Genomic DNA, 56865 nt, shown 5'->3' on the forward strand with positions numbered 1-56865 from the left:
GGGCTGATCGTGCCGCTGGGGTACTGGGTTATTGCTCGCGCCCTGCGTGATGCCGGCTGGTTGCATGCCTGCGGTTTGCCCAGCCTGCACATGGCAATGAACCTGTCTTTCAAGCAGTTCCTCGACAGCCAGCTGCTGCCGACCATGCAGCACCTGATTGCCGGCTCTACCGTCGATGCCAGTTGTCTGGAATTCGAGCTGACGGAAACCGCGATGATGAGTCGCAGCGATTACGTGCTGAAAACCATGCAGACCCTTGGCGAGCTGGGTGCCAGATTTTCCCTGGATGATTTCGGTACCGGCTTCTCCTCGTTCTCGCATCTGGCCAATCTGCCGATTGCCGTGCTCAAGGTGGACAAGACCTTTGTCACCGGCATGGTCGACAGTCCCGAGCAGCGGCAGATGGTCAAGGTAATCATCAATCTGGCCCATTCGCTGGGCCTGGAAGTGGTTGCCGAAGGTGTCGAGACAACCCAGGAACTGGACATGTTGCGCCAGTTCGGTTGCGATCAGGTACAGGGTTATCTGATCAGTCATGCCCTGCCGCTGTCGGACCTGGCGGACTTTCTGATCGCCCGGGATGAGCACGGCGTGCGTCAATTGCGGACGGTGTATTAGGTCGCCGTAGCACCGCCCGGACAGCGTTTGCGGCTATTATCCCGCGTGTGGCGCAATGCATAAGCGTCAACTGTCGTCACTCCGGGGTTTTCTGCATGCGTCGTCGTCTCCTGCCCATCATCATTCTTGGCTGTGCCATCGCCGGGTTCATGTTGCTTAAAGCCACCCGGCCGCTCGCGCCAGAGCTGGAAATTCGTGAGCGTGTCTGGCGTATCGAAGCGCTACCGGCGAGCGCCGTCAGCACGCAACCGACGCTGGTGCTGTACGGGCGCATCGAGGCTCCGGATCAGCTACGTGCTGCTGCACCGGTGAGTGGCCGGGTGCTGCAGGTGAATGTGCGTGACGGCGACCGGGTGGCTGCCGGCGCGGTCCTGGCACAGCTGGACCCGCGGGATTTGCAGCCGCGGGTTGCGCAAGCACGCGCCGATGTCGAGCGCGAACAGATCCGCCACAGCGGCGACCGCAAAGCCATTGCCCAGGAAAAAATCCTCCTGGATCTGGCCGTAACCAAGCAGAGCCGCTTTGAAAAGCTGAAGAATGCCCGACTGGGCGCGGTGAGTGCCTATGACCAGGCCAGCGAGGACGTGGCGCGTATTCGCCTGTCGCTGACCCAGCGCGAACAGTCGATTGCCGAGCACCCTGCGCGTCTGGCGCAACTCCAGGCCAGACTGGAGGAAGCCGAGCGCGATGCGGCGCGCGGCGAGATAGTGGCGCCTTTCGCTGCACGTATCGGCAAGGTCGAAGTCGCTGCCGGCGACCAGGTTCAGGCCGGGCAAACCTTGCTCCGCCTGTATGCCTCGGATGAGCTGTTCCTGCGTGCACGGGTTCCGGCGATCTATGCCGAGGAACTGCGCACCGCTCTGCAGCGGGGCGAAGAGCTCAAGGCCAGTGCCGATTTCGGTGCCGTGACCATTCATGCTGTGCTCGAACGCATCAGCGGCGAGGCGGATGCGCGTGGGGTCGATGTGCTGCTGCGCATCGAAAATGACACCCATTTGCCAGTCGGCGCTTTCGTCAACGCGGTACTCGAGCGTCCGGCAGCAAACGAGGTGTTTGTCGTGCCATTTTCGGCACTGCATGGTGGCGAGCGAATCTATGCGGTGCGCGACGGGCGGCTGGTCGGCACGCGGGTAACCCGTATCGGCGAACGCCGGGAAGGTGATGAAGTGCGCTTGCTGGTGCGTTCGCCCGAGATAGCATCAGGCGAGCTGCTGATGACCACCCACTTGCCGAATGCCATCGATGGGCTGGCGGTCGAGGTGCTGGCGCAATGAAGGCGCAGGGTATCCTGGCGCAACTGACCCGGCACAAAGTGGCCGCCAATGTGCTGATGCTGCTGGCTTTCCTGCTCGGCGGCATCGGCCTGCTGCGGATGAACGTGCAGTTTTTCCCGAGTTTCAATCTGGATGTCATCTCGGTACGGGTGCTCTGGAGTGGCGCGCCAGCCGAAGATGTGGAAGCCGGCATCACCCTGCCGCTGGAAGAAAAGCTCAAGACCGTCGATGGTCTGAAGAAAATGACCTCGACCTCGGCCCAGGGTGTGGCCAGTATCATGCTGGAGCTGCAGGACGGCACCGAGCCCCTGCAGGCGCTGGATCAGGTGCGCCAGCGGGTCGATGAGTTCCGCAACCTGCCACGCGACGCCGAACCTCCCGAGGTGGCCCGCGTCACCCGTTACGAGCCGATTGCCCGTCTGCTGGTGCGCGGCAGCAGTGTCGCGGAATTACGCCCGTGGGTGCGGCGTTTCGAAAGTGAACTGCTGGCCGGCGGTATCGACCAGATAACCATCAGCGGCATGCCGGAAGAGCGAATTGCCATCGAGGTACCTTCTGCCGCCCTGGAGACGCTGGGCATGTCGCTGATCGAGGTGGGTGAGCGGGTCAGCCAGATCGCCCGCGATGTGCCGGCAGGGGTTGCCGGCGCACAGGATGCCGCCCGGGAAATCCGCGGCCTGGAGCAGCGGCGTAATGCTCTGGCGTTTGACAATCTGGCGGTGGTCAGCGATGCCCGCGGACGCATCACTCTGGGAGAAATCGCCAGCATCAGCCGCGAGCCGCGACCGGGCGATCTGGTACTCAGCGAATCCGGCGATGCGGTGGTCGAGATGGCTTTGCAGCGCACCGAAAGCGGGCACTCGCTGAAGTCGGCCCGCATGCTCGAGGAATGGCTGGCGCGTACGCAGCCGACGCTGCCCTCGTCGATCAAGCTGGAAGTGTTCGATGAAAGCTGGCAGCTGATCCGTGATCGTATCCAGCTGCTGATCTACAACGGCTTGTCCGGTCTGCTGGTGGTAGTGCTGGTGCTGTACCTGTTCCTGCCCTCACGCATCGCCTTCTGGGTGACCATGGGTATCCCCACCGCTTTTCTGGCGACCCTCGGGCTGATGTCGATATTCGGTGGCACCATCAATATGGTCAGCCTGCTGGCGCTGATCATGGCGCTGGGCATCATTGTCGATGATGCCATTGTGGTCAGTGAGGAAACCGCCACCTTGCGCAGTAACGGTGCTTCGTCTGACGAGGCCGCGCTGGGCGGTGCGCAGCGCATGCTGATGCCGGTGCTGGCGTCCTCGCTGACCACGGTGGCGGCGTTTATCCCGTTGATGCTGATTGGCGGCACGGTCGGCAACATCATGCGCGATATTCCGTTCGTGATGATCATGGTGATCCTCGCCTCGGTACTCGAATGCTTCATGATTCTGCCGGCCCACCTCAAGCATGCCATGCGCCCGCGTATGGCTGGCGAGCCTTCGCGCCTGCGGCAAAGGATTGATCAGGCGTTCGACCAGTTTCGCGATGGCTGGTTTCGGCGCACGGTCACGCTGGCCATCGAATGGCGTGCGGTAACCGTTGCCATCACGTTGACGACCATGATTCTGGCGATCGGTCTGCTGGCGGGTGGACGGGTCAATTTCTCCTTCTTCCCCACCCCGGAGGGTCAGGTGGTGTATGCCAATGCCACCTTTGTCGCCGGAACCCCGCGGGCCGAGACCGAGCGCCTGCTGGCGAAGCTGGAAGCGGCATTGTTCGAAACCGAGCGGGAGCTGGGCGGTGGCCTGGTGCAAACCGCGGTTTCCCGGCTGGGCGCGATTGTGATTAGCGGCACCGGTACGGCCAGTGGCGGTGATCAGCTGGCGTCGGTCATGGTCGAGCTGGTGCCGCCGGATATCCGCAGTGTGCGCAACGAGCAGTTCCTGGCCACCTGGCGCAGCAAGGTGGCAGCTACTGCCGGGCTGGAGCGGCTGACTTTCAACTCGCGTATCGGTGGCCCGCCGGGTCGTGACCTGAATGTGCGGCTGACCGGAGTGGACGCGCAAGTGCTGAAGGCCGCCGCGCTGGAGCTGTCGGAAACCATGCAGGCGATCAATGGCGTGAGCGACACCGAGGACGATATGCCTTTCGGTCGCGAACAGCTGGTTTATCGCCTGACTCCTGCGGCCGAGGCACTGGGCCTGACCACCGAGAGCCTCGGCCGGCAGCTGCGTGCGGCCTTCGATGGCTATCTGGCGCAGCTGGTGCAGGTCGAACGTGACGAACTGGAAGTGCGCGTACTGTTGCCACGCGATGAGCGTGAGCGCCTGGATGTGTTCGAACGTCTGAGCATCAGCCTGCCCGATCGTCAGTTCGTGCCGCTGACCAGCGTTGCCAGCTGGGAGTCGCGCCAGGGCTGGGAGGCATTGCGTCACGCCGATGGCGAGCTGGCCGTCGAAGTCACCGGCGAGGTCGACGGGGCAAGAACCACGGCCGACCAGATCAAGGCGCAATTGCAGCTTGAAGTGCTGCCGCTACTGGCTGAGAAGTACGGCGTGCAGTACAGCTTTCAGGGCCGTGCGGCGGACCAGCGCGACTCCATGCAGGATATGCAAAGCGGCATGTTGCTGGGCCTGGGCCTGATCTACCTGATTCTGGTCTGGTCGTTTGCCTCCTGGAGCTGGCCGCTGGTAGTGATGTCTGCGATCCCCCTGGGTCTGGCCGGCGCGGTTTTCGGGCACTGGCTGCTGGGGATGAACCTGACCATGTTCTCGCTGTTTGGTCTGTTCGGCCTGTCGGGCATCGTGGTGAACAACTCGCTGATTCTGGTCAGCCTGTCCAATGAGCTGCGGATGCAGGGCGCCAATCTGCACGATGCGCTGATTGGCGCTGCCTGTGGTCGCTTGCGCGCAGTGTTGTTGACCTCGCTGACCACCATCGGCGGGCTGGCGCCGCTGTTGTTCGAGACCTCCCTGCAGGCGCAGTTCCTGATCCCCATGGCCACCTCGATTGCCTTTGGCCTGGGGGTGTCGGCATTGCTGGTGCTGTTCTTTGTGCCGGCGCTGCTGTCCTTGCTGGAAAGCTTCAAGCAATGGTCAGCCGCCCTGCTGGGATTGTCGGCGAAGCCCGCAGAGCAGGAGTGATGAGCACACCGCGCCGGCAACAACAGCCTCAGTCGGGCTGTGTGCTGCCTGGCCGGTACTGCAGGGCTTCGGCCAGATGGCCGCGTTGAATGCTCGCGACACCTTCCAGATCGGCCAGCGTGCGTGACACCTTGAGGATCCGGTGCGCGGCGCGCAGCGACAGCCCCATGCGCTCGCAGGCGTTTTCCAGCCAGAGCTGATCGCTGCTGCCCAGCAAACAATGCTGGCGCAGGCCATCGAGATCGAGAAAGGCATTGGCACAGCCTTGCCGGCTGTATTGCCGCTGGCGCGCTGCGGCCACCCTGGCGGCACCCCGTGTGCTGCTGTCGAGTGCGTCAGGCTGGTGGTTCAGGGTGGTGGTTTCACGGGCAACCGTCAGGTGCAGGTCGATGCGGTCGAGCAAAGGTCCGGACAGCTTGCTGCGGTAACGCTGGATCTGCTCGGTGGTGCAGCGGCAGCGGCCACCGGGGTCGCCCAGATACCCGCAGGGACAGGGATTCATCGCGGCGACCAGCTGGAAGCGCGCCGGGAAACGCACCTTGTCATGGGCGCGGGCGATGACGATCTGGCCGCTTTCCAGCGGTTCGCGCAGCACTTCCAGCACCTTGCGGTCGAATTCGGGCAATTCGTCGAGAAACAGCACCCCCATATGGGCCAGCGTTATTTCGCCAGGCCGTGGTTTGCTGCCGCCGCCAACCAGTGCCGGGCCGGAAGCGCTGTGGTGCGGTTGCCTGAAGGGCCGCTGCGGCCAGCGATCGAGCGGGATGTTGCTGGCCAGTGAGTGAATGGCCGCCACTTCGAGCGCTTCCTGCTCTTCCAGCGGTGGCAACAGTCCCGGCAGGCGACTGGCCAGCAGGGTCTTGCCGGTGCCGGGCGGGCCGCTGAGCAGCAGGTTGTGGGCGCCGGCGGCGGCAATCAGCAACGCGCGCTTGGCCGCCTGCTGGCCCTGCACATCTGCCAGATCGGGATAGGGCTCGCTTAGCCGGGTCAGACCCTGCGGCTGATAGGGCTGGATCGGCGCAGTACCTGCGCAGTGCGCCGCCAGCTGCAGCAGGTGTTCGACGGCCAGAACCTGCAAGCCGGAAGCCAGACAGGCCTCTTCGGCATTTTCCTTCGGCACTACCAGGGTGCGTCCGCAGGTGCGCGCGGCCAATGCGGCAGCCAGTACGCCCTGCACCGGGCGGACTGTGCCGGACAGGGCCAGTTCACCGAGGCATTCGAGCGACTCAAGACTGCTTGCCGGAAGCTGTCCGCTGGCGGCGAGAATGCCCAGGGCTATGGCCAGATCGAAGCGGCCACCATCCTTGGGCAGGTCGGCCGGGGCCAGATTGAGGGTGATACGGCGAGCGGGGAATTCGAAGCCGCAATTGAGGATCGCACTGCGCACGCGGTCCTTGCTTTCCTTGACTGCGGTTTCCGGCAAGCCGACCAGCGTCAGCGCGGGCAGGCCGTTGGCCAGATGCGCCTCGACGGTCACGGACGGTGCTTCCACGCCCACCAGGGCGCGGCTGTTGACGATGGCCAGGGACATGATCACTCCTTGATCGGTCCCGCCCGCAGGAAACTAACTGGCGGGCGGATTAAGCCGGGCTTCCAGCTCGGCAACTTTGGCTTCGAGACTCTCCAGGCGGCTGCGGGTGCGCGCCAGCACGATCATCTGGCTGTCGAACTCATCCCGGCTGACCAGATCCAGCTTGCTGAACGCGCTTTGCAGCAGGGCTTTGAGTTGTGCCTCGATTTCGGCGTGCGGTAATGGCGTCTCGCCGTTGAACAGGCGTGAGGCGTGACCAGCCAGGGAGTCGAGCAGGGCTTTGGGCGGCAGCATGATGGGGGTTCCTTCGCGGTGAACGCCGGCAGTTTAGCATGCAGCCGCAGACGCTGTGGCTGCGAAGAGCTCCGGCACTTTTGCGCAATAAAGGTGCGCAATGAAGCACCAGAATGGTGCGCAGGATATTGCCCAAAGGTGTGCGGAGCCATCTTGGTCTGAAACTATGATATTGAAAAATAACGATTTATTAAAGTTGGCAAGCTATCTGCAATGTTTCCGTCGACGCATGCACAGAGGCAGTTCAAGTGCATCAGAGCTGAAAGTTGATGCCTCCCTTGGAGAGGTTCAAGCCAGCAGTAGCCGGATCAGCTTGGTCCGGACAGTTACAAAAGACGGATACAGCGCATAGACTTGTTGCGGGTTTGTTACCTGGGGCAAGTCCACCAAAAACGGGAGAGAGCTACATGAAGTTAGTCACTGCGATTATCAAGCCGTTCAAACTGGATGACGTACGCGAGTCGTTGTCCGAGATCGGTGTGCAGGGCATTACCGTTACCGAGGTCAAGGGATTTGGTCGGCAGAAAGGCCACACCGAGCTGTATCGCGGTGCGGAATATGTTGTCGACTTCCTGCCAAAAGTGAAGATCGATGTGGCGATAGCCGATGATCAGCTGGATGCGGTCATCGAGGCGATCACCAAGGCAGCCAACACCGGCAAGATCGGTGACGGCAAGATCTTTGTGGTCAATCTGGAACAGGCCATCCGTATTCGTACCGGCGAAACCGGTACCGACGCGGTTTAACCCCCAAACCCCCTAAAGCCCCAGGAGAAACACCATGACTCTGCGCAAAATCGCAGGGCTAGGAGCCCTTTTGTCTTTCGTAATCCCAGGCATGGCCCTGGCTGACGAGGCTGCTCCGGTCCTCAACACGGGCGACACCGCCTGGATGCTGGTCGCTTCACTACTTGTTCTATTCATGACCATTCCCGGTCTGGCACTGTTCTACGGCGGCATGGTGCGTTCGAAGAACCTGCTGTCGGTGCTGATGCAGTGCTTCGCGATTACCTGTCTGATCAGCATTTTGTGGGTGATCTACGGCTACAGCATTGCTTTCGATACCACCGGTATGGAAGCCGGAGTAACCAACTTCAGCTCCTTCATCGGCGGCCTCGACAAGGTTTTCCTCAGCGGTCTGACCGTTGACAGCCTGACCGCACTGGTCCCGGAAAGCGTGTTCGTGGTGTTCCAGATGACCTTCGCCATCATCACTCCGGCGCTGATCGTCGGTGCCTTCGCCGAGCGCATGAAGTTCTCCGCGATGCTGATCTTCATGGCCGTGTGGTTCACCCTGGTCTATGCACCGATTGCCCACATGGTCTGGGCCGGTGACGGTGGCTTGCTGTGGGACTGGGGCGTACTGGACTTTGCCGGTGGCACCGTGGTGCACATCAACGCCGGTATCGCGGGTCTGGTTGCCTGTCTGGTACTGGGCAAGCGCAAGGGCTTCCCGACCACCCCGATGGCACCGCATAACCTCGGTTATACCCTGGTGGGTGCGGCCATGCTCTGGGTCGGCTGGTTCGGTTTCAACGCCGGTTCTGCCCTGGCGGCTAACGGTACTGCGGGTATGGCCATGCTGGTAACCCAGATCGCCACTGCTGCTGCTGCGCTGGGCTGGATGGGCGCCGAGTGGCTGACCCATGGCAAGCCAAGTGCACTGGGTATTGCTTCGGGTGTTGTCGCAGGTCTGGTGGCGATTACCCCGGCAGCCGGTACGGCCGGCCCGATGGGTGCGATCGTGATCGGTCTGGCCTCCGGCGTCATCTGCTTCTTCTGTGCCACCAGCATGAAGCGCAAGCTCGGCTATGACGACTCGCTGGATGCCTTCGGGGTGCATGGTGTTGGCGGTATCGTTGGTGCCTTGCTCACCGGTGTGTTTGCAGCACCGGCCCTGGGCGGCTTTGGTGAAGTGACCGATATCGGCAGCCAGCTGTTCATCCAGTTCAAGGGTGTGGCCTTTACCGTGATCTACACCGGTGTGATTACCTTCGTGATCCTCAAGGTGCTGGACATGCTGATGGGTCTGCGGGTTACCGAGGAAGACGAATCAGTCGGCCTGGACCTGTCCCTGCACAACGAGCGTGGCTACAACATGTAAGGCTTTATCCGGGTCCGGTTTACCCCGGACTCGCTTGAAAAGGGCACCTTCGGGTGCCCTTTGTTTTTTTTGGCGGCGCGCTAGAATGTGCGCCTGTCGCGATGAAGCAAAAATAACCTTGGTGTCGCCCTTGGCCGGCTTGCTTGCCGGTTATCGAGCAGAACCCCGGAATTTCTCCCGGTTGCATTCACTAGGCTGTGCGACTGAGCTATAAATAAACCGCTGTGGCAAGTTTTGAGGTAGAAACATGAGTGACGAAGAGCTCGAGCAGGACGACATCGAAAGTGTGGATGAGGATGATGGCGATGATCTGCCCGCCGATGACAGCGATGTAGATGCCGAAGATGACGATGACGAGGATGACAGCGACATCGCCGAGGCCGCTCCCAGAAGCAAAGGCAAGGCCAAGACCAAGGCGGTCACCGAAGAGGACATGCCTTCATTTGAAGCCAAACAGTCCGAACGTGATGCATTAGCCAAGGCGATGGAAGAGTTCCTTGCGCGTGGTGGCAAGGTGCAGGAAATCGATGCCAATGTGGTCGCTGATCCGCCCAAGAAGCCCGACAGCAAATATGGCAGCCGGCCTATCTGAGCCCTGACCAATAAAAAACCCGCCGATCAAGGCGGGTTTTTTATTGCCTGAGCGGGCGATCAATACGTGGCCGAAAACTAGCAGGCCAGAGCAGGTGCTGATTCAGGCCCGGTCTCGTGAGTCAGCGAAACTCAGGCACTGGCGCCTGCCAGGCGCTCCAGCACTGCGGGCAGCTCGGCCAGGCTGCGGATTTCCGCATGCGCCGGTTGCGCGCCGGTCCATGCCTTGCCCTGGGGGTTGAACCAGACTGCCCGTAATCCGGCGGATAGAGCGCCGGAAATATCATCGCCGGGGTGATCGCCGATATGCACTGCCTGGTGCGCCAGCACGCCGGCAAGCTGCAGTGCTTCGTTGAAGGGTCGCGGGTCGGGCTTGCCGATGCCCAGCTGTTCTGCGCTCAAGGCAAACCGGAAATAATCGGCCAGGCCCAGGCGCCGCACATCGGCATTGCCGTTGGTGATAACGCCAAGGCAGTAGCGGTTGGTCAGGGTTTCCAGCGTTGCATGCACATCGGGGAACAGCTCGACCTGATGGCGGGCCTGCAGGAACACCTGAAAGCCCTGCTCGGCAAGTTGCGCTGCCTGCTGTTCGGCATAACCGGCTTCGCGCAGGGCGATATCCAGAATACGCCGGCGCAGTTCGCTCAGGCGATGGCGCAAATCAGGCTCAAGCTGCATCAGGCGCCGGCGAATTTCCCACAGATGCTCGATGGGTATCGGTCCGAGCAGGGGCGCCTCTGCAGCCAGCCAGTCACGCAGCGCCGCCTCTGCGCCGTGCATGACCGGCGCCACGCTCCACAGCGTGTCATCGAGGTCGAAAGTTACCAGTGCAATGCTCATGGGGTCTCGTCGATCGGTTGCGCGTCATGCGCTGGTGGGTTGCTGGCAGCCTGGCGTCGCGCGCGCGGGTGGGCGCTGTCATAGACCTTGGACAAATGCTGGAAATCCAGATGGGTATAGATCTGCGTCGTCGCGATATCCGCATGGCCGAGCAGTTCCTGCACCGCGCGCAGATCCTGGGAGGACTCGAGCATGTGGCTGGCAAAGCTGTGGCGCAGCATGTGCGGGTGCAGGTGCTGGCCCAGTTCACGGGCGCCGGCCTGGGCTACGCGCAGTTGCACGGCACGCGGACTCAGGCGGCGGCCCTGGCGGCTGATGAATACTGCGCTGTCCGCCGGGTTGGCCGTCTGCCGCAGTGGCAGCCAGTCGCGCAAGGCGCTGACGGCTTTGCGCCCGACCGGCAGCTCGCGGGTTTTCGCGCCTTTGCCGAGCACGCGCACCATGGCGCCAGCCAGGTCGAGTTCCTGCAGGTTAAGGCCGACCAGTTCCGACAGGCGCAGCCCGGAAGAGTAAAACAGTTCGAGTAAGGCCTGATCGCGGCGGGCGAGAAATTCATCCTCAACGCCACCATCGAGCAATTGCTGGGCGCGGTCCGCATCCAGCGCGCGTGGCAATTTGCGCGCACCCTTGGGTGGGCTCAGACCGTCGGCCGGGTCATGCTGACAGAGGCCTTCGCGCAGCAGGTATTTGTACAGGCCGCGCACTGCCGAGAGCAATCGGGCCAGACTGCGTGCGGACTGGCCCTGCTGGTGCAGGCGGGCAATCATGCGCCGCAGGCGGGCAGTGTCCAGCGCTGCCCAGCCGCTCAGGTCGTCTTGCCTGCAGAGCGCCAGTACGCGCTGCAAGTCACGCCGGTAGGCGTCCAGGCTGTGCGCCGATAACTGGCGTTCATTGCGCAGGTGAGCCAGGTAGGAGTCAAGCTGGGTTTGCATGCTGACGAACCTGCAGGTGCGGGACGGCCGGGACGAGCTGCGTAACCTTAGCGCGCCGAGCGTAGTGGCGTGGCAAAGCGCGGCAGCACCCGTGCCAGCACTTCCGCAACATAACCGAGGAACAGGGTGCCGAGGGAGTTTTTGTAGTGCAGCGGATCAGGACTGCCGATCGCCAGCACGCCGTGCAGGCCCTGATGGGCCAGACTCACTACCGCAGCGGAACCAACCTTGGCGCCTTCCTGCTTGCCGAACAGGAAGGTCAGTTCCTGTGGCCGCAGAATACCGCAGACGCTCTTGTTGCCGGATAGCAGGCCGCCAATCGCCTGATGGGCTTCTGCCAGGCTGGCCGAGCGGCCGACCCCGGTGGGGTTGTCGCTGAGCAGGATCAGGCTGACGAAGGGCACCTTGAACTCGTGGCGCAGACTGTCTTCAACGGCGCTGATCACCTCTTCCAGACTGGTCGCATCGAGCATGTCGAGTACCAGGCGGCGGGTCTTGTCGAACAGGCGGTCGTTATCGCGGGCAACGTCCATCAGTTGCGACAGGCGATGACGCATTTCAATGTTGCGTTCACGCAGCAGCTTGACCTGCCGCTCGACCAGCGAGACCGCCGCGCCGGGCAGGTGTGGAATGCGCAAATCGGGAATCAGTTCGTCATGATCGGCGAAGAACTCCGGATGCAGGCGCAGGTAGGCTGCAACCGTTTCCGAGTCGAGAGGCACTGGTTCCTTGCGTTCTTCGGTCATGGCAATACTCGGCTAGAGGCGAATCTGTCCTTCGTAAACACGAACTGCAGGCCCGGTCATCATAACCGGCTCACCCGTTCCTGCCCACTCTATGCACAGCTTGCCGCCTGGAAGCTCCAGCTGCAACGGTGAATCCATCCAGTTCTGCCGAATCGCCGCCACTGCCGCCGCGCAGGCGCCGGTACCGCAGGCCTGGGTTTCGCCGGCGCCCCGCTCCCATACCCTGAGTCTGGCGTGCTGGCGGTCAAGCACCTGCAGAAAGCCGACGTTAACCTTCTGCGCAAAGCGCGCATGGGTTTCGATTTTCGGCCCGAGGGTCTTTACCGGAGCACTGTCCACGTCATCGACACGGATCACCGCGTGCGGATTGCCCATCGACACGGCGGCCAGCTCGATGCTTTGCCCTTCGACGTCGAGCGGGTAGCTCAGCGCCTCGCTGTCGGCGCTGAATGGAATCTCTGCCGGGTTCAGCCGTGGCGGGCCCATGTCCACAGTAACCTGCCCGTCGACGCGCATCTGCAGCTCGATGATGCCGCCGCGGGTTTCCACGCGGATACGCTTCTTCACGGTCAGCCGCTTGTCCAGCACGAAGCGGGCGAAGCAGCGCGCGCCATTGCCGCACTGTTCCACTTCGGAGCCATCGGCGTTGAAGATGCGGTAGCGGAAATCGACATCAGGACTGTTGGGTGCTTCGACCAGCAGCAACTGGTCGAAGCCGATGCCGGTATGCCGGTCACCCCACTGTTTGGCGTGCTTGGACTGGATATGCGCCTGCTGACTGATCAGGTCGATGACCATGAAGTCGTTGCCCAGGCCGTGCATCTTGGTAAAACGCAATAACATGGCGTTATCCCTGCCGGTCTGCTGGCAGCTGGCTTTCGGCGGCAAACAGCTCCTGCACCGTCTCGCGCCGGCGCACTTCGAACGCCTCGCCAGCATCCACCAGCACCTCGGCCGCCCGGCCGCGGGTGTTGTAGTTCGAGCTCATGACAAAACCATAGGCGCCCGCCGAGCAGACCGTCAGCAGGTCGCCCTCTGCCAGTACCAGTTCACGGTTCTTGGCGAGAAAGTCACCGGTTTCGCAGATCGGCCCGACGATATCGTAATTGCGGGCAGTGCCTTGACGCGGTTGTACCGCGAGTACGTCCATCCATGCCTGGTACAGCGCCGGCCGAATCAGGTCGTTCATTGCCGCATCGACGATGGCGAAATCCTTGTGTTCGGTGTGCTTGAGGTACTCGACGCGGGTAAGCAGTACTCCGGCATTGGCCACGATCGAGCGCCCCGGCTCGAACACCAGTGCCAGCTGGCGACTGCCAAGGCGTTCGCGTACGGCCTGGATATAGTCGCTGGCCAGGGGTGGCTGCTCGTCGCGGTACTGCACGCCGAGACCGCCGCCCAGATCCAGATGCTGAATGCGGATACAGTGCGCTGCCAGACGGTCAATCAGTGCCAGCAGGCGGTCGAGGGCATCCAGAAACGGCGGCAGAGTGGTCAGTTGCGAGCCGATATGGCAGTCCACGCCAATGACCTGCAGGTTCGGCAGGCTGGCAGCGCGCACATACACCGCTTCGGCATCGGCGATGGCGATACCGAACTTGTTTTCTTTCAGGCCGGTGGAAATATACGGGTGGGTGCCGGCATCCACATCGGGATTCACCCGCAAGGATACCGGCGCCTGCACGCCCAGTTCGGCGGCCACCAGTTGCAGGCGCTCCAGCTCGTCGCTGGATTCGACGTTGAAACAGTGCACGCCAATCTGCAGGGCACGGCGCATGTCGTCGCGGGTCTTGCCGACGCCGGAGAAGACGATCTTGCCAGGCTCGCCACCGGCAGCCAGCACGCGCTCCAGCTCGCCGCGGGAGACGATGTCGAAACCGGCACCCAGACGTGCCAGCAGATTCAGCACGCCGAGATTGGAGTTGGCCTTTACCGCAAAGCACACCAGATGCTCGATACCCTGCAGGGCGTCGGCATAGGCGCGGTATTGCTGTTCGATATGGGCGCGTGAATAGACGTAAGTAGGCGTGCCGAAACGCTCGGCAATAGCGGACAACGCCACGCCTTCCGCGAACAGCTCACCGCCGCGGTAGGTGAAAGCTTCCATGTAACCCCCTTAGAGAAAGATGTCTTTGTCGTGCTCTTTGACGGCTTTCTCATCGTCCGGCATGTACAGCGGGCCTTTTTGGCCACAACCGGCGAGGGACACACTCAATACGGCAAGCGCAATGAAGGACAGGAGCAGGCGCTTCATGTTGAACATCCTGAAATCGATTATTGCCGGCAGTATACCGAGCGACCGGCGCCTTGCCTATGCGCCGGGGCGCAGGCGGAGCAAGCCTTGCAGCCAGGCGACCAGTGGCTGCCGGCTGACACCGTGGCGGTTGGCAAGACAGCGGGAGCGATCTCCGGCATCCTGTACGCAGATTGCCGCAGCCCCCGCATAAGCGGATTGTGGCGCCCTTCCCGGGATTTTCGAGGTTTCTGTAATGAGTTTGAGCGAAGCACGCTTTCATGATCTGGTGGATACGCTGCAGCAGACCATCGAGGATGCGTTTGACGACACGGATCTGGATGTTGATCTGGAAAACAGCGGCGGCGTGCTCACCGTGCGCTTCGAAAATGGCAGCCAGCTGATCTTCAGCCGCCAGGCACCCTTGCGCCAGTTGTGGCTGGCGGCGCGTTCCGGCGGTTTCCATTTCGACTATGACGAAGACCAGGGCGGCTGGATGTGCGACAGCAGTGACGAAATGCTCGGTGAAATGCTGGTACGCATCTGCCGCGAGCAGGCTGGAGTGGACATTGAGTTCGAGCTGGACTGAAACGCAGGCTTCGCCCTGCGTGCGCAATTGTTGTCTGGACGACGAGGATATCTGCCTGGGCTGCGGGCGCAGCCTCGGCGAAATTCTCGAATGGTCGGCTGCCGGCGATGCACGGCGCCGGGCGATCCGCGCCATTGCCGCCGCCCGCCGTCAGCCGGTTGCTGCCCGCGGCAGGTCGGCGGAATAAGCCTGCCGGATGCCACGGCATCCGGCAGAGCGCTTTGTCAGGCTTTGGCCGGGGTGAGAATGGTCAGCAGCGACTGCGCGTGCTCGGCCGCATCCAGGCCCAGGCTGGTCAGGTAGCCACCGTCCGGCTGATCGGTAAGGCCTTTGTCGTACAGGCGCTGTGCCGCGGCTACCGCACTGGCGGCTGCGTTGTGATGCACCTTGATGCCTTCGGTGGTATTGGACAGGTTGAACAGGGTGAGAATTTCCAGTTCGGCGATCAGTTCAGGGGTGTATGCCATAAGCACTCCGGTCTTTTGCAAGGGTCGCGCAGGGTTTGTGCACGCTGTACCAGCAGTGTAGCGATGTCGGCTGGACTGTGCAGGATTATGCGGTGCGGATGGCGCGGGCCGCGAGAGTCTTTGCCATCAGTCTTCAGTCTGCTCTGCGGGTAACTCAGGTAGCCGGCGCAGCGCCAGTTCATAGCCATCGCGGTCGAATGGCCGGTCTGCTGCAAGCATCGCGCTGATTTCTCCGGCCAGGACCAGTGCCATCAGCTGCAGGATTTCTTCGCGCGGATAACCGACCAGCGTCAGTTTGTTGCAGGTCGCCCGGGCTGCCGGCGGGTCGTCGGCCTCGATCTGGTTCTCGATGGCGCTGATCAGCGTCGCTTCGGTGAACGCTTCCTCGTCGTTGTCTTGGCTGTCTTGCATGGCGGGGTCCATTGGCTGGTTGATTCTTGCAAGTTAGCAGATGCGCCCTGCCCGGCCTAAATTGCTTGCCGGCAAAGGGCTATAGCCGCCACCGGAACTTCCCTGCAACGCGGCGGCGCTACGCTTGCAGGCGAGTGTGGATGATTCCGCGATGTTACTGCACCTGCTGGTTCTCGGCGGTGGCGCTGATCAGCGGTTGCTGGTTGTAACTCTGCCCCAGCGCCAGATTCAGGTTGACCCAGTTGCTCAGCCGCAAAAAGCGCTGCTCGATGGCACTGGCCTCGCTGCCGAGCTGCTGGGACTGCAGCTGCAGAACCGTGAGCATGTCACTGGCACCTGCCTGGTAGCGCTGCTTGGCGATGGTCACCGATCTTTTCCGTTGTTGCACGGCCTGATCGGTAGCGAGGATGGCGCGATCGTAGAAGTATTCATCAATAAGTCCCGACTCCACTTCATTCAGGGCCCGCAGGACCACGCGACCATAGTTGGCCACGGCCTGCTTCTGGTACTCGTCGGAGATGCGGATATTGGCGCGCAGGGCGCCACCCTCATAGATTGGCAACTGCATGCCCAGCCCCGCCGTACCCAGCCAGGGCTCCAGATTCAGCGCGTCAAGCAGGCCGTCGGTGTAGCGTCCGGCATTGAGGGACAGGGAGAAACCCGGCAGCAGGGCCAGCCGGTCCGCTTCATTCAGGCGGAAGGCGCTGATCACCTGTTGTTCGGCGGCCAGTACATCCGGGCGCCGGGCAATAATGGAAACCGGCGTGTCGGAAGCGATCACCGGCGGCAGATTGGCCAGCATCCGCGTGGTCTGGATATCGCCGGCGGGGTAACGACCGAGCAGCAATTCCAGAGTGCGGCGGGCCTCGGCGTAGTTTTTCTCAGCGGTTTGCACCTGGGTCTCGATGTTATCCAGGTAGGCTTGTGTCTGGCTTACATCAAAGTCGGAGACCTTGCCGGCCCGCATGCGGATCTTTACCAGCTTGAGTATGTCGGCATACAGCACCTGGCTTTCTTCTGCCAGCTGCAACAGCTTATAAGCCTCGACCACGCGGTACCAGCTCTTGACCGTGGTGGCGACCAGTGACTGCCGCGCATAGGCGTAATCCAGTGCGCTGGCCTGATAAGCCGCTTCTGCGGAGGCCTCTTCGGCGCGCAGCCGGCCCCAGATATCCAGCTCCCAGGACACGCCCGCAGAGACCTGGTTGGTGCGGTATTCATTCGACTGGCCGAAGTCCTTGGTCCAGTTCTTGTTGGCACCGACGCCTATTTGCGGCATCAGTTGCGAGCCGACCAGATTGACATTGGCCGCGGCAATGGCGACCTGCGAGGCAGCTACACGCAGATCGGGATTATTCTCCAGGGCGGCCTGTACCACGCTGTTCAATTGCGGATCAGCAAAGGCGTCAAGCCAGCCATTGCCGGCCATTTGCAGGGCCTGCGGGCTGATCCGGGTGGCCTGGGCATTACCCAGCCACTGCGCCGGCATCTGTGGTGTGGCGGGCAGCGCCTGATCGAGGATCACATCGCGTTGCGGTGGTTCGCTGAGGCAGCCGCCCAGCAGCAGTAGCAGAACGCAGACCGCAGGTCGCAGGACGTGCCCGGGCAGGGAGTGCTTGTCGGTCGTCTTCATATATCCAACGGGTACAGCCAGTTCAGCCAGGAATGCGCACGGATGGAGATTTTGCGCAGGTAGGCGAAGTCCTGATGTTCGGTGTAAATGGCGGCGATGCCGCCGGCGCCGATGGTGAATTTCGACTGGTCGGGATCATCGAAGGTGATCTGTACCGCATACTGGCCCTGGGGGGTTTCCGGGGGCTGCGCGGTGTATTCCGGCAAGGTGCCACTGGGCAGGAACTGGCCGCTGCCGTTGACTTTCCAGATGCTCTGGACCCGGGCCGGGAATATCTGGCCGGGATACAGATTCATGGCTACTTCAACGGGCTGGCCGACTTTGACGTACTTGAGGTTTTCCTGGAAATAATTGGCCAGCAGGTAGCGGTTGTCATCGCAGATGAACGAGGCGATGGCACCCATGCGGATAATGCCCGCGACCATGCCGGGACGAACCTGCAGGTTGGCGATGCGGCCGTCTTCGGGTGCATAGATTGTGGTGTTATCGAGATAGAACTGTGCCTGTTCCAGTTCGGCCTGCAACGCGGCTACCTGGGTGTTGACCCCATCGATCTGCGAGTTGTACTCCAGCTCGGCGCGCTCGACCTCGGCCCTGGCCTCCAGCACCGCAGCCTGCTCGACCTTGACCTGTGCCAGTGCCTTCTGTTGCTCCTCGACCGGGCCGGCACCCTGGCTGCTCAGGTCGGTGGTGAGTTTCAGCTGGTAATTGGCCAGTTCAAGCTGGCTTAGTGCCTTGTTGACCTTCTGCTTGCTGATCATCACATCGGCCTGCAGGACTTTTACATTCTGCTTGGCCTGGGCCAGTTGGGCCTGCAACTGCTTGACCTGAAAGACGTAAGGGCGATCATCGAACCTGAACAGCGGCTGGCCCTTTTTCACCGGTGTGTTTTGCTCCACCAGTACTTCGGTGACCATGGTCGGCTGCGACAGTCGCGGCACCAGCTGGATGGTGTGCTGCACCACTACCGCCGAAGTACTGGCGGGAGTCATGAAGCGCATGCCGACCAGAAAGATCAGCAGCAGGTGAGCGCCGAAGAACAGCGAGACCACACCCCAGAGAATGGAAAACTTCAGCCAGCGGAATTTGAAGAACACCAGCCAGACGAGGAAGGCGAAAATGGAGCAGATGAGCAGACCGGCAACCATCAGGCTTTGCCCCCGTGCTCGGGGTCATGCTGGCCGGGTTGCGTCGGTTGTTCAGCAGCTGCTGGTGTTGCCGATGCCGATGCCGATGCCTCTGCCGGAGGCTGGGGGCTATCCGGCTCTTCACCCTTGAGCCTGGCGATTTCTATATCGATGGCCTTGCGCTCTTCGGCCGGGAAGCGGCGGATATCAATGATATCGGTCGGTTTGAAGGCCCAGATGAAGGCCTGGATCCATGGCACCACAGCGAGGAAGCCGGCCCAGCCCATGATATTCACGGCCTCGGCGTCGGGGTGCTTGCGCGCGATGGCGATTTTGCCCGGCAGCCCCGCAAGTAGCACCAGGGCGGCAACCAGCCCCAGACCGATGATGAACAGGGAAAGAAAGGTGATGTAGTCCCATAGATCGATTTCAAAGCCTAACATCGGTTTGTCCTTGTTTTCAGGTTGTGCTTGCAAGTTGCCGGCATGCCCGTATTGCGCAAACGGCCGATTGTTCGGCCTGACGTGTTGATTTCACCACGAATCCACCGGATGTGGCGATTCTGCTTTGCCGTGGACCTTGTTGGCAGTCCGCAGGTCAGCCGCTAAATACCCTGTATGGACGAAAGACTAGCCGGATAGAATGGTGGCTTCCATGCTTCCCCGGCGGGCGCTCCGCCAAAAAATTGACCTGAAGCATGAAAATTGTAACAAATACAAAATAATTTGATGGAAGTTGCTATTTTCAGCTTCGATGTCTCCTGTTTTACCCGGCAAATGCCGGTCAGGCAGGTGATCGACAGGCAGGAATAACCGACTGCCCGGGCCTTGTCCCCCTGCAATGCAGGGCTTCGCCAGCCGGTGCCATTTGTTCTACGGAGCTGCCTTGTAGCGGGCAGGTCAGGGTAAAAACTCACGCGGAGATCCAACGCAATGATCAGACAAAAGTGGCGGCGCAGCGGGACAGGTTTGAGCCTGGCTCTGGCCGCCTTGCTGGCACACCTGAGCCCGATGGCGAGTGCCGACCAGATCGAGGGTACCCTTGGCGCGACAGATGCCAAGCGGGTGCTTTCCGGTAAACAACTGCCGCCCCCGGCAATCCCCTTCGGTGGTGTGATCAAGGACGACGCGCTGAACTCCACGCCGTGGTGGCCGCCGACCGTAGTGCCGCCCAAGGGTGCGCCGAACGTCCTGCTGATCATGACCGATGATGCCGGTTTTGCCGTGCCGAGCACTTTCGGTGGCGTGATCCCGACACCGACCATGGACCGCATCGCGGCCAATGGCCTGCGCTACAACCGCATGTTCTCCACCTCGCTGTGCTCGCCGACGCGTGCGGCGATGATCACCGGGCGCAACCATCACTCGGTCGGCTTCGGCGTGATTGCCGAGCAGGCCACCGGCTACCCTGGCTACGACAGCGTGATTGGCACAGATAACGCCACCATCGGCCGTATTCTGCGCGACAACGGTTATGCCACCAGCTGGTTCGGCAAGGACCACAACACGCCAACCTATCAGGCCAGCCAGGCCGGGCCGTTCACCCAGTGGCCTACCGGTATGGGTTTTGACTACTTCTACGGTTTCGTTGGCGGCGATGCCAATCAGTGGGGGCCGAACCTGTTCCGCAATACGACGCAGATCTACCCGTGGATCGGCCACGAAGGCACGCTGAAGATGGATCGCTCGGATCCCAAGGCGAAAGTCTGGCCGGTCACCGGCAAGGAACCGTCCTGGAACCTGATCACCGCCATGGCCGATGACGCGCTGGACTGGATGTACCGCATTCACCAGAGCGATCCGGACCAGCCGATCTTCATCAACTACGTACCGGGCAGTTCCCACGCACCGCACCACCCGACCAAGGAGTGGGTGGACAAGATTCACGCCATGCACCTGTTTGACGACGGTTACCAGAAACTGCGCGAGCGCATTTTTGCCAACCAGAAAAAGCTCGGCGTGATTCCCCAGGACGAGGAGCTGACCCCCTGGCCGGACGACGTGCTGACACCATGGGACAAGCTCTCGCCCGAAGCGCAGAAGCTGTTTATCCGTCAGGTTGAAGTGTTCGCCGCCTACGTGGCCTACAACGACCACGAGATCGGCCGGGTGATCCAGGGCTTCGAGGATCTGGGCAAGCTCGACAATACGCTGATCATCTACCAGAACGGTGACAACGGCACCAGCGCCGAGGGCGGACCGGATGGCACCTTCAGCGAAGTGGCCTTCTTCAACGGCGTGCAAGTGCCGATTGACGTGCAGATGAAGTATTACGATGCCTGGGGCACCGAGTTTACCTATAACCACATGTCCGCCGGCTGGTCGTGGGCGTTTGATACACCGTTCGACTGGTTCAAGCAGAACGCTTCGCGCCTCGGCGGCATCAACCAGAACATGGTCATCCAGTGGCCGGCACGCATCAAGGACAAGGGCGCGCTGCGCGAGCAGTTCATGCACGTGATTGACGTGGTGCCGACCATCCTTGAAGCCACCGGCATCAAGGCGCCCGAGGTGGTCGACGGCATCAAGCAGAAGCCGATCGAGGGCACCAGCTTCCTCTACACCTTCGATGCCAAGAACGCCAAGGAGCCTTCGCGGCACAAGACCCAGTACTTCGAGATGATGGGCCAGTGGGCGCTGTATCACGAAGGCTGGCTGCTCAGCACCAAGGTTGACCGTGCACCATGGGACGCTTTTGGTGCCGCCAATACCGATCCGCTGAACAACCAGGTGTTCCAGCTGTATGACCTGAGCAAGAACTTCAACCAGTCCGAGGATATCGCCGCCCAGCATCCGGACAAGGTCAAGCAGATGCGCGCGATGTTCCTCGAGGAAGCCAAGAAGTATCAGGTATTGCCGCTCGATGCATCGGTCGGCGCCAGGGTGGCCTCGCCACGCCCGAGCCTCACCGCCGGCCACAGCGAACTGACCTACACGCGGCCGATGACCGGCCTGCCGCAGGGTGATGCGCCCTATCTGCTGAACACCTCCTACACCGTCACGGCGGATATCACCGTGCCGGAAGAAGGCAATGCTGAAGGCATGATCGTGACTTCCGGTGGGCGCTTCGCCGGCTGGGGTTTCTATCTGCTCAAGGGCAAGCCGGTGTTCACCTGGAATCTGCTCAATCTCGAGTGGGTCAAGTGGCAAGGTCAGGAAGCACTTGCGCCCGGTCGTCATGTGCTGGAGTTCGACTTCAAGTATGACGGTCTGGGTGTCGGCACCATGGCCTACAACAACTTCAGCGGTATCGGCCGCTCGGGTACCGGTACGCTGAAGGTGGATGGCAAGGTTGTAGAAACCCGCAAGATGGAGAAGACCCTGCCGATCATCCTGCAGTGGGATGAGAGTTTCGACATCGGTCAGGACACCATCACCGGTATCAACGATGCCGATTACCTGCCACCGTTCCCGCTGACTGCCAAGTTCAACAAGCTGACGATCAAGATCGACCGTCCGCAGTTGAGCAAGGCCGACATCGAGAAGATGGAAAAGGCGCTGAAAGCTGTCGAGGCTGGCAGAGAGTAAGCACATGCGGTAAACAGAGCGGGGCGCATTGCGCCCCGCTTGCATTTTGCCCTGCAACTTATTCGCTCAAGGATTTCCCCATGTTTGTGAACCAACCGAAATACGCCCTCGGCCTGCTGCTGGCCCTGCTCGCCCCGGTGGCGCTGGCCGGCTTCGATGAGGCGGCCGCCGCCTTTGCTGCGGCTGACTACGCCAAGGCCCGGGAAGAGCTCAAGCCCCTGCTGGAAAAACATGACCCGCGCGCCGAATACGCCATGGGTGTGCTCTACGAAAACGGCTTTGGCGTGGCCAGGGACCCGCAGCAGGCGGTTGTCTGGTACAGCAAGGCGGCCGAACAGGGCAACAGCGATGCGCAGTTCAACCTTGGTGCAATGAATGAGCATGGCCTGGGTATTCCGGTGAACTACGTCGAGGCGGCGCGCTTGTATCGTCCGGCGGCTGAAGCCGGTGATATCGATGCGCTGAGCAATCTCGGTGTGCTTTACGAGAACGGTCAGGGTGTGAAGCAGGACAAGGTGCTGGCCATGGCCCTGTATAACGTTTCGGTGGCCTACGCCGATGGCCGCAAGACCCAGGCAGCACAGAATCGCCAGAATCTGGCCAACAAGATTCCGCTGGCGGATTTGCAGAAATCCCAGACGCTCACCGAACAACTGCTCAAGCCGGATAATCTGAAGCCGGCACTGGCCGCTTATCTGCAGCAGGCCGAGGCAGCGAGCCAGCCGTAGCGTGGCTGGCCTGACTTGATTGCGGTCAAGGGCCGGCGCAGCCCGACTGGGCAGAGTAATAACCTTTCTATCCCTTGCGGTAAGCCCCATGCAAATCACTGAAAAACGTCAGGCCATGAAAATCCCGCCACTGCTGCGGCTGGCCTTCCGGCCGTTCTTTCTGTTCGGCAGCCTGCTGGCGTTACTGGCGATCCCGTTCTGGGTGCATGCCTTTCTCGGTGCGGCGGGACCCTGGCAACCGGTCGGTGGCTGGCTGGCCTGGCACCGGCATGAGCTGGTATTCGGTTTTGCCGGGGCGATCATCGTCGGTTTTCTGCTGACTGCAGTGCAAACCTGGACCGGCCGGCCAAGCATCTCCGGCAAGCCGCTGGCGGGGTTGCTGCTGGTCTGGCTGGCGGCCCGCGCCAGCTGGCTGCTGGCTGCGCCGTTGTGGCTGCTGATTCCGTTGAACCTGCTGTTCCTGCTGCTGGCGGCACTGATGATGGGGCGTCTGTTGTGGGCGGTGCGGCAGAAGAACAACTATCCGACGGTGGCGATTCTGTTGCTGTTGCTGCTTGCCGAGGCTCAGTGCCTGGCCGGGCTGGCCCTCGAGGATCATGACTGGCAGCGCCGCGCGGTGCTGGCGGCGGTATGGCTGGTGGCAGCCATGATGACGCTGATCGGCGGGCGCGTGATCCCGTTCTTCATCCAGCGCGGGTTGGGCCGGCCAGCGGCGGTAAAACCGGTTCTCTGGCTGGATCGCGCACTGTTGCTGGGTGCCGCGCTGATCGCCGTGCTGCATGCCGCGGGGCTGGCGGGCCTGGCGAATCTGCCGGTGGCATTGCTGTTCCTGCTGCTGGGCATCGGGCATGCGGTGCGCATGGGCCGCTGGTTTGATCGCGGCCTGTTCGGCGTGCCGCTGCTGTGGTCGCTGTATCTGGCCTACGCCTGGCTGGTGCTGGCCTGCCTGGGCATGGCGTTGTGGCACGCCGGCTGGCTGGCCAATTACAGCCAGCCGCTGCATGCGCTGACGGTAGGCAGCATGGCCGGGCTGATTCTGGCCATGCTGGCACGGGTCACCCTCGGCCATACCGGGCGCCCGCTGGTACTGCCGGCGGGGGTACGCTGGGCCTTCGTGCTGCTCAACGCCGGTGCCGTGGCGCGGGTGTTTCTGGTCGAATTCTGGCTGCAGGGCGGGCTGTGGCTGGCCATGATCTGCTGGTCGCTGGCATTTGCCATATACCTCTGGCGTTACGCACCGATGCTCTGCCGCACCCGCGCCGATGGACATCCGGGCTAGCGCATTGTTCCGGCGTTGACTGCAATCAAGGCAAGCCCCGCGCAAGCCTCTAGAGTGCCTCGGGAATTCCGCTCTCGAGGCTCTCTTCATGCAACTGGTGTGTCCCGCGGGCAGTCTGCCCGCACTCAAGGCGGCGCTGCGGCAGGGCGCCGATGCGGTGTATGTCGGTTTTCGCGATGACACCAATGCCCGCCACTTCGCCGGCCTGAATTTCGATGACAAGCAGCTGGAAAGCGGTTTGGCGCTGATGCGGCAGAACGGCCGCCAGCTGTATATCGCGGTGAACACCTATGCCCAGCCGGCCGGTTGGGCGCGCTGGCAGCGCGCAGTGGATCAGGCCGCCGATCTTGGGGTGGATGCGCTGATCGCTGCCGACCCCGGCGTGCTGGCCTATGCCAGCCGGCGTCATCCGGGCCTGAATCTGCACCTGTCGGTACAGGGCTCGGCGACCAATGCCGCGGCGCTGGCCTTCTATCAGCAGCGTTACGGCATCAAGCGCGCCGTATTGCCGCGGGTGCTGTCGCTGGCCCAGGTCAAACAGGTGGCGGCGCAGAGTCCGGTGCCGGTGGAAGTGTTCGCCTTCGGCAGCCTGTGCATCATGGCCGAGGGCCGTTGCCACCTGTCGTCGTATCTGACCGGCGAGTCGCCGAATCTGTGCGGCGTCTGTTCGCCGGCCAAAGCGGTGCGCTGGCAGGAAGATGAGCAGGGCCTCAGCTCGCGCCTGAACGGCGTGCTGATCGACCGTTACGCCAGGGATGAATCAGCCGGTTATCCAACCCTGTGCAAGGGCCGCTTCCTGGTCAACGGCCAGCGCTTCCATGCGCTGGAAGAACCGACCAGCCTGAATACCCTCGACCTGATCCCGCAGCTGGTGGAGATCGGCGTGGCAGCGGTGAAGATCGAAGGCCGCCAGCGCAGCCCAGCCTATGTCGAGCAGGTCACCCGGGTCTGGCGTGCAGCGCTCGACAGCTACCGGCTGCGGCCCCATGCCTACCGCGTCGAGCCGCAATGGCGTGGCGTGCTGGACGGTCTGTCGGAAGGCAGCCAGACCACCCTGGGTGCCTATCATCGGGCCTGGCAATGAGGAATTGACGATGCAACTGAGTCTGGGACCTATCCTGTTTTTCTGGGAACGCCAGCGCGTGCTGGACTTCTATGCCGAGATGGCCACGCAGCCGCTGGATGCCATCTATCTGGGTGAAACCGTATGCGCCAAGCGCCGCGCCCTGCGTCTGGACGACTGGCTGGGGCTGGCCCGCGAACTGCGCGAAGCGAGTAGTGCCGAAGTGCTGCTGTCCGGTCTGGCGCTGGTCGAGGCGGCTTCCGAGCTGTCCAGCCTGCGCCGCCTGTGTGACAACGGCGAACTGCGGGTGGAAGCCAATGACATGGCCGCGGTGCAGTTTCTGCGCGAGCGCGGCCTGCCGTTTGTCGCTGGTCCGGCGCTGAATATCTACAACGGTTACACGCTGGCGGAAATGCTCGATTGCGGCCTGCAGCGCTGGGTACCGCCGGTGGAGTGTTCCGGCGCGCTGATCCGGGCCTGTCTGAACCAGCTCGACGAGCTGGGCCGGCAGCGGCCCGAAGTCGAGTTGTTCGCCTATGGCCATCTGCCGCTGGCCTACTCGGCGCGCTGCTTTACCGCGCGTGCCGAGAACCGGCCCAAGGATGATTGCGAACTGTGCTGCCAGAGCTATCCGGAAGGCATTCCTTTGCTCAGTCAGGAGGGCGAGGCGCTGTTCACCCTGAACGGCATCCAGACGCTGTCAGCGAATGTCTGCAACCTGCTGGCCGATTACCCGCAACTGGCAGCAGCGGGTGCCGACCTGTTGCGTTTGAGCCCGCGGGTGGCGGGTATGCCGGGGGTTATCGGTGCATTCGACAAGGTGCGTCAGGGCGACTTGCCACCGCTGGCCGTCAGCGGTTGCAACGGCTACTGGCATGGCCGCCCGGGCATGCTCGGGGCGCAGGAGGCGGGCTTATGCTGAGTCGCGCCGCACTCTCGCTGAAACTCACCGAACGCCTGTTGCCGCTGGCCGCGCGGGTACCGCAGAACCTCCAGCGCTGGCCCCTGCAGCAAGCGCTGAATCGCCTGTTTGCCGCCGCGTTGCGCGAGGGCAGCTTTGCTTCGCTGGAGGGCCGCTGGTTACGCCTGCAGGTGCGTGACCTCGACATCGGCTGGTGTCTGAGTGCGACCCCGACGGGTTTGCAGTTGCAGGCCAGCGCGCCAGCGGAAGTCACCATCAGCGGCAACTGGCGCGAGTTTCTGCTGCTGGCCAGCCGTCAGGAGGATCCGGATACGCTGTTCTTCCGCCGTCGTTTGCAGATCGAAGGCGATACCGAACTGGGTCTTGAAGTGAAGAACCTGCTCGACAGTCTGGATCCGGATCACCTGCCCGCACCGCTCTGGTCGGCCTTGCAGCAGATGGGGCAGACCCTGGCGGCACGTCCGCAAGCTGAGGCGGCCGGCTAGGTGGTTGCCGGTCAGGCAGTGGTTTTTGCCGATTTCCGAGCGGGCTGTTGCATGTGCTCGCTGCTGATCAGCTGGCTGAGTTCGGCAAACAGCTGGTCAGCATCCTCGCTGGTGCAATCCTCGCCATAGCGCTTTTTAAGCCCCAGACTGCTCAGCACCAGATGTTCGGTGGCTTTCACCCCGTGCTGGGCCAGACAGCCTTTCACGCACTGCAGCGGACAGCCGTCAATCGCCAGAATCGGTCGCCCGGAACTGGCTTTGTTGACCAGCGAGCTGACGTGCCCGCCAACCCCGGCGATGCAGGACATTTCGGCCAGCCCGGCGCGGTCCAGACGCACGGCCAGGGTGTTGGCCAGTTGCGCCACGTTGGAGCAGCCGGAGCAGGAGTAGACCAGTGGAATCGGCTTTGCAGACATGCCTGTGTCTCCTTGGCGGGTTCTCAGTCGCAATAGCTCGCCAGGCTGCTGCGATCGAGAATCTGGATGGTGCGCTGCTGCATGGCAATCAGTCCGGCATCGATCAGCCGATGCAGGATGCGCGAAAAGGTTTCCGGCTGGATACCCAGTTGCGAGGCAATCAGCCGTTTCGAGACGCTCAGCTGGATATCACCGTTGGCGCTCTGCGGTGCCTGGTCGAGAAAGCGCACGACCCGCCGGCTGGCATTGGCCAGGGTCAGGGTGTCGATTTCGTTGAGGCGCTGATGCAGGCGAATGCTGAAGCTGGCCAGCAGGTCGAGGCAGATTTTCGGCTGGCTTTCCAGCAGGTGCCGGTAATGCACGCCGTCGATACTGACCAGGCTGCTGCTGCGCAGCGCGCTGGCCGTGACGGGATAGAAGCGCGTGCCGCTGAACAGCAGGGCTTCGGCAAAACTCTGGCCGCTGTGGATTACTTCCACCAGCTTTTCCTGGCCTTCGGGTAGCGTGCGGATCAGTTTCATCTGACCGTCCATGACCAGATAGAAGCGCTCGGCCGCATCACCCTGATGGAACAGGCAGTCGCCGGCTTCGAGGCGGCGCAGGTTGGCCAGACCGCAGACTTCCTGAAATGCCGGTTCGGGCAAGCGGTTGAACAGGTGATGCTGGCGCAGGGTGGCAAGAATGGCGGGTTCGCTGAGCATGAGACACCTCCGAGACTCCATCCTATGGCGTCGCCCGGCAAGTCACCATGCCTCTGCCGCAGTACCTCCAAAGAGGTGCTCGGGTACGGGTGAAATTCTCCGGACTGGAGTTTCGGTAAATCTTGCCCGGCAATAATTCAACAGCGGGTTAACTGCGGTTATGCTGCGCCAATTGGTGCAGGCAACCCTTCTGGAGATTTGATGGACATCAAACAGCTGCTCGACAACAACCGTTACTGGTCGGAATCCATGCGTGCGCGGGATCCGGAATTCTTTTCGCGTCTGGCCAATCAGCAGAAGCCGGAATTCCTCTGGGTCGGTTGCTCGGACAGCCGGGTGCCGGCCAACGAAGTGATCGGCCTGATGCCCGGTGAAGTGTTCGTGCACCGCAACGTAGCCAATATGGTGGTCGCCACCGACATGAACTTCCTCTCGGTGCTGCAGTTCGCGGTGGATGTGCTCAAGGTCAAGCAGGTGATTGTCTGTGGTCACTACGGCTGTGGCGGTGTGCGTGCGGCCTTGAGTCACAACGAACTGGGGCTGATCGACAACTGGCTGCGGGCGATCAAGGCGCTGTATCACCAGAGCCGCGAGCAGTTCGAGGGGCTCGATGAAGAGGCACGGGTCGATCTGCTCTGTGAGCTGAATGTGCAGCGCCAGGTGCGCAACGTCTGCCATACCACCATCGTGCAGAACGCCTGGAAGCGGAACCAGCAACTCAGCGTGCACGGCTGGATCTATGGCCTGAAGGACGGCCTGGTGAATGATCTGGGTGTGACGATCAACTCTGCCCAGCAGCTCGACGATACCTTTCTCTATCAGGACTGAAGCCAGGGTCCGGGCCGTGCCGGGTTGCGGCCCGCCAATACATTCAGCCAGCTGCCCGTCGGCTTGGCTGTAACCCGCTGCCGGTGCCCGGTGGCGGGTTAAAACTCCATAAAAGCAATATGTTGGCGGGCGCAGACGTTAGCGTGTGGACGCCTTGCCCGTCTTGCCCCGTGGCGTGGTCGCGCTCAGGCGTTGCAGCAGGGTGCCGATGTTGTTGCCAAACCAGCGACTCAACCGCGTGCGGTCCTGGATCATCGGAATCTGCGGCCAGGTGGCCCGTTCGCCCAGGCGGATGTACTCCAGCAGATCCTCGAAGCTGGGGTTCTGCAGCACCTTGGGAAACAGGCCCAGCTTGAATGGCAGCTGGATGTGCATGTCGCTGCTGGCGTAACGCTGGCTGACCACGCCGTGAGCGGTGGCCAGCAAGCCGCGCATCAAGCCGTTCGGCTGACGCTTGCGCGCAGCATTCAGCACCTGTGACCAGCTGTCGAAGGCAATGCCGCCATACATCCGTGTCAACGCCGAGAAATGGCTGCGGTTATCCCCCGACACCGCCTGGAACGGCACGATATGCGGGTTGGCCTGGGAGGTGATGAAGTGGTTGATGTTCAGCAGTTGCGCGAGCTGGGCAAACGGCAGGTCATTGCCTACCGAACCATCCACCCACAGCTCGCCTTCCATCCATGGCACTACCTGACCCTGCTGGCGCGCCAGCAATTGCACCGGTTTGAAGGCGCCGGGAATGGCGCAGGAAGCGACCGAGGCGTTGTGGATCATGGTGTCCGGGGCCGACAGATAATTCAGCAGGCGTGGGCTCTGCACCGTGTTGTACGGGCATACCGAGATATTCAGGATGCGCCGCGAGTGCTGCATCGACTCGGCAAAGGTCATTTCGGGGGTCAGGGTCTGCAGGAATTTCAGCAGGTGCGGCTGATCCATGATCGTGCGCTGGGCGAGCATTTCCCTGAACGGCAGCACGCGCAAGGCATCGAGAAAAATCGACTGCGGGTTGGCCAGCTGCGCGCGGATTTCGTCATCGTTATGGGTGCAGGCCCAGGCGGCAATGATCGAGCCCATGCTCGAACCGGAAATACTGCGCGGCAGCAGATCCTGTTCGAACAGCGCCTTGACCACGCCCAGATGAAAGATTCCCAGTGCGCCACCGCCCGATAACAGCAGTGCCGGACGGCCGTAGACGCGGCCGACCCGCTTGAGTTCCTCCAGCTTGAACGCATCGTCGGCGCCCTCCACGTCGAGGCTGAGCAGCTGTCCGGCACAGGCCTCGACCTCGTCAAGAAACTCGGTGACGACAAACTTGGTGCCGGCCTTGGCGGTATGGTAGAGCTCCGGGTGGGTGAACTCGCTCTGGTGGCGGAACAGTACTTCCTGCAACTTGGCGCGCAGGCCCCAGGTCTCGCCGGCTTCGCGCATTTCGCGCAGGCGCAGGATGCTTTTCCGGATCTCCGGCACGTGCAGCAGGTCAGTGTGGTCATCGGCGCGCCAGTCGTCGGCGCCGGTGACCCGGTCATGCTCCCCGGCCAGTGCCAGCCATTCGGCATAACTCTGCGCTTCACGCAAATCGGCCTCGATTTTTGACCGCGAGCGGGTGGCGGCGGGCTTGCTGGGCATCAAATGGAACTCCTGCGCTGGGCGGCGGTGTGCAACCGCCGAAAAGGGTCAACTGATCCTAGTCGCTGCCCCGCGCCTTTGCCGGCGCTGAATGGTGCACGGGAGCAGCGGCCGCTGATCCGGGTTCTAGGGTCTTGGCACATGCAGTGCGCGGAAACGCGCGCGGTAGCTGCTGGGTGAGTAGCCGGTTCTGCGTTTGAACAGGCGGATAAACGAGCTGATATCGGCATAGCCCACCGCATTGGTGATGTCTTCGATGCTGGCGCCGGACTGCACCAGCTGGCGCCCGGCCGCGTCGAGGCGGACTTCCTGCAGGTAGTTCAGCGGTGTGACCCCGGTAGCCAGTTTGAAGCGCCGGGCCAGTGAACGGTTCGACAGGCCAAAGCGCTGACTGACGTTCGCCAGGCAAACCGCTTCGCTGTAATGGCACTCCAGCCAGCGCTGGATCTCCAGGATGGTCTGGTCGCTGTGGTGACGCTTGCTCGCCAGGGGCGTGAAGGACAGCTGGGTGGCGCGCTCCAGATCGACCATGAAGTACTTGGCGGTATCCATGGCGGTCTGGTGGTCGCAGAACAGCTCGACCAGATACAGCCCCAGATCAAACCACGAGGTGCCGCCGGCATCACAGAGGATGTTGCCATCGTGGATCAGCAGCTGGTCGGGGCGCAGGTCGACCTGCGGATAGCGTGCGCGAAACAGTTCGACGTTATCCCAGAAAGTGGTCGCCGGTTTGCCGTGCAGCAAACCGGCTTCGGCCAGAAAGAACGAGCCGTTGCTGTTGCTGCCCAGCAGGCTGCCGGCTTGCCCGGCACGCCGCAGCACCTCCACCAGCCACTGGTTGTCGGCCAGGCTCTGTTCGATATCGCCGGCAATAGTCGGCACCAGATAGACATCGCTGGCGGCAATCTCGCTGATCGCACAATGCGCAGTCAGGCTCAGGCGGTTCATCACCTGCACCGGCTGGCCGTCGCGGCTGGCCAGGCGGATCTGGAAATGCCCGCCGCTGCTGGCCGGATGGCGGCGCTGATAGGCGTTGCCGGCAAAGTACAGCAGGTCGTGGATGCCCATGACGGCGGCCGCCAGCGCGTAGTCGAAGAGCAATACGGTGACGCTGACCATACAGCTGGCTCCCTGGCGTGGCGGTCATCGCAACAGTTTGGCTGAAATGACCAATTTTATGTCGTTTTCTACAATTACACAGCGCGGGTGCGGTTGCCAGAATGGCTGTCCCGATCCGCCACGGTTTTCCGGAAGACAGCCAGCATGAGCGACGTCCAGACCCACTACCGAACCTGCAACATCTGCGAAGCCATGTGCGGCATTGAAATCAGACATCGGGGTGAGGAGATTCTCTCGATCAAGCCCGATCCGGCGGATCCTTTCAGTCGCGGCCACATCTGCCCCAAGGCCGTGGCGCTGCAGGATTTCTACCACGACCCGGAGCGCCTGAAAAAACCGCTGCGCAAAATCCCCGGTGGCTGGGAAGAGATCAGCTGGAAGGCGGCGTTTGCCGAGATCGGTGCGCGCATGCGCGGCATCCAGGCCGAGTACGGGCCGCACAGCGTCGGTGCCTACATGGGCAATCCGAATGCGCACAATCTGGGCAACGCCATATTCCTGCCACAGTTTTTCAAGGCGCTGGGCAGCAAGCAGCGCTTCAGTTCGGCATCCGCCGACCAGCTGCCGCACCATGTGGCAGCCAACTACATGTTTGGCGCCGGCATGAGCATTTCGGTGCCGGACATCAATCGTACCGACTACCTGCTGATCATCGGCGGCAACCCGGTGGTGTCCAACGGCAGCATGATGAGCGCTGCGGGCATGCCGGGACGCATCAAGGCGATTCAGCAGCGTGGCGGCAAGGTCGTGGTGATTGATCCGCGGCGTACAGAGACGGCCAAAATCGCCAGTGAGCATCTGTTTATTCGGCCGGAAAAAGATGCGCTGTTACTGCTCGCCATGATCCACACGCTGATCGCCGACGATCGGGTGCAGCTGCGCCATCTGCAAGCCATCACCGACGGCTTCGAGCAGGTCAAAAGCGCCGCTGCAGCATTTTCTCCGGAGGCAGTCGCAGAAGCTGTGGGCATCAGCGCCGGGAAGATTCGCCAGTTGACGCATGAGTTCGCCAGTGCGCCCTCGGCGGTCTGCTACAGCCGCATGGGCGCTTCCACGCAATCGTTCGGTGGCCTGTGCCAGTGGCTGACGCTGGTGCTCAACATCATCAGCGGCAATTTCGACCGGGTCGGCGGGGCGATGTTTCCGCAACCGGCGTTTGACCTGCTGGCCGGCGTCAAGGCCGGTCGTGCCAATTCCTATGGTCGTTACCAGTCGCGCGTGCGCCAGTTGCCGTATTTCAACGGCGAGTTCCCCATCGCCGCGCTGGCGGAGGAAATCCTCACGCCCGGCGCGGAGCAGATCAGGGCGCTGTTCACCATTGCCGGCAATCCGGTGCTGTCGGCGCCCAACGGTGACCGCCTGACAGAAGCCTTTGCCGCACTCGAATTCATGGTCAGCGTGGATATCTACCTGAACGAGACCAGCATACATGCCGACATCATCCTGCCGGCCACAACCGGTCTGGAAATCGCCCATTTCGATGTGTTCTTCAACAGTTTTGCCGTGAGCAATACGGTGAAGTACTCACCGCCGATGTTCGAAAAAGCCGATTATCAGAAGCACGACTGGCAGATTCTCAAGGGACTGATCAGCTGCCTGACCGGCATTGCCGAAGATGGCAGCACGCCGGAACTGCTGCTCGACCAGGGGCTCAGGGCCGGTCGCTACCAGGCGCAGGGAATGAGTCTGCAACTGTTGCTGGACAACCCCCACGGCATCGACCTCGGCCCGTTGCAGCCCTGCGTGGCCGAACGGTTGCGCACGGCGGACGGACGCATCCAGCTGGCCCCGGCAATGTACCTCAACGATTTGCCGCGCCTGCGCGCAGCCCTGCAGGACGATGCCGCCCTGCGCGCCGAATTTCCGTTCCAGATGATCAGCCGGCGGCTGGTGCGCAATCACAACACCTGGACGCACAACGCGTATCGCCTGATCAAGGGCAAGAACCCGGTGACCCTGCAGATGCATTCCGCCGATGCCCAGCGCCTGCAGTTGCACACCGGGCAAACGGTCAGCGTGCGCTCGGCCAGCGGTCAGGTGCAGCTACCGCTGGAAATCGATGACGACATCCTGCCGGGGGTGGTCAGCATTCCCCAGGGTTGGGGGCATAACCAGCAGGATACGGCGATGACTACGGCGGCCAGACAGCCGGGTATCAGCATCAACAGCCTGACCGATGATCGTCGTATCGACCCCTTGACCGGCAATGCCGCGCTTAACGGTACGCCGGTGGTGATTGCTGCGGCCTGATTGCAGGCTGATTTCGGTGCTGGGGCCACCCGGCAACCATTGAAGCGGTGCGCCGCCTAGCTGTGTAAACCCAGTACGTTGTTCAGTGAAAGTGGTGCGCGACTGATGGGCGGATGGTAACCGAGACTGGCGTGCGGCCGGTGCCAATTATATTGATGCAGCCAAGGCATCAGGTGCTGTGCGCGTTGCGCTGAACTTTCGTAGCTACGGGCATAGGCCCACTCGCGCAGACTGGTCTGGATGAAGCGCTCAGCCTTGCCGTTGGTCCTTGGCGTATATGGCTTGGTGCGCAGATGGCGTAACCCCAGCCGCTTGACCAGGCGGCGGAACTTGCGTGAGCCATAGCAGCTGCCGTTGTCGGTCATGATGCGGGTGAAGCGAATACCCAGCGCGCGATAGTAGCGCAGCGCTCGGAGCAAGGCCTGGCAAGCACTGCGCCCCCGCTCATCGGGGTGCAGACTGCTGAAAGCGATGCGGCTGGCATCATCGATGGCGACATGGACGTACTCCCAGCCCGCGCCGTTGGAGTTCTGCTGGCGATCGCCCGTGGCCCTATGGCCTGGTCGCCAGAAACGCCCCAGTTTCTTGATATCCAGATGCAGTAGATCACCGGGGGTCGGATATTCGTAGCGCACTACCGGTGGCGCGGGCTCCAGTTCCGCCAGACGATGAAAGCCGGCTTGTCGCAGGCGGCGTGCAATGGTGCTGACGGCCACGGCCACTTCCCCGGCGATCTGGCGGTAGGTTTTGCGTGCACGGCGTAGCTCAATCGCGCGCTCTATCAGCGTATCGGCGGTTGCATGCGGGCAGTGCCGAGGTCGTGACGAGCGGTCTTGTAGACCGGTCTCGCCTTCCTCGCGAAAGCGCTTGAGCCATTTGTAGGCGGTTCGCACGCTCACCCCGGCAGCCTGAGCGGCTTCCTCGACTCTCAAACCATGTTGAATGCGCTGAACCAAAAGGGCTCGACCGCGGGGAGTAAGACGGGCATGTTTATGCAAGTTCATTCGGGGCTCCTGGAAGGCATGGTGGGTCGCACTTCCAGAATTCCGGGAAAGCCCCGGATGAACAACCTACTGAGAGATCACACCTAGCGCATATGCTCCATGGCCCACACGGCGGCCTCGACGCGCGAGCGCAGGCCGAGTTTGTGCAGCAGGTTTTTCACGTGCACCTTGACCGTGCCTTCGGTGATGCCCAGCTTGTTGCCGATCATCTTGTTGCTGCTGCCGCCGGCAATCATCTTCAGCACCTGGCGCTCACGGTCGGTGAGGTCCAGCTGGCTGGCGCCTGCCGGCGCACGCAGGGCCTGGGCCAGCACGCGGGTCAGGGTCGGGCTGATGACCAGCGAACCCTGCATGGCTTCGCGCAATTGCGCGATGAGCTTCTCCGGCTCCATGTCCTTGAGCAGATAGCCGTCGGCGCCGAAGCGCATGGCGTCGCGCACATCGGCTTCGTCATCGGACACGGTAAACATCAGCACCTTGCCCTTGTAGCCCTGTTCGCGCAGGCGCTTGAGGGTTTCCACCCCGTTCATTTCAGGCATGTTGTTGTCCAGCAGCACCAGTTGCGGCTGCAACTGCGCCACCTGCTGCAGCGCTTCCAGGCCATTGCCGGCCTCGCCGATGACCAGCAGGTCATCTTCCAGATCGAGCAGCTGGCGCAGGCCGCGGCGCATCATCGGATGATCGTCGACCAGCAGCAGGGTGTAGGTCTCGGGGTTGCTCATGCGGGTTCCTTGTCGGATTGCTGGCTGAAGAATACAGGCTGGAAATGCAGCTGGATGCGTGTGCCACCGCCTTCACGGGGGCTGATCAGCAGTTGGCCGTCGAGGCTGCGCGCCCGTTCCTGCATGATGGTCAGGCCATGGTGCTGGCGGGTATCGAAGCCGTCACTGATGCCACAGCCATCGTCCTCGATCAGCAGTTCGATCTTCTCATGGGTCTGCCGCAGGGACACCCAGGCATGGCTGGCCCGGGAGTGTCGGGCGCAGTTGGACAGCGCTTCACGGGCTATCTGCAGCAAGTGGATCTGTTCATTGGCCGAGAGGCTGAACGGTAGCGAGGCGCAGTTGAGTTGCACATGAAAGTTGCCGCGCTGGGCAAATTCCCGCGCGGTTTCCTCCAGCGCCTGCTCCAGGCCGCCATCCTGAATCTGCAGGCGGAAGGTGGTCAGCAGTTCGCGCAGCTGGCGGTAGGCATTGTTCAGCCCTTCGCGGATTTCTTCACTGACCTGTTCCAGCTGTTCGGCGCTGCTGCCACGACGGATCATGGTTTGCAGGCGGCTGACCTGCAGCTTCATGTAGGACAGCGCCTGGGCCAGTGAGTCGTGCAGTTCGCGGGCAATGGTGGTGCGCTCATCCAGCAGCAGCAGGCGATTGTCCTGTTCGCGCTGGCGCTCCAGCGACAAGGCGGTGCCGATCAGGTTGGTCAGCGCGCCGATCAGTTCACTTTCCCAGGCTGCCGGCAGGTGGCCGTCATCGAAACGTGCGCGCAGGTCGCCGAGGTTGAGACCCTGACTACTGATCGGAAAGATCTGCTGGCTGGGCAGATTGTTGCGCTCGCAACTTGCACAGTCATTGCGTGAACAGATTTCCCGCAGGTTGCTACCGTGCATGGCAATCAGCTGCTCCCCCGGCTCCAGCGGGTTGTCATGCAGGCACAGGCTCAATCGCAGGCCGGGCAGGCGCTGCTGGAAGCTGTTGATCAGGTCGTCGAGCTGCTCGACTTTGGCCGGGTTGCCGGCGAAGCGGCTGCTGCTCAGGTACAGCAGTTCCAGCGCGGCATTGCTCTGTGCCAGGTTCTGGGTCTTTTCGCGCACGCGCCGCTCCAGTGTGCGGTGCGATTCCTCGATGGCATCGGCCATGGCGTTGAAGCTGACCGCCATCTGTCCCAGTTCATCCTCGGAAAGGTATTCGATACGCGCATTCAGGTCGCCGGCGCGAAAGCGTTCGGTGGCGCTGACCAGATCCTGCAGCGGGATGATCACGGAGTTCTGCAGCTGATACATGATCACGATGAGAATGAACACCGTGAGCAACAGGGCGGCGCCCTGGATGTTCTGCTGCCAGCCCTGGCGGCGTTCGCTCTGATGCTGCAGCAGGGTGACGAAATTTTCGAGCTGGGCGACGAAGGTTTCTGCCTGCTGCTGGAAGTAGATTTTGTCACCGCGCTCGAGTGCCGGTTGCAGCTGTTCCTGCCAGGTGCCAAGCAGCTGGTTGTAGGCCTGCTGCAGCGGCTCGGCGGGGTTGCCGTTGAGCACCACATGCAGGTCGCTGCTGTGCAGGCGCTCAAGCATGTCGGCCTGTAGTGCGGCGATTTCCTGCGCGCTGGCACCACTTTCCAGCTTCCAGTCCAGCCGGTAGGTGGCCATGCGCAGTGAGCCGGCGGTATTGATCGCGGCAGCGTCGTCCTCGCTGACCCAGGCCAGCAGACCGGCACTGATGGCGCTGGACAGTGCCAGCACGGCAATCAGGATCACCGCGAGGCCGGCGCGGGCGGGTAAAGAGCTTCTCAGCAGCTGCAGCATGGGTGGGCTACCCCTAAAGAGTTGATTGCTAGCCGAAGATCCTTGCAGGGTATCGGTATGAAGCGCTAACCATTTGAAATATATGAATATTATTTAAAAAAGAGATGCTACCTCTTTGTGGGTAGACAGCACCTGCAGGCGCTATGGGCGATAGTCCTGATATTGATGCAGATCAGGTTTTCCCTACCCGACACGCTCTAGGGTGCGGTCATGGCAACTGGAAAAGGAACCTGTCATGGCTAGCGTAAAACTGCAACAAGGGCTGGTGCTTGGCATGAGCACCTTCGCTTTCACCATCTGCTTCATGATCTGGATGATGTTCGCCGTGCTCGGCGTACCGGTCAAGGAACTGTTGCAGCTCAATGAAACCCAGTTCGGTCTGCTCGCCGCGACCCCGGTCCTCACCGGTTCGCTGGTCCGTCTGCCGCTGGGCATGCTCACCGACAAGTTCGGCGGGCGTATCGTGTTCTTCCTGCTGATGATGGTCTGCGTACTGCCGATCTACATGATCAGCATGGCTACCGAGTTCTGGCACTTTCTGGTGCTGGGCCTGTTTGTCGGTCTGGCCGGCGGCTCGTTCTCGGTGGGTATTGCCTACGTGGCCAAGTGGTTCACCAAGGCCAAGCAGGGCACTGCCATGGGCGTGTTCGGCGCCGGTAACGCCGGTGCCGCACTGACCAAATTCGTTGCGCCGGCGATCATTGCTGCGTCCAGCTGGCAGATGGTGCCCAAGGTCTACTCGCTGATCATGTTCGTTACGGCCCTGCTGTTCTGGTTCTTTACCTACGAGGACAAGGATCACCAGGTGTCCAGCTCGGTGTCCTTTGCCGATCAGCTCAAGTCGCTGAAAGATCCGCGGGTGCTGCGCTACTGCCAGTACTACTCGATCGTGTTCGGCGGCTATGTGGCCCTGGCCCTGTGGATGACCAAGTACTACGTGCAGGAGTACAGCTTTGACCTGACCCACGCGGCGTTGCTGGCCGCCTGCTTCTCCCTGCCCGGCGGCGTGTTGCGTGCGGTGGGTGGCTGGATGTCGGACAAATGGGGCGCACACAGCGTGACCTGGTGGGTGATGTGGGTGAGCTGGGTTTGCCTGTTCCTGCTGTCCTATCCGCAGACCGAGATGGTCATCCAGACTGTGGACGGTCCGCAGAACTTCAGCCTTGGCCTGAGCCCCACCGTCTTCACCATTCTGATTTTCATCGTCGGCATAGCCTTCGCCTTCGGCAAGGCCTCGGTGTTCAAGTACATCTCCGATGACTTCCCGCAGAACATCGGTTCGGTGTCGGGCATCGTCGGCCTGGCTGGCGGCATGGGTGGTTTCATCCTGCCGATCATGTTTGGTGCGCTGGTGGATCTTACCGGCGTGCGCAGTTCCTGTTTCATGCTGATGTACGGCGTGGTCTGGGTCTCCCTGATCTGGATGTACCTCAGTGAAGTTCGCAAGACTCCAATGATGGGCCAGGGCTCGCACAGCCCTGTGTCTAATGCTTCCTGACGCTTGAAGGAGATTCAACATGTCTGCAACCAATAGTCCCCCGGTGGCCACGCTGCCTGACAAGGGGCCGATGATAAACGACTGGCGCCCGGAGGACTCACAGTTCTGGGCCGCCAAGGGCAAGGCAATTGCCAGTCGCAACTTATGGATTTCGATCCCGGCGTTGTTGCTGGCGTTTTCTGTATGGATGGTGTGGAGCACGGTGATAGTGCGCCTAAATGGCATCGGATTTACCTTTACTACGGATCAGCTATTCTGGCTGGCGGCCTTGCCGGGCTTGTCTGGTGCCACCTTCCGAATCTTCTATTCCTTTATGGTGCCGATTTTCGGTGGCCGCCGCTGGACCGCGCTGAGTACTGCTTCACTACTGCTTCCGGCGCTCTGGATGGGCTTTGCCGTGCAGAACCCAGAGACGCCCTATAGCGTGTTTGTGATCATCGCCCTGCTCTGTGGTTTTGGTGGTGGCAACTTTGCCTCGTCGATGTCCAATATCAGCTTCTTCTACCCCAAGGCCCAGCAGGGCACGGCGCTGGGGCTGAATGCCGGCCTGGGCAACCTGGGTGTGTCGGTGATGCAGTTCAGCGTGCCGCTGGTGATTGGCGCAGGTATCTTTGGTGCGGTAGGTGGCAGCCCGCAAGAGTTGGTGGGTGGCGGCCAGTTATGGTTGCAGAACGCTGGTTATATCTGGGTGCCTTTCATCGCACTGGTGACCATCGCGGCCTGGTTCGGCATGAATGACCTGGCCAGCGCCAATGCTTCGTTCAGTGAGCAGGCGGTGATCTTTACGCGCAAACACAACTGGCTGATGTGCTGGTTGTATCTGGCAACTTTCGGCTCGTTCATCGGTTTTGCTGCAGGTTTTCCGCTGCTGATCAAGACCCAGTTTCCCGGTATTGATCCGCTCAAGTTTGCCTTCCTTGGCCCGCTGGTAGGTGCACTGGTGCGCCCGGTCGGTGGCTGGGTAGCCGACAAAATGGGCGGTGCACGCGTTACCTTGTGGAACTATGTGGTGATGATTGCTGCGGTGTTCGGCGTGCTGGAGTTTCTTCCGCATGACGGTGGCGCCGGCAATTTCTACGGCTTCCTGGCCATGTTCATGCTGCTGTTCATTACCACCGGTATCGGTAATGGCTCGACCTTCCGCATGATTCCGGTGATATTCCGTACACTCCACGAACGGTTGACGGTTAATGCCTCTGCTCAAGAGAAAGAATTGGCGATGAAAGGCGCAGGTAAAGAGTCTGCTGCAGTACTAGGCTTCAGTTCGGCGATAGCCGCCTACGGGGCTTTTTTCATCCCGAAATCTTTTGGTACTTCCATGGCGCTGACCGGCGGCCCGCAGATGGCTCTGTATGCTTTCATGGTTTTCTACGCCAGTTGCATTGTAGTCACATGGTGGTGGTACTCGCGCAAAAATGCCGAGATGCCGTGCTAATCAGTCAGTGCTCGCGGGGTGGACTGCAGCCCACCCTACACATTGTGTTCAGACTGCGCCTGGTGCGCAGTCAGCTTGAGAGGAAAAAACGATGAGCCATTTACTCGACCAGTTGCGCTTCTTCAATCGCAAGCAAGGTGAGTTTGCCGGAGGGCACGGTGAGACCCGTATCGAGTCCCGCGACTGGGAGAACGTCTACCGTTCACGCTGGCAGTACGACAAGATCGTGCGTTCCACCCACGGGGTGAACTGTACCGGTTCGTGCTCGTGGAAGATTTACGTGAAGAACGGCCTGATCACCTGGGAAACCCAGCAGACCGATTACCCGCGTACCCGTAACGACCTGCCCAACCACGAACCCCGTGGCTGTCCGCGTGGTGCCAGCTACAGCTGGTACATCTACAGTGCCAACCGCCTGAAGTATCCGAAGATCCGCAAGCCGCTGCTCAAGCTGTGGCGTGAAGCGCGGCAGACCATGCAGCCGGTGGACGCCTGGGCCAGCATTGTCAGCGATCCGGTCAAGGCCGAGTCGTACAAGAGCAAGCGCGGTATGGGTGGCTTCATTCGTTCCAGCTGGGACGAAGTGAATGAAATCATCGCCGCGGCCAACGTCTACACCGTGAAAGAGCACGGCCCGGACCGCGTCATCGGTTTCTCGCCGATCCCGGCCATGTCGATGGTCAGCTATGCCGCCGGTTCGCGTTACCTGTCGCTGATCGGCGGCGTGTGCCTAAGCTTCTACGACTGGTACTGCGACTTGCCGCCCGCTTCGCCACAGGTTTGGGGCGAGCAAACCGACGTGCCGGAGTCGGCCGACTGGTATAACTCCAACTACATCATCGCCTGGGGCTCCAACGTGCCGCAGACGCGTACCCCGGATGCGCACTTCTTCACCGAAGTCCGCTACAAGGGCACCAAGACCGTCTCGATCACCCCGGACTACTCCGAGGTGGCCAAGCTCACCGACCTCTGGCTGAACCCCAAGCAGGGCACCGATGCGGCGCTGGCGCAGGCGTTCAACCATGTGATCTTCAAAGAGTTCCACCTCGACAAGCCGAGCGAGTACTTCACCGACTACGTACGTCGCTACACCGACTTCCCGATGCTGGTGCTGCTCAAGGATCATGCTGACGGCAGCTATCAGCCGGACCGCTTCCTGCGCGCCGCTGACCTGACCGACAACCTCGATCAGGAAAACAACCCCGAGTGGAAAACCATCGCACTCGATAGCGAAACCAACGAACTGGTGTCGCCGCTGGGTTCGATCGGTTACCGCTGGGGCGAGAAGGGCAAGTGGAACATCCAGGCCCGCGAAGGTTCGGCCGACCGTGAAGTCAAACTGCAGCTGAGCCTGATCGGTGAAGAAGTTGCCGAAGTGGCCTTCCCCTACTTTGGCGGGCAGACCCACGAGCACTTCCAGCATGTGGCAGGTGACGAAGTACAGCTGCGTCGCGTGCCCACGCGTTCCATCACCCTGGCCGATGGCAGCCAGGCCAAAGTGGTCACCGTGTTTGACCTGACTGCGGCCAATCTGGCCATCGATCGCGGTCTGGGCGGCGCCAACGTGGCCAGGGACTACGACGATGCCGACGTGCCGGGCACACCGGCCTGGCAAGAGCAGATCACCGGCGTCAGCCGTGAGAAGGCGATCCAGATCGCCCGTGAATTTGCCGACAACGCCGACAAGACCAGGGGTCGCAGCATGATCATCGTCGGTGCGGCGATGAACCACTGGTACCACATGGACATGAACTACCGCGGCCTGATCAACATGCTGATGATGTGCGGTTGCGTCGGGCAAACCGGTGGTGGCTGGGCGCACTATGTGGGTCAGGAAAAACTGCGTCCGCAGTGCGGCTGGTTGCCGCTGGCCTTCGGTCTGGACTGGAGCCGTCCGCCACGCCAGATGAACGGTACCAGCTTCTTCTACAACCACAGTTCGCAATGGCGTCACGAGAAGATGGATATGCACGAAATCCTCTCGCCGCTGGCCGACAAGTCGCAGTTCCCGCAGCACGCGCTGGATTACAACATCCGCGCCGAGCGTGGCGGCTGGCTGCCGAGCGCACCCCAGCTGAACCGTAACCCGTTGCAGATCACCCGGGATGCAGAGGCCGCCGGCATGTCGCCGGTGGATTACGTGACCAAGTCACTGCAAGACGGAACTCTGCGCTTTGCCTGCGAGCAGCCGGACAATCCGGCCAACTTCCCGCGCAACATGTTCATCTGGCGCTCCAACCTGCTCGGTTCGTCCGGCAAGGGCCACGAGTACATGCTCAAGTACCTGCTGGGTACCAAGAACGGCGTGATGAACGAAGACCTCGGCAAGCGCGACGGCGTCAAGCCGGGTGATGTCGAGTGGGTGGACGAAGGCGCGATCGGCAAGCTCGATCTGGTCACCACCCTGGACTTCCGCATGTCCTCCACCTGCGTCTATTCGGACATCGTGCTGCCCACGGCAACCTGGTACGAAAAAGACGACATGAACACCTCGGACATGCACCCGTTCATTCACCCGCTGTCGGCGGCGATTGATCCGGCGTGGGAATCGCGTTCCGACTGGGAAATCTACAAGGGCATTGCCAAGCGCTTCTCGGAAATGGCCGAAGGCCACCTGGGCGTGGAGAAGGATCTGGTGACCATGCCGTTGCTGCACGACAGCCCCGGCGAACTGGCCCAGCCTTATGGCGGCACCGACTGGAAAACCGCCGGTGAAGCCCCGGTACCGGGCAAGAACTGCCCGAACATGGTGGTGGTCGAGCGCGATTACCCGAACGTCTACAAGAAGTTCACTTCCCTCGGCCCGTTGCTCGACAAGCTCGGCAACGGCGGCAAGGGCATCAACTGGAACACCGAGCATGAAGTCGAGTTCCTCGGCGAGCTGAACTACAAGGTGCGTGATGAAGGCGTCAGCCAGGGTCGGCCGAAGATTGACTCGGCGATTGATGCGGCGGAAGTGATTCTCTCGCTGGCCCCGGAAACCAACGGTCACGTAGCAGTCAAGGCGTGGGCGGCACTCTCCGAGTTCACCGGTCTGGATCACAGCCATCTGGCTTTGCCGAAAGAGCACGAAGCGATCCGCTTCCGCGACATCCAGGCGCAGCCGCGCAAGATCATCTCCAGCCCGACCTGGTCAGGCCTGGAAGACGAGCACGTCAGTTACAACGCCGGCTACACCAACGTCCATGAGTACATCCCGTGGCGCACCATCACCGGCCGCCAGCAGTTCTATCAGGATCACCCGTGGATGCAGGCGTTCGGCGAGCAGATGATGAGCTATCGGCCGCCGATCAACACCCGCACCATCAGCTACGTGAAGGACAAGCGGCCCAACGGCAACACCGAGATCGTGCTGAACTGGATCACCCCGCACCAGAAGTGGGGCATCCACAGTACCTACTCGGACAACCTGATCATGCTCACCCTCAGTCGCGGCGGGCCGATCGTCTGGTTGTCGGAAACCGACGCGAAAAGCGCCGGTATCGAGGACAACGACTGGGTCGAGTGCTTCAACGCCAACGGTGCACTGGTTGCCCGTGCGGTGGTCAGCCAGCGGGTCAAGGACGGCATGGTGATCATGTATCACGCCCAGGAGCGGATCGTGAACATGCCGGGTGCGGAAACCACCAAGACCCGTGGCGGTCACCACAACTCGGTAACCCGTGTGGTGCTCAAGCCGACCCATATGATCGGTGGCTACGCGCAACAGGCCTATGGCTTCAACTACTACGGCACCGTCGGCTGCAACCGCGACGAGTTCGTGGTGGTGCGCAAGATGGCCAAGGTTGACTGGCTCGACGGCACTGATGTCGGCGGTCTGGGCGATGAGGCCCTGCCACAACCACTGCCCAAAGACCTCTGAGGAGAGCTGACATGAAAATTCGTTCACAAGTCGGCATGGTTCTGAATCTGGACAAGTGCATCGGTTGCCACACCTGTTCGATTACCTGCAAAAACGTCTGGACCAGCCGTGAAGGCATGGAATATGCCTGGTTCAACAACGTCGAAACCAAACCCGGTATCGGTTACCCGAAAGAGTGGGAAAACCAGGACAAATGGAAAGGCGGCTGGGTGCGCAACAAGGACGGCTCGATCAATCCGAAGATCGGCGGCAAGTTCCGCGTGCTGGCGAACATCTTCGCCAACCCGGATCTGCCGAGCATCGACGACTATTACGAGCCGTTCGACTTCGACTACCAGCATCTACACACCGCGCCGCTGGGCCAGCACCAGCCGACCGCCCGGCCGCGTTCGGTGATCAGCGGCAAGCGCATGCAGAAGATCGAGTGGGGCCCGAACTGGGAAGAAATTCTCGGTACCGAGTTTGCCAAGCGCCGTAAGGACAAGAACTTCGAGCAGATCCAGGCCGACATTTATGGCGAGTATGAAAATACCTTCATGATGTACCTGCCGCGTCTGTGCGAGCACTGCCTGAACCCGGCCTGTGCGGCCTCGTGCCCGAGTGGCGCGATCTACAAGCGCGAAGAAGACGGCATCGTCCTCATCGATCAGGAAAAGTGCCGCGGCTGGCGTATGTGCATCAGCGGCTGCCCGTACAAGAAGATCTACTTCAACTGGAAGAGCGGCAAATCCGAGAAGTGCATCTTCTGCTACCCGCGCATCGAAGCCGGCATGCCGACTGTCTGTTCGGAAACCTGCGTGGGGCGTATCCGTTACCTCGGCGTATTGCTGTATGACGCCGACCGTATCCACGAAGTGGCGAGCACGCCGAACGAGCAGGACCTGTACCAGAAGCAGCTGGATATCTTCATGGATCCGCACGATCCGGCGGTAATCAAGCAGGCGCTGGCCGATGGCGTACCGCAGTCGGTAATCGACGCGGCCCAGCGTTCGCCGGTGTACATGATGGCGGTGGACTGGAAGCTGGCGCTGCCGCTGCACCCGGAATACCGCACGCTGCCGATGGTCTGGTATGTGCCGCCATTGTCGCCGATCCAGAACGCCGCCACGGCCGGCACTGTGGGCATGAACGGGGTAATCCCGGATGTCGACAGCCTGCGCATTCCGCTGCGCTACCTGGCCAACCTGCTCACCGCAGGGGATGTGGCGCCGGTCAAGCTGGCACTCAAGCGCCTGCTGGCCATGCGTGCCTACAAGCGTTCCGAGCAGGTCGACGGTGTGCAGGACCTCAAGGTGCTGGAAGACGTCGGTCTGTCCGTGGCGCAGGTCGAGGACATGTACCGCTATCTGGCGATTGCCAACTACGAAGACCGTTTCGTGGTGCCCAGTGCGCACCGTGAAGACGCCATGAGTGATGCCTTTGCCGAGCGTTCCGGCTGTGGCTTCAGCTTCGGCAGCGGTTGCAGTGGCAGCTCCGACACCAACATGTTCGGGGCGAAGAAAGCCAACCAGCGCGACATCCTGAAAACCGTACAGTTGTGGGAGGACTGAGCATGCAAATCCTTAAAGTGATTTCCCTGCTGCTGGATTACCCGACCGAACAGCTGGTGGCTGCCCGTGACGAACTGGACCAGGCGATTGCCGCCAGCCGCGAGATCAGCCCGCAGCAGCGCTCGGCGCTGATCGAGCTGCTCGATCTGATCTGCGATAACGATCTGATGGACGGCCAGGAGCACTACGGTGCCCTGTTCGGCCGCGGTCGTGCGCTGTCACTGCTGCTGTTCGAGCACGTGCACGGCGAGTCGCGTGATCGTGGACAGGCCATGGTCGACATGATGGCGCAGTACGAAGCCGCCGGTTTTGCCATCGGCGTCAAAGAGCTGCCGGACTACATCCCGCTGTATCTGGAGTTTCTCTCCACCCGTGAAGACCTCGAGGCCCGCGAGGGTCTGGCCGATGTTGCGCATCTGCTGACGCTGCTCGCCACCCGTCTGGATGAGCGCGAAAGTGCTTACGCCAGCTGCTTCCGCGCGCTGCTGCAGATCGCCGGTATCGAGCCGCAGTCTGCCATGGCCGAGGTGCGCGAGCAGGTTGCCGCCGAAGCACGCGATGACTCGCTGGAAGCCCTCGACAAGATCTGGGAAGAGGAGGCGGTGGACTTCATGCAGGCCGAGCAGCAGGACCGTTGCCCGAGCCAGACCACTGCTCCGGGCAAGGCCCGCGAGGAGTCGGCAGTACCGATGCACTGGGTGGATTTCAAACAGGACGGGTTGGCCACGGAGCTGACTCAGGAGGCACGTCATGTCTAAGTTGAACTTGTTGCTGTTCGGGGTTTACCCGTACATCGCGCTGGCCATTTGCCTGATCGGCAGCTGGGCACGCTTCGATCTGTCGCAATACAGCTGGAAGGCTGGTTCGAGCCAGATATTTCACCGTACCGCAGCTGAGCAGCGTTATATGCGCATCGCCAGCAACCTGTTCCATGTCGGCGTGCTGTTTGTGCTGGCCGGTCACTTTGTCGGTCTGCTCACCCCCGAGCCGATCTACCACTATGTGATCAGCACGCAGAACAAGCAGCTGCTGGCGATGGTTTCCGGCGGTTTCTTCGGCGTTCTGTGCCTGATCGGCTTGCTCATGCTGCTCAAGCGGCGGCTGACCGATGAGCGCGTGCGGGCATCGTCCAGCACCTCGGACACCATGATCCTGGTGGTGTTGCTGGCGCAGCTGGTACTCGGCCTGCTGACCATTGTCGCCTCGACCCAGCATATGGACGGTTCGGTGATGGTGATGCTGGCCGACTGGGCGCAGAGCATCGTCACCCTGCAGCCGGTCAAGGCCGCAGAGGCCATTACCCCGGTGGGTCTGGTGTACAAGTTGCACGTGTTCCTCGGGGTGACCCTGTTTGTGCTGTTCCCCTTCACCCGTCTGGTACACATCGTCAGCGCCCCGATCTGGTATCTGGGTCGGCGCTACCAGATCGTCCGGCAGAAGGGTTGATCTGCCGCGGGGCGGGTAACGCTGCGGCGTTATTCGTCCTGCCGCTGAATATGCTTCTGTAGGGTGGGCTTCAGCCCACCGGCGAGTTCTGCTTACACGGTGGGCTGAAGCCCACCCTACAGTTCAAATACGCAGAAAATTCTGGAGAATCCCATGGCATGTGGATGCGGTGGTACTAACGGCGGTTCCGGTGGCTGTGGCGGTGACAAGTCGCCCTCCGCGCCCGTCGTGGAAGCAGCACTGGCACACGAGCTGCCCGTAGAAAACGGCGCCCAGGCTGGCGCAGTAGAATTTCAACCGGCCCCGTTGCTGGATATTGCCGAGCCGGAGGATCTGCTGATTGCCCGCAGCGAGCAGGACTGGCCGCGGATTCGCGTCAACGGTGTGCTGATCGAGCCCGCAGCGCTGGCGCTGGAGCTGCAATATCATCCGGCATCCGAGCAGAGCGAGGCGATGTTTCTCGCCGCCCAGGCGCTGGTGATTCGCGAGCTGTTGCAGCAGCGCGGTCGCGAGCTGGGTATCGAGCCGGTCCCGGTTGCCGGTGAAACCGCCGATGAAGCCAGCGTGCGTGCGCTGATCGAACATGAGGTGGTGGTGCCCGAGGCAGATGAAGCGGCCTGCGAGCATTTCTACCAAAGCAACCTGGCGCGCTTTGTCAGTGCCCCGCTGCTGGCCGCCCGGCATATCCTGCTGGAGTGCGCCCCGGACGATATCGAGGAGCGCATCAGCCGGCGCGAGCAGGCACAAGCGCTGATCAGCCAATTGCAGGCCGACCCGCAGCGTTTCGCCGAGCTGGCCATGGGTCACTCGGCCTGCCCGTCGAAGGCGCAGGGCGGTTCACTTGGCCAGTTGAGCAAGGGCCAGACCGTGCCCGAGTTTGAAAAGCAACTGTTCCGTCAGCCGCAAGGCCTGGTGACCCAGCCACTGGAAAGCCGTTATGGTTTCCATGTGGTTTATGTCGACCAGCGTATCGAGGGCGTACAATTGCCCTACGAGACGGTGGCGCAGGATATTCGCCGCGAGTTGTACCAGCGCGTCTGGCAGAAGGCTGTGGCACAGTACCTGCAGACGCTGGTCGGTGCCGCTGATATTCAGGGCATTCAACTGGAAGGTGCTACTTCCCCGTTAGTGCAGTAAATCGCTGGAGAAGCCTGGATGGGCAGTATGTTGCAGGACGGCTTTGGCCGGCAGATAGATTACCTGCGCATGTCGGTCACCGACCGCTGTGATTTTCGCTGTGTCTACTGCATGGCCGAGGACATGACCTTTCTGCCGCGCCAGCAGGTGCTCGGGCTGGAAGAGTTGTACCTGCTGGCCGAGCAATTCGTCGATCTGGGGGTGAAGAAGATTCGCCTGACCGGCGGCGAGCCGCTGGTGCGCAAGGGCATCGTCGGCCTGTGCGAGCGTATCGCCAGTCTGCCGGGCCTGCGCGAGCTGGTGCTGACCACCAATGGCTCGCAGCTGACCCGTTATGCCCGGGATTTGCACCAGGCCGGAGTGAAACGGCTGAACATCAGTCTCGACAGTCTGGATGCCGACAAATTCCGCGCCATCACCCGTACCGGTGATCTGCAGCAGGTCATCGCCGGAATCCATGCAGCCGGGGATGCCGGTTTCCAGCACAGCAAGCTCAACGTGGTGGTGATGAAAGGCCGCAATGACGACGAAGTGCCGGCACTGGTCGACTTCGCCGTGGCCAACCAGCTGGATATCAGCTTTATCGAGGAAATGCCGCTGGGAGCCATCAGCGAGCACAGCCGTGCCGAAGCTTTCTGCTCCAGTGACGAAGTGCGTGCCCTGATCGAGCAGCGCTACGATCTGGTCGAGTCTGCCGAATCCACCCAGGGCCCGTCGCGCTACTGGCGCATTCCCGGGGTGGACAGCACGCGCATCGGCTTCATTTCGCCGCACAGCCACAATTTCTGCGGCAGCTGCAACCGTGTGCGGCTGACGGTGGAAGGTCGTCTTCTGCTGTGTCTGGGCAACGAGCACAGCCTTGATCTGAAGAGCATCCTGCGCCGTTATCCCGGTGAGCCGCAGCGCCTGCGCGACGCCATCCTTGGCGCCATGGCGCGCAAGCCCTGGGGCCACGACTTTCAGCTCAATGATGAAGTGCAGGTGGTGCGCTTCATGAACATGACCGGCGGCTGAGTCATCGCTGCATCCGAGCGGGTGGTCAAAACCCGCAGGGTGCCAGTGCCGTCAGCGTTACTCTGCGGAATCCGCAGTGGATGTTGCTGGCGCGGTTGAAGCGTCAGCCGGCAGTTCAGGCTCTTCCGCCGCCTGGGTTTTTTTCAGGGCTTTTTCTGCCTTGGCTTTCTTCTTCTCGAGTTCCCGCTGGCGTTTTTCGTACTGGTAGTTTGGCTTGGCCATGGCAATTCTCCTTGAGTGAATGCCCCCACGATACAGCAGTTGCCGCCAGCGCCGTATTCGCGCCTTGTGAAAATTACACTGCGTATCGATCCGCTTGCACACAAACACCGGCCCACTACTGCAGCTGAATCAGTCAGCGGCAATCTGTTCCAGCCAGCCTGACGCATTGACCGCGAAGGAGCTCGCATGTCTGGCTCAGCTCTGGCTGCCTGGGGTAACCGGGGTGCGGGCCTGGCAAGGCTGCTCAAGTCGCCCTGCCCGCTTGACCGGGATCAAGCGGACATTCGCCAACCTGTCCTACGCTGGGCCTACCGGCAAGCGGTTGCCTTTTACCTGCCAAGTGAGGAAGCAAATGACGCTTAAAACGATCAGTGCCAGTGGCCGTATGGACAGCGGCATGGATGTGCACGTGCAATGTGGCGGTTTCGAACTGGTCATGGACCAGCCGGCCAATGCCGGCGGCAAGGGGCTGGGGCCGACGCCGCTGGAGGTGATTCTGGGAGCGGTAGCCGGATGTTTCGGCACTATCGGCCGTTACATCGCCCATCAGCAGAAAATCACCTTGCGCGGCATGCAGTTCGAGATGGAGGCGGATTACGACCCGGATGGCCTGCTCGGGCGCAATCCCGAGGTGCGCGCGGGCTTTCAGGCGTTGCGGGTAAGGGTAAGCATCGATGCCGATCTGGCAGATGAGCAGAAGCAGGCGTTTCTCGAACTGATCGAGGAACGCTGCCCGCTGGCCGACAACCTGATGCATGGAACCCGGCTGATCACCCGTCTGGCCTGAGTTTTCTATACGGCCTGACAGCGAACGGATGCCCCTCGTCGAGGGGCATTGGCGATCAGTACAGTGTCTGCATCATCAGCACCAGGCCGGCGATGCCGACACCCCAGACCGCGCTGCGCACGTAGGTGATGCCGAGGATATAAACCGGCAGATACACCACCCGTGCCCAGAAGAATACTTCGGCACCAAAGGTGGCCTGCTCGCCCATGCCGGCGGCATGCGCGACACCTGCCAGGGCGATAAACAGGAGGAAATTTTCCTTGGTGTTCTGCGCGGCCTTTTCGGCACGGGCACCCATAGGCGTGGCTTCGGGCAGATTGTCGCGATTGCTCAGGCCGGCCTTCATGCCGTCCAAAGTCCATTCACGATTGCGCAACACGGCGCCGAGCATGATCGAGATAAAGGTCAGCGCGGTCATGCAGACCACGATTTGCAGCAGTGAGGTCATGGCAGGATTCTCCTTGGTCGATTTTTTATTTTGGGTCCGGCTGTTTTGCGGGTTGCGCCAGTGACTTAGCCGGTGGCTGCCGGGCCGACTTCCGTCAGCACCGCCATGCTGCGCAACTGCTGCACATCGTGCAGGGTGATAGGCGAATAGGCAATGGTCAGCAGGCCCTGTTTCTTCAGGGCCTTGAGTTCACGATTGAGGCTTTGCCGGGGCACGCCGGGCATGTCGGCAAACGGGTCCCGGGAGAGCATCAGATTCAGCTCGATACCGTTTGCTGCATCGCGCCCGTGCTGCGCAGCCAGCAAGGCTGCCAGAGCGCCGGGCTGGTGGGCTGGTGGGCGGGAAGGCGCAATTGTACCGCCGGTCAGCCCCTTGCCCTTGAATTTGTCAGAAAACCACGGCGTTCACTGCTACCGTTTCAGGTGAAGAACTCTCACGTAAAACGGTGAAGAGGGCGCCATCGCCATGACTACTCAAGACACCTCGAAAGCCTGGAATGACGTGCTGCGGCCCAAGCTGTCCGAGCGTTACGAGATGGGCAAGCAACTGCGCGAGAAGTGCCCGCGTGCTTCCCACGCGGACTGGAAAGCCGCGGCTAACCGCGAGGATCCGCTGCAGCTGCTCAAACAGGACAACCGCGGGCGAATCCGGGAGCTGATCCCGATACGCTATGGGCGCATGGTGAAGTCGCCGTTTACCTTTTATCGCGGAGCGGCCCTCAATATGGCCGCCGACCTGGCAAACACACCGTCTTCCGGCCTTCGTGTACAGGCGTGCGGCGATGCCCACCTGCTCAACTTCGGCGCGTATGCCTCGCCCGAACGCAGGCACATTTTTGACATTAACGATCTGGATGAGACGCTTCCCGCACCCTGGGAATGGGACGTCAAGCGGCTGGCGGCGAGCGTCGTGCTGGCGAGCCGCAATAACGGCTTCAGCCAGCGCGAAGCCCGTGATGCGGTGCTTGCAGGGGTACGCAGCTATCGCAAGCGCATGTTCCAGTACTACGGTATGTCCGTGCTGGATGTGTGGTACGCCAGCATCGACGCCACCGAGTTTGCCGGGTCAACCAAAGACCGGGAGGCTGGCCAGCGTGCCGCCAAACGGCTGGCCGCGGCCCGTGAACGCAGCGTGCTGGAGCACGACTTCCCCAAGCTGACAGCCGACATCGGTGAAGACCCGACCATCAGGGACAATCCTCCGCTGATCTACCATCTCGACGGAGATGGCTCTGGTGAGTATTTTGCGAACGTGCGCGCGGCCTTTGCCGAGTACCGGGAATCCCTGCAGGAGGAGCGTCGCGTACTCCTTGATCATTACGAGATCAAGGACGCTGCGATGAAGGTGGTCGGTGTCGGCAGCGTCGGGACCTTTTGTGCCGTCCTGTTGCTGATGGCCAGCGAACAGGATCCGCTTTTTCTTCAGGTCAAACAGGCCCGCCCTTCCGTGCTCGAAGCGTATGCCGGCAAGAGCAGGTACCCCAATCATGGGCAACGGGTGGTAAACGGCTACCGCTTGATGCAGTCGTCGAGCGACATTTTTCTCGGCTGGACCAAGGGCAAGCAGGGTGGGCATATCTACGTTCGCCAGCTCAGGGATATGAAAGTTGGCGCGCAGGTCGAACTGTTCAGCCCGGGCTTTATGGCCGAGTATGCCGAGGTCTGCGGCTGGGCGCTGGCGCGGGCACATGCGCGCTCCGGCGATCCTGCGCAAATCAGCGGCTATCTGGGCAAGAGCGACACCTTTGACGAAGCCATTGCAGATTTCGCCGTCGCCTACGCCGATCAAAGCGAACGTGACCATGCAATCCTGCTGAGCGCGGTGCAGTCCGGACAGGTAGAGGCTCACACTGAGGAGGATTGAGACTGGTCGCGGCTTACGCCGGGGAGCAGGCACGCAGCCAGGGTCGATTTGGCATGCCTGACCGGTGGCTGCTAGGCTGCCTGACAGCATCACTTCAGCCAACTCCACACAATAAACAGTTCATTCCGGGTGTCCGGAGTGGCCGTCAGAACAAGCAGCCAAGGAGAAGCCCGATCATGCATCCATTACGTCAATGGCTAAGCCCGTTTAGCCGTGCCGCCGTCTTACTGGTCGCCGCCGGCCTGACACCACTGGCGGTCGCCGCCGACAAGCCGAACATGCTGCTGATTTTCGGCGATGACATCGGCCAGACCAACATCAGCAAATACAGCTACGGCCTGATGGGTTACCACACCCCGAACATCGACCGGATTGCCAACGAGGGCATGCTGTTCACCGACTATTACGGCGAGCAGAGTTGCACGGCCGGCCGCGCCGCATTTATTACCGGGCAGATACCGGTACGCACCGGACTGACCAAGGTCGGTATGCCGGGCTCCACGGTCGGCCTGCAGAAGGAAGATCCGACGCTGGCCGAGTTGCTCAAGCCGCTGGGGTATACCTCCGGCCAGTTCGGCAAGAATCACCTGGGTGATCGCGACGAATTCCTGCCGACCAATCACGGCTTCGACGAGTTCTTCGGCAACCTGTATCACCTGAATGCGGAAGAAGGCCCGGAGGATCCGGACTGGACGAAGAATCCGGCAATCGACAAGTCAATTCGTCCGCGCGGCATCATCCACAGTACTGCCGATGGCAAGGTCGAGGACCTTGGTCCGCTGAACAAGAAACGCATGGAAACCATCGATGAGGAATTCCTCAATGCCTCGCTGAACTTCATCGACAAGGCGCACGCGGCCAAGAAGCCGTTCATGGTCTGGTTCAACTCGACGCGCATGCATTACTACACGCATCTGCGTCCCGAGTCGGTGGGCTTGTCCGGCCAGGATTTCTATAACGACGGCATGGTCGAGCATGACGCGCAGGTCGGCCAGTTGCTGAAAAAACTGGATGATCTGGGCATCGCCGACAACACCATCGTGCTGTATTCCACCGATAACGGTGTGCACTTCAACCAGTGGCCGGATGCCGGGATCACGCCATTCCGTGGCGAGAAGAACACCAACTGGGAAGGCGGCTTCCGGGTCCCGGCGGTAGTGCGCTGGCCGGGCCACATCAAGCCTGGCAGTGTGTCCAACACCATCATGTCGCACCAGGACTGGTTGCCGACGCTGATGTCGGCTGCCGGCGTGCCGGGCATTACCGAACAGTTGCTCAAGGGCTATACCGCGGGGGACAAGAAGTTCACCGTGCATCTGGATGGCTACGATTTCGTGCCCTATCTGGAAGGCAAGACCGACCAGGGGCCGCGCAACCAGTTCTTCTACTTCAGTGATGACGGCAAATTGCTGGGCATGCGTGATGGTGACTGGAAAATCGTCTATGCCGAGCAGCGCTCAAAGCGTTTCGATGTGTGGCGGGATCCGTTTGTCGACCTGCGCGCCCCGAAAGTGTTCAACCTGCGGCGCGATCCCTACGAGCGCGCCGATACGGACTCCAACAGCTACAACGTCTGGTGGGATCACAAGGTGGGCGTGATTGCCATGCCGGCAGTGGGCAAGACACAGCAATTCCTGATGAGCTTCCAGCAGTTCCCGCCGCGTCAGCGACCGGCTTCTTTCACCATCGACCAGATCACCGAGAAGCTGCTGAACTTCAAGAACAAGTAACACCTGTCACGGCGGTTCGGATGGGTTCAGCAGGGCCTGATCCGAATCGTCGGCCACTGCGTCATGCAACGTAGCTGCCACACCACCCCTACATCCCCGGTAGCACGCCTACCATTGCCGGCATTGAACTGCAGCAGGCAGGCCGCTTTTCGCTAGCCGGCCTCTTGAGGTTTATTTCGCTTCTTGATTGGCATCAATTCCATTACGACGTTTACACCTACATTACCCACCATCTTGTGTCTTATATTTTATTAATAACAATATGTGGTGTTTTGGAGGTTCTGGTGGTGGATGAAGCAAGCACCCTGCGCACGACGCGTTTGGGCAAGCGCGATGGCAGTTCAGCAGCATTTGATGCCAGCAAGATAGAGCGTGCGATTGTCGCGGCCGGACAGGCTAGCGGCGAATTTTCTGCCGCTCAGGCAGTGGCGCTGACCCGTGCGGTGTTATTGCGGCTGGCCGATTTCACCGAGCTCGACGTGGAGTGCATTCAGGATTGCGTGGAGCGGGTACTGATGGAGGCCGGCTACTACGCCACCGCCCGCGCCTACATCGTCTACCGCGAACAGCATGGCCGTCTGCGCCGCGACCGCAAGGCCATCGTCGAAGTGGCCACCTCGATGAACGAGTACCTCAATCGCGAGGACTGGCGCGTGCAGGCCAATGCCAATCAGGGCTATTCGCTCGGCGGACTGGTGCTCAATGTGGCTGGCAAGGTCACCGCCAACTACTGGCTGGACGAGGTCTACAGCGCCGAGATCGGTGAAGCGCACCGCGAAGGGGATTTGCATATCCACGATCTGGACATGCTCGCCGGCTATTGTGCCGGCTGGTCGTTGCGCACCCTGCTCAATGAGGGCCTCAACGGTGTGCCGGGGCGGGTTGAAGCCGGGCCGCCGAAACATCTTTCCAGCGCTCTGGGGCAGATGGTGAATTTCCTTGGCACGCTGCAGAACGAGTGGGCCGGTGCGCAGGCGTTCAGCTCCTTTGACACCTATCTGGCGCCCTATGTGCGTAACGATAACCTGAGCTTTGCCGAGGTGCGCCAGGCCATTCAGGAATTCATCTACAACCTCAATGTGCCATCACGCTGGGGAACGCAGACACCCTTCACCAACCTGACCTTCGACTGGGTTTGCCCTGAAGATCTGAGTCAGCAGATTCCTTATATCGGCGGCGTGGAAATGCTGTTTTCCTACGGCGACTTGCAGGCCGAGATGGAGTTGATCAACCGTGCCTACATCGAAGTGATGATGGCCGGCGATGCCAAAGGTCGGGTGTTCACCTTTCCGATTCCGACCTACAACATCACCCATGATTTCCCCTGGGACAGCGAGAACGCCGACCTGCTGTTCGAGATGACCGCTCGCTACGGTCTGCCCTATTTCCAGAACTTTCTCAATTCAGACATGCAGCCCAATCAAGTGCGCTCGATGTGCTGCCGCTTGCAGCTCGACTTGCGGGAGCTGCTCAAGCGCGGCGGTGGACTGTTCGGTTCGGCCGAGCAGACCGGCTCGATTGGAGTGGTCACGATCAATTGTGCGCGCCTGGGCTATCTCTATCGTGGTGACAGCGTCGGGCTGTTACAGCGGATTGACCAGCTGATGGAGCTGGCCATGCAGAGTCTGGAGGTCAAACGCAAGGTCATCCAGCACCACATGGACAATGGCCTTTACCCCTACACCAAGCGATACCTGGGAACCTTGCGCAACCACTTCTCGACTATCGGCCTGAACGGCCTGCACGAGATGGTGCGCAATTTCACTGCTGACCAGCAGGGCATGCACACCGCCGAAGGGCACGCGTATGCCGTGCTGTTGCTGGATCACGTGCGCGCCAGTCTGGTGCGCTTCCAGGAAGAGACCGGTCACCTGTACAACCTGGAAGCCACACCGGCCGAAGGCACCACTTATCGTTTTGCCCGGGAAGACCGCAAGCGTTACCCGGAGATCCTGCAGGCCGGTTGCGCCGAGGCGCCGTACTACACCAATTCCTCGCAATTGCCGGTGGGTTTTACCGATGACCCGTTCGAGGCGCTGGAGCTGCAGGACGAGCTGCAGTGCAAGTACACCGGCGGCACCGTACTGCATCTGTATATGGCCGAACGCATTTCCTCGGCACAGGCCTGCAAGAATCTGGTGCGCCGCGCGCTGAGTCGTTTCCGTCTGCCTTACTTGACTATTACGCCGACCTTCTCGATCTGCCCGGTACACGGCTATCTGGATGGTGAGCACGAGTTCTGCCCGAAGTGTGATGCAGCCTTGCTGCAGCGCCAGCAAGCCTGTTGCAGCTGACCGCCCAGGGCGGGTTTCAGCCAGTGTCTGCGCAGATTATTTTGGTGGGCTGAAGCCCAGCCTGCGCCTACCCGGAATTCATCCAAGAAAGGAGCAACACCATGCAAACTACCGTCGAACAACTTCCGCAACAACAGCGTCAACGCTGCGAAGTCTGGACCCGGGTGATGGGTTATCACCGTCCCGTGAGCGCCTTCAATCCCGGAAAACAGTCCGAGCATCATGACCGTCTGCATTTCCGCGAGAGCGCAGTGCGGAGCTGAGTCAGTGATTCCGGCTCTGCGGGTTGGCGGCCTGCTACCGCTAACCACACTGGATTATCCCGGTCAGCTGGCCTGTGTGCTGTTCTGCCAGGGTTGTGCGTGGCGCTGTCGCTATTGCCACAACCCGGAGCTGATCGGTCCGCGTGGTCGCCAGGAAACCCCCTGGGCTGAAGTGCTGGCGTTTCTGCGCAAGCGCCAGGGCCTGCTTGATGCAGTGGTCTTCAGTGGTGGCGAAGCGACCCTGCAGGCCGGACTGCCGGCAGCCATGCGTCAGGTACGTGAGCTGGGTTTCAAAATCGGCCTGCACAGTGCCGGGATCAAACCTGCTGCGTTCAA

Annotated in this window: 53 protein-coding genes (2 of these 53 only partly in view); 30 read left to right on the forward strand and 23 right to left on the reverse strand. The window is 61.4% G+C overall.

What is annotated here, in order from left to right; genetic code table 11:
* The 3 genes from BLT89_RS17210 to BLT89_RS17220 all read left to right on the forward strand — a co-directional run.
* Window positions 1–618, forward strand: the end of a protein-coding gene (locus tag BLT89_RS17210) for a putative bifunctional diguanylate cyclase/phosphodiesterase (RefSeq protein ID WP_231975045.1). 1047 nt of this gene lie to the left of the window's left edge; only the last 618 of its 1665 coding nucleotides appear in the window; its start codon lies beyond the left edge, outside the window; it ends in the stop codon at window positions 616–618.
* A gap of 95 nt (window positions 619–713) precedes the next feature.
* Complete coding sequence (locus tag BLT89_RS17215) at window positions 714–1892, forward strand: efflux RND transporter periplasmic adaptor subunit (RefSeq protein WP_090198350.1); 1179 nt, start codon at window positions 714–716, stop codon at window positions 1890–1892.
* A complete protein-coding gene (locus BLT89_RS17220) occupies window positions 1889–5011 on the forward strand; it encodes an efflux RND transporter permease subunit (RefSeq protein WP_090198352.1) in 3123 nt (1040 codons plus the stop codon). Before BLT89_RS17215 ends, BLT89_RS17220 begins: the two co-directional genes overlap by 4 nt.
* A 28-nt stretch (window positions 5012–5039) precedes the next feature.
* Here BLT89_RS17220 and BLT89_RS17225 read toward each other — a convergent pair whose 3' ends face one another.
* Window positions 5040–6542: a YifB family Mg chelatase-like AAA ATPase gene (locus BLT89_RS17225; RefSeq protein WP_090198355.1), complete on the reverse strand. Its 1503-nt coding sequence runs from the start codon at window positions 6540–6542 to the stop codon at window positions 5040–5042.
* A 33-nt stretch (window positions 6543–6575) separates the two neighbouring features.
* Window positions 6576–6836, reverse strand: a complete 261-nt coding sequence (locus BLT89_RS17230; protein ID WP_090198358.1) for an accessory factor UbiK family protein — start codon at window positions 6834–6836, stop codon at window positions 6576–6578.
* A gap of 407 nt (window positions 6837–7243) precedes the next feature.
* Between BLT89_RS17230 and glnK the strand changes: the two genes are divergently transcribed.
* From glnK to sutA, 3 genes are all read left to right on the forward strand, one after another.
* Window positions 7244–7582: a P-II family nitrogen regulator gene (gene glnK / locus BLT89_RS17235; protein ID WP_090198361.1), complete on the forward strand. Its 339-nt coding sequence runs from the start codon at window positions 7244–7246 to the stop codon at window positions 7580–7582.
* A 34-nt stretch (window positions 7583–7616) separates the two neighbouring features.
* Window positions 7617–8939: an ammonium transporter gene (locus tag BLT89_RS17240; protein WP_090198364.1), complete on the forward strand. Its 1323-nt coding sequence runs from the start codon at window positions 7617–7619 to the stop codon at window positions 8937–8939.
* 247 nt (window positions 8940–9186) lie between these two features.
* Complete coding sequence (gene sutA / locus BLT89_RS17245) at window positions 9187–9531, forward strand: transcriptional regulator SutA (protein ID WP_090198366.1); 345 nt, start codon at window positions 9187–9189, stop codon at window positions 9529–9531.
* Between the two features lie 131 nt (window positions 9532–9662).
* Here the strand turns inward: sutA and BLT89_RS17250 are convergent, their stop codons facing one another.
* The 6 genes from BLT89_RS17250 to lptM are packed head-to-tail and all read right to left on the reverse strand — an operon-like array spanning window position 9663 to window position 14302.
* Window positions 9663–10370: an HAD family hydrolase gene (locus tag BLT89_RS17250; RefSeq protein ID WP_090198368.1), complete on the reverse strand. Its 708-nt coding sequence runs from the start codon at window positions 10368–10370 to the stop codon at window positions 9663–9665.
* Window positions 10367–11302 (reverse strand): tyrosine recombinase XerC, encoded by a 936-nt coding sequence (xerC, locus tag BLT89_RS17255; RefSeq protein WP_090198370.1) that lies wholly within the window; start codon window positions 11300–11302, stop codon window positions 10367–10369. The genes BLT89_RS17250 and xerC overlap by 4 nt, the downstream gene beginning before the upstream one ends.
* Before the next feature lie 47 nt (window positions 11303–11349).
* Complete coding sequence (locus tag BLT89_RS17260; protein ID WP_090198373.1) at window positions 11350–12048, reverse strand: DUF484 family protein; 699 nt, start codon at window positions 12046–12048, stop codon at window positions 11350–11352.
* 12 nt (window positions 12049–12060) lie between these two features.
* On the reverse strand, window positions 12061–12891 hold the full coding sequence (dapF, locus tag BLT89_RS17265) for a diaminopimelate epimerase (RefSeq protein ID WP_090199191.1): 831 nt from the start codon (window positions 12889–12891) through the stop codon (window positions 12061–12063).
* A 4-nt stretch (window positions 12892–12895) separates the two neighbouring features.
* The gene (lysA, locus tag BLT89_RS17270) at window positions 12896–14155 is read right to left on the reverse strand and encodes a diaminopimelate decarboxylase (protein WP_090198377.1); all 1260 of its coding nucleotides are present in this window, start codon (window positions 14153–14155) and stop codon (window positions 12896–12898) included.
* Between the two features lie 9 nt (window positions 14156–14164).
* The gene (gene lptM / locus BLT89_RS17275; RefSeq protein WP_090198380.1) at window positions 14165–14302 is read right to left on the reverse strand and encodes an LPS translocon maturation chaperone LptM; all 138 of its coding nucleotides are present in this window, start codon (window positions 14300–14302) and stop codon (window positions 14165–14167) included.
* A 235-nt stretch (window positions 14303–14537) separates the two neighbouring features.
* Here lptM and cyaY point away from each other — a divergent pair, with 235 nt between their 5' ends.
* Window positions 14538–14870, forward strand: a complete 333-nt coding sequence (cyaY, locus tag BLT89_RS17280; RefSeq protein ID WP_090198383.1) for an iron donor protein CyaY — start codon at window positions 14538–14540, stop codon at window positions 14868–14870.
* Window positions 14851–15057, forward strand: coding sequence for a DUF1289 domain-containing protein (locus tag BLT89_RS17285; RefSeq protein ID WP_090198386.1), 207 nt, complete (start codon window positions 14851–14853; stop codon window positions 15055–15057). The genes cyaY and BLT89_RS17285 overlap by 20 nt, the downstream gene beginning before the upstream one ends.
* 37 nt (window positions 15058–15094) lie before the next feature.
* Here the strand turns inward: BLT89_RS17285 and BLT89_RS17290 are convergent, their stop codons facing one another.
* The 5 genes from BLT89_RS17290 to BLT89_RS17310 all read right to left on the reverse strand — a co-directional run bounded on the left by BLT89_RS17290 (window position 15095) and on the right by BLT89_RS17310 (window position 18951).
* Window positions 15095–15337, reverse strand: a complete 243-nt coding sequence (locus BLT89_RS17290; RefSeq protein WP_090198389.1) for a TIGR02647 family protein — start codon at window positions 15335–15337, stop codon at window positions 15095–15097.
* A 126-nt stretch (window positions 15338–15463) separates the two neighbouring features.
* Window positions 15464–15748 (reverse strand): hypothetical protein, encoded by a 285-nt coding sequence (locus BLT89_RS17295; protein WP_090199193.1) that lies wholly within the window; start codon window positions 15746–15748, stop codon window positions 15464–15466.
* Window positions 15749–15902: 154 nt separating this feature from the next.
* Window positions 15903–17381 (reverse strand): efflux transporter outer membrane subunit, encoded by a 1479-nt coding sequence (locus tag BLT89_RS17300; RefSeq protein WP_090198392.1) that lies wholly within the window; start codon window positions 17379–17381, stop codon window positions 15903–15905.
* Entirely contained in the window at window positions 17378–18529 is a 1152-nt protein-coding gene (locus BLT89_RS17305) for an HlyD family secretion protein (protein WP_090198395.1), read from the reverse strand. Before BLT89_RS17305 ends, BLT89_RS17300 begins: the two co-directional genes overlap by 4 nt.
* Window positions 18529–18951 carry a DUF3302 domain-containing protein gene (locus BLT89_RS17310; protein ID WP_090198398.1) on the reverse strand — a complete coding sequence of 141 codons (423 nt, stop codon included), beginning with the start codon at window positions 18949–18951 and terminating at the stop codon, window positions 18529–18531. Before BLT89_RS17310 ends, BLT89_RS17305 begins: the two co-directional genes overlap by 1 nt.
* A 489-nt stretch (window positions 18952–19440) precedes the next feature.
* On the opposite strand from BLT89_RS17310, the gene BLT89_RS17315 reads away from it, so the two are divergent.
* The 6 genes from BLT89_RS17315 (at window position 19441) to ubiT (ending at window position 26512) form a co-directional block, all read left to right on the forward strand.
* Window positions 19441–22035, forward strand: coding sequence for an arylsulfatase (locus BLT89_RS17315; protein ID WP_090198400.1), 2595 nt, complete (start codon window positions 19441–19443; stop codon window positions 22033–22035).
* Between the two features lie 80 nt (window positions 22036–22115).
* Window positions 22116–22763 (forward strand): tetratricopeptide repeat protein, encoded by a 648-nt coding sequence (locus tag BLT89_RS17320; protein WP_090198403.1) that lies wholly within the window; start codon window positions 22116–22118, stop codon window positions 22761–22763.
* An 88-nt stretch (window positions 22764–22851) separates the two neighbouring features.
* A complete protein-coding gene (locus BLT89_RS17325) occupies window positions 22852–24042 on the forward strand; it encodes an NnrS family protein (RefSeq protein WP_090198406.1) in 1191 nt (396 codons plus the stop codon).
* Between the two features lie 88 nt (window positions 24043–24130).
* Complete coding sequence (ubiU, locus tag BLT89_RS17330) at window positions 24131–25126, forward strand: ubiquinone anaerobic biosynthesis protein UbiU (protein ID WP_090198409.1); 996 nt, start codon at window positions 24131–24133, stop codon at window positions 25124–25126.
* Between the two features lie 10 nt (window positions 25127–25136).
* Window positions 25137–26027 (forward strand): U32 family peptidase, encoded by an 891-nt coding sequence (locus BLT89_RS17335; RefSeq protein WP_090198412.1) that lies wholly within the window; start codon window positions 25137–25139, stop codon window positions 26025–26027.
* A complete protein-coding gene (gene ubiT, locus BLT89_RS17340; protein WP_090198414.1) occupies window positions 26021–26512 on the forward strand; it encodes a ubiquinone anaerobic biosynthesis accessory factor UbiT in 492 nt (163 codons plus the stop codon). The genes BLT89_RS17335 and ubiT overlap by 7 nt, the downstream gene beginning before the upstream one ends.
* Before the next feature lie 11 nt (window positions 26513–26523).
* On the opposite strand, the gene BLT89_RS17345 is transcribed toward ubiT, so the two are convergent.
* Window positions 26524–26928 (reverse strand): putative zinc-binding protein, encoded by a 405-nt coding sequence (locus BLT89_RS17345; RefSeq protein ID WP_090198417.1) that lies wholly within the window; start codon window positions 26926–26928, stop codon window positions 26524–26526.
* A 23-nt stretch (window positions 26929–26951) separates the two neighbouring features.
* Window positions 26952–27629, reverse strand: a complete 678-nt coding sequence (locus BLT89_RS17350; protein WP_090198420.1) for a Crp/Fnr family transcriptional regulator — start codon at window positions 27627–27629, stop codon at window positions 26952–26954.
* A 198-nt stretch (window positions 27630–27827) separates the two neighbouring features.
* Between BLT89_RS17350 and can the strand changes: the two genes are divergently transcribed.
* Window positions 27828–28457, forward strand: a complete 630-nt coding sequence (can, locus tag BLT89_RS17355) for a carbonate dehydratase (protein ID WP_197673522.1) — start codon at window positions 27828–27830, stop codon at window positions 28455–28457.
* 138 nt (window positions 28458–28595) lie between these two features.
* On the opposite strand, the gene BLT89_RS17360 is transcribed toward can, so the two are convergent.
* A complete protein-coding gene (locus BLT89_RS17360) occupies window positions 28596–30086 on the reverse strand; it encodes a DUF3336 domain-containing protein (protein WP_090198426.1) in 1491 nt (496 codons plus the stop codon).
* A gap of 126 nt (window positions 30087–30212) precedes the next feature.
* Entirely contained in the window at window positions 30213–31205 is a 993-nt protein-coding gene (locus BLT89_RS18015; protein ID WP_090198429.1) for a GlxA family transcriptional regulator, read from the reverse strand.
* Window positions 31206–31349: 144 nt separating this feature from the next.
* Here BLT89_RS18015 and BLT89_RS17370 point away from each other — a divergent pair, with 144 nt between their 5' ends.
* Window positions 31350–33455, forward strand: coding sequence for a molybdopterin-dependent oxidoreductase (locus tag BLT89_RS17370; RefSeq protein WP_090198433.1), 2106 nt, complete (start codon window positions 31350–31352; stop codon window positions 33453–33455).
* 56 nt (window positions 33456–33511) lie between these two features.
* On the opposite strand, the gene BLT89_RS17375 is transcribed toward BLT89_RS17370, so the two are convergent.
* From BLT89_RS17375 to BLT89_RS17385, 3 genes are all read right to left on the reverse strand, one after another.
* On the reverse strand, window positions 33512–34459 hold the full coding sequence (locus BLT89_RS17375; protein WP_090198436.1) for an IS481 family transposase: 948 nt from the start codon (window positions 34457–34459) through the stop codon (window positions 33512–33514).
* Window positions 34460–34542: 83 nt separating this feature from the next.
* On the reverse strand, window positions 34543–35181 hold the full coding sequence (gene narL / locus BLT89_RS17380; RefSeq protein ID WP_090198439.1) for a two-component system response regulator NarL: 639 nt from the start codon (window positions 35179–35181) through the stop codon (window positions 34543–34545).
* Window positions 35178–36980: a histidine kinase gene (locus BLT89_RS17385; RefSeq protein ID WP_090198443.1), complete on the reverse strand. Its 1803-nt coding sequence runs from the start codon at window positions 36978–36980 to the stop codon at window positions 35178–35180. Before BLT89_RS17385 ends, narL begins: the two co-directional genes overlap by 4 nt.
* A 235-nt stretch (window positions 36981–37215) precedes the next feature.
* On the opposite strand from BLT89_RS17385, the gene BLT89_RS17390 reads away from it, so the two are divergent.
* The 8 genes from BLT89_RS17390 (at window position 37216) to moaA (ending at window position 48922) form a co-directional block, all read left to right on the forward strand.
* Window positions 37216–38478 carry an MFS transporter gene (locus tag BLT89_RS17390; RefSeq protein ID WP_090198446.1) on the forward strand — a complete coding sequence of 421 codons (1263 nt, stop codon included), beginning with the start codon at window positions 37216–37218 and terminating at the stop codon, window positions 38476–38478.
* A gap of 19 nt (window positions 38479–38497) precedes the next feature.
* Complete coding sequence (locus BLT89_RS17395; RefSeq protein ID WP_090198448.1) at window positions 38498–39913, forward strand: NarK family nitrate/nitrite MFS transporter; 1416 nt, start codon at window positions 38498–38500, stop codon at window positions 39911–39913.
* A 91-nt stretch (window positions 39914–40004) separates the two neighbouring features.
* On the forward strand, window positions 40005–43775 hold the full coding sequence (locus tag BLT89_RS17400; RefSeq protein WP_090198451.1) for a nitrate reductase subunit alpha: 3771 nt from the start codon (window positions 40005–40007) through the stop codon (window positions 43773–43775).
* A gap of 11 nt (window positions 43776–43786) precedes the next feature.
* Entirely contained in the window at window positions 43787–45325 is a 1539-nt protein-coding gene (narH, locus tag BLT89_RS17405) for a nitrate reductase subunit beta (RefSeq protein WP_090198455.1), read from the forward strand.
* 2 nt (window positions 45326–45327) lie between these two features.
* Window positions 45328–46083 (forward strand): nitrate reductase molybdenum cofactor assembly chaperone, encoded by a 756-nt coding sequence (gene narJ, locus BLT89_RS17410; RefSeq protein WP_090198458.1) that lies wholly within the window; start codon window positions 45328–45330, stop codon window positions 46081–46083.
* On the forward strand, window positions 46076–46771 hold the full coding sequence (narI, locus tag BLT89_RS17415) for a respiratory nitrate reductase subunit gamma (RefSeq protein ID WP_090198461.1): 696 nt from the start codon (window positions 46076–46078) through the stop codon (window positions 46769–46771). The genes narJ and narI overlap by 8 nt, the downstream gene beginning before the upstream one ends.
* A gap of 153 nt (window positions 46772–46924) precedes the next feature.
* Window positions 46925–47908 carry a peptidylprolyl isomerase gene (locus BLT89_RS17420; protein ID WP_090198465.1) on the forward strand — a complete coding sequence of 328 codons (984 nt, stop codon included), beginning with the start codon at window positions 46925–46927 and terminating at the stop codon, window positions 47906–47908.
* Between the two features lie 18 nt (window positions 47909–47926).
* Window positions 47927–48922, forward strand: a complete 996-nt coding sequence (gene moaA / locus BLT89_RS17425; RefSeq protein ID WP_090198467.1) for a GTP 3',8-cyclase MoaA — start codon at window positions 47927–47929, stop codon at window positions 48920–48922.
* A 57-nt stretch (window positions 48923–48979) separates the two neighbouring features.
* Here moaA and BLT89_RS17820 read toward each other — a convergent pair whose 3' ends face one another.
* A complete protein-coding gene (locus tag BLT89_RS17820) occupies window positions 48980–49144 on the reverse strand; it encodes a hypothetical protein (RefSeq protein WP_172829147.1) in 165 nt (54 codons plus the stop codon).
* A 352-nt stretch (window positions 49145–49496) separates the two neighbouring features.
* Between BLT89_RS17820 and BLT89_RS17430 the strand changes: the two genes are divergently transcribed.
* The gene (locus BLT89_RS17430; protein WP_090198470.1) at window positions 49497–49931 is read left to right on the forward strand and encodes an OsmC family protein; all 435 of its coding nucleotides are present in this window, start codon (window positions 49497–49499) and stop codon (window positions 49929–49931) included.
* Window positions 49932–49986: 55 nt separating this feature from the next.
* Here the strand turns inward: BLT89_RS17430 and BLT89_RS17435 are convergent, their stop codons facing one another.
* Both BLT89_RS17435 and BLT89_RS17440 read right to left on the reverse strand, forming a co-directional pair.
* Window positions 49987–50379, reverse strand: a complete 393-nt coding sequence (locus tag BLT89_RS17435) for an MAPEG family protein (RefSeq protein WP_090198473.1) — start codon at window positions 50377–50379, stop codon at window positions 49987–49989.
* A 65-nt stretch (window positions 50380–50444) separates the two neighbouring features.
* A complete protein-coding gene (locus BLT89_RS17440) occupies window positions 50445–50684 on the reverse strand; it encodes a helix-turn-helix domain-containing protein (RefSeq protein WP_157718901.1) in 240 nt (79 codons plus the stop codon).
* 160 nt (window positions 50685–50844) lie between these two features.
* On the opposite strand from BLT89_RS17440, the gene BLT89_RS17445 reads away from it, so the two are divergent.
* The 5 genes from BLT89_RS17445 to BLT89_RS17465 form a co-directional block, all read left to right on the forward strand.
* Window positions 50845–52242 (forward strand): DUF2252 domain-containing protein, encoded by a 1398-nt coding sequence (locus tag BLT89_RS17445; RefSeq protein ID WP_090198480.1) that lies wholly within the window; start codon window positions 50845–50847, stop codon window positions 52240–52242.
* Window positions 52243–52418: 176 nt separating this feature from the next.
* A complete protein-coding gene (locus BLT89_RS17450; protein ID WP_090198483.1) occupies window positions 52419–53972 on the forward strand; it encodes an arylsulfatase in 1554 nt (517 codons plus the stop codon).
* 305 nt (window positions 53973–54277) lie between these two features.
* Window positions 54278–56266 (forward strand): ribonucleoside triphosphate reductase, encoded by a 1989-nt coding sequence (locus BLT89_RS17455; RefSeq protein WP_408003081.1) that lies wholly within the window; start codon window positions 54278–54280, stop codon window positions 56264–56266.
* A gap of 101 nt (window positions 56267–56367) precedes the next feature.
* Window positions 56368–56529 carry an anaerobic ribonucleoside-triphosphate reductase gene (gene nrdD, locus BLT89_RS17460; RefSeq protein ID WP_090198486.1) on the forward strand — a complete coding sequence of 54 codons (162 nt, stop codon included), beginning with the start codon at window positions 56368–56370 and terminating at the stop codon, window positions 56527–56529.
* A 4-nt stretch (window positions 56530–56533) separates the two neighbouring features.
* Window positions 56534–56865: the 5' portion of an anaerobic ribonucleoside-triphosphate reductase activating protein gene (locus tag BLT89_RS17465; RefSeq protein WP_090198489.1), read on the forward strand. The gene runs 367 nt beyond the window's last position; only the first 332 of its 699 coding nucleotides appear in the window; the start codon lies at window positions 56534–56536; its stop codon lies off the right edge, out of view.

This window comes from Pseudomonas pohangensis (assembly GCF_900105995.1).
GTDB lineage: Bacteria > Pseudomonadota > Gammaproteobacteria > Pseudomonadales > Pseudomonadaceae > Aquipseudomonas > Aquipseudomonas pohangensis.

Bases quoted from the DNA above. Each gene is read 5' to 3' on its own strand.
- BLT89_RS17445 (WP_090198480.1), top strand. From the start codon at position 50,845: ATGACTACTCAAGACACCTCGAAAGCCTGGAATGACGTGCTGCGGCCC.
- BLT89_RS17325 (WP_090198406.1), top strand. From the start codon at position 22,852: ATGCAAATCACTGAAAAACGTCAGGCCATGAAAATCCCGCCACTGCTG.
- BLT89_RS17260 (WP_090198373.1), bottom strand. From the start codon at position 12,048: ATGACCGAAGAACGCAAGGAACCAGTGCCTCTCGACTCGGAAACGGTT.
- narI (WP_090198461.1), top strand. From the start codon at position 46,076: ATGTCTAAGTTGAACTTGTTGCTGTTCGGGGTTTACCCGTACATCGCG.
- BLT89_RS17320 (WP_090198403.1), top strand. From the start codon at position 22,116: ATGTTTGTGAACCAACCGAAATACGCCCTCGGCCTGCTGCTGGCCCTG.
- BLT89_RS17230 (WP_090198358.1), bottom strand. From the start codon at position 6,836: ATGCTGCCGCCCAAAGCCCTGCTCGACTCCCTGGCTGGTCACGCCTCA.
- BLT89_RS17215 (WP_090198350.1), top strand. From the start codon at position 714: ATGCGTCGTCGTCTCCTGCCCATCATCATTCTTGGCTGTGCCATCGCC.
- nrdD (WP_090198486.1), top strand. From the start codon at position 56,368: ATGCAAACTACCGTCGAACAACTTCCGCAACAACAGCGTCAACGCTGC.
- BLT89_RS17385 (WP_090198443.1), bottom strand. From the start codon at position 36,980: ATGCTGCAGCTGCTGAGAAGCTCTTTACCCGCCCGCGCCGGCCTCGCG.
- BLT89_RS17435 (WP_090198473.1), bottom strand. From the start codon at position 50,379: ATGACCTCACTGCTGCAAATCGTGGTCTGCATGACCGCGCTGACCTTT.
- cyaY (WP_090198383.1), top strand. From the start codon at position 14,538: ATGAGTTTGAGCGAAGCACGCTTTCATGATCTGGTGGATACGCTGCAG.
- BLT89_RS17315 (WP_090198400.1), top strand. From the start codon at position 19,441: ATGATCAGACAAAAGTGGCGGCGCAGCGGGACAGGTTTGAGCCTGGCT.
- xerC (WP_090198370.1), bottom strand. From the start codon at position 11,302: ATGCAAACCCAGCTTGACTCCTACCTGGCTCACCTGCGCAATGAACGC.
- BLT89_RS17375 (WP_090198436.1), bottom strand. From the start codon at position 34,459: ATGAACTTGCATAAACATGCCCGTCTTACTCCCCGCGGTCGAGCCCTT.
- BLT89_RS17820 (WP_172829147.1), bottom strand. From the start codon at position 49,144: ATGGCCAAGCCAAACTACCAGTACGAAAAACGCCAGCGGGAACTCGAG.
- BLT89_RS17350 (WP_090198420.1), bottom strand. From the start codon at position 27,629: ATGCTCAGCGAACCCGCCATTCTTGCCACCCTGCGCCAGCATCACCTG.
- BLT89_RS17300 (WP_090198392.1), bottom strand. From the start codon at position 17,381: ATGAAGACGACCGACAAGCACTCCCTGCCCGGGCACGTCCTGCGACCT.
- BLT89_RS17400 (WP_090198451.1), top strand. From the start codon at position 40,005: ATGAGCCATTTACTCGACCAGTTGCGCTTCTTCAATCGCAAGCAAGGT.
- BLT89_RS17220 (WP_090198352.1), top strand. From the start codon at position 1,889: ATGAAGGCGCAGGGTATCCTGGCGCAACTGACCCGGCACAAAGTGGCC.
- BLT89_RS17335 (WP_090198412.1), top strand. From the start codon at position 25,137: ATGCAACTGAGTCTGGGACCTATCCTGTTTTTCTGGGAACGCCAGCGC.
- BLT89_RS18015 (WP_090198429.1), bottom strand. From the start codon at position 31,205: ATGGTCAGCGTCACCGTATTGCTCTTCGACTACGCGCTGGCGGCCGCC.
- BLT89_RS17420 (WP_090198465.1), top strand. From the start codon at position 46,925: ATGGCATGTGGATGCGGTGGTACTAACGGCGGTTCCGGTGGCTGTGGC.
- narL (WP_090198439.1), bottom strand. From the start codon at position 35,181: ATGAGCAACCCCGAGACCTACACCCTGCTGCTGGTCGACGATCATCCG.
- BLT89_RS17395 (WP_090198448.1), top strand. From the start codon at position 38,498: ATGTCTGCAACCAATAGTCCCCCGGTGGCCACGCTGCCTGACAAGGGG.
- BLT89_RS17450 (WP_090198483.1), top strand. From the start codon at position 52,419: ATGCATCCATTACGTCAATGGCTAAGCCCGTTTAGCCGTGCCGCCGTC.
- moaA (WP_090198467.1), top strand. From the start codon at position 47,927: ATGGGCAGTATGTTGCAGGACGGCTTTGGCCGGCAGATAGATTACCTG.
- narH (WP_090198455.1), top strand. From the start codon at position 43,787: ATGAAAATTCGTTCACAAGTCGGCATGGTTCTGAATCTGGACAAGTGC.
- BLT89_RS17305 (WP_090198395.1), bottom strand. From the start codon at position 18,529: ATGGTTGCCGGTCTGCTCATCTGCTCCATTTTCGCCTTCCTCGTCTGG.
- lysA (WP_090198377.1), bottom strand. From the start codon at position 14,155: ATGGAAGCTTTCACCTACCGCGGCGGTGAGCTGTTCGCGGAAGGCGTG.
- BLT89_RS17360 (WP_090198426.1), bottom strand. From the start codon at position 30,086: ATGCCCAGCAAGCCCGCCGCCACCCGCTCGCGGTCAAAAATCGAGGCC.
- ubiT (WP_090198414.1), top strand. From the start codon at position 26,021: ATGCTGAGTCGCGCCGCACTCTCGCTGAAACTCACCGAACGCCTGTTG.
- ubiU (WP_090198409.1), top strand. From the start codon at position 24,131: ATGCAACTGGTGTGTCCCGCGGGCAGTCTGCCCGCACTCAAGGCGGCG.
- BLT89_RS17240 (WP_090198364.1), top strand. From the start codon at position 7,617: ATGACTCTGCGCAAAATCGCAGGGCTAGGAGCCCTTTTGTCTTTCGTA.
- dapF (WP_090199191.1), bottom strand. From the start codon at position 12,891: ATGTTATTGCGTTTTACCAAGATGCACGGCCTGGGCAACGACTTCATG.
- BLT89_RS17250 (WP_090198368.1), bottom strand. From the start codon at position 10,370: ATGAGCATTGCACTGGTAACTTTCGACCTCGATGACACGCTGTGGAGC.
- sutA (WP_090198366.1), top strand. From the start codon at position 9,187: ATGAGTGACGAAGAGCTCGAGCAGGACGACATCGAAAGTGTGGATGAG.
- BLT89_RS17390 (WP_090198446.1), top strand. From the start codon at position 37,216: ATGGCTAGCGTAAAACTGCAACAAGGGCTGGTGCTTGGCATGAGCACC.
- BLT89_RS17310 (WP_090198398.1), bottom strand. From the start codon at position 18,951: ATGTTAGGCTTTGAAATCGATCTATGGGACTACATCACCTTTCTTTCC.
- BLT89_RS17345 (WP_090198417.1), bottom strand. From the start codon at position 26,928: ATGTCTGCAAAGCCGATTCCACTGGTCTACTCCTGCTCCGGCTGCTCC.
- narJ (WP_090198458.1), top strand. From the start codon at position 45,328: ATGCAAATCCTTAAAGTGATTTCCCTGCTGCTGGATTACCCGACCGAA.
- lptM (WP_090198380.1), bottom strand. From the start codon at position 14,302: ATGAAGCGCCTGCTCCTGTCCTTCATTGCGCTTGCCGTATTGAGTGTG.
- BLT89_RS17295 (WP_090199193.1), bottom strand. From the start codon at position 15,748: ATGCAAGACAGCCAAGACAACGACGAGGAAGCGTTCACCGAAGCGACG.
- BLT89_RS17430 (WP_090198470.1), top strand. From the start codon at position 49,497: ATGACGCTTAAAACGATCAGTGCCAGTGGCCGTATGGACAGCGGCATG.
- BLT89_RS17370 (WP_090198433.1), top strand. From the start codon at position 31,350: ATGAGCGACGTCCAGACCCACTACCGAACCTGCAACATCTGCGAAGCC.
- glnK (WP_090198361.1), top strand. From the start codon at position 7,244: ATGAAGTTAGTCACTGCGATTATCAAGCCGTTCAAACTGGATGACGTA.
- BLT89_RS17290 (WP_090198389.1), bottom strand. From the start codon at position 15,337: ATGGCATACACCCCTGAACTGATCGCCGAACTGGAAATTCTCACCCTG.
- BLT89_RS17225 (WP_090198355.1), bottom strand. From the start codon at position 6,542: ATGTCCCTGGCCATCGTCAACAGCCGCGCCCTGGTGGGCGTGGAAGCA.